52 protein-coding genes, 1 tRNA gene and 2 other annotated features (2 of these 55 running past the window's edge) are annotated in these 57,671 nt (G+C 37.3%); of the genes, 16 read left to right on the top strand and 37 right to left on the bottom strand.

Going from position 1 to position 57,671, the window contains the following annotated elements:
• The 5 genes from JZO76_RS01085 to JZO76_RS01065 form a co-directional block, all read right to left on the bottom strand.
• On the bottom strand, positions 1-23 hold the beginning of the coding sequence (locus tag JZO76_RS01085) for a methionine ABC transporter ATP-binding protein (RefSeq protein ID WP_206902322.1). It extends 1,012 nt beyond the left edge of the window; 23 of the gene's 1,035 nt are visible here — the first part of the coding sequence; its start codon is at positions 21-23; its stop codon lies beyond the left edge, outside the window.
• Positions 24-99: 76 nt separating this feature from the next.
• Positions 100-355, bottom strand: a binding site (T-box leader).
• 58 nt (positions 356-413) lie between these two features.
• Positions 414-752, bottom strand: coding sequence for a glycine cleavage system protein H (locus JZO76_RS01080; protein ID WP_206902321.1), 339 nt, complete (start codon positions 750-752; stop codon positions 414-416).
• 1 nt (position 753) lies between these two features.
• On the bottom strand, positions 754-1,110 hold the full coding sequence (locus JZO76_RS01075) for an arsenate reductase family protein (protein WP_206902320.1): 357 nt from the start codon (positions 1,108-1,110) through the stop codon (positions 754-756).
• A gap of 44 nt (positions 1,111-1,154) precedes the next feature.
• Entirely contained in the window at positions 1,155-2,348 is a 1,194-nt protein-coding gene (locus tag JZO76_RS01070) for an FtsW/RodA/SpoVE family cell cycle protein (RefSeq protein ID WP_206902319.1), read from the bottom strand.
• Positions 2,349-2,765: 417 nt separating this feature from the next.
• On the bottom strand, positions 2,766-3,005 hold the full coding sequence (locus tag JZO76_RS01065) for a hypothetical protein (protein ID WP_173102292.1): 240 nt from the start codon (positions 3,003-3,005) through the stop codon (positions 2,766-2,768).
• A gap of 125 nt (positions 3,006-3,130) precedes the next feature.
• Here JZO76_RS01065 and JZO76_RS01060 point away from each other — a divergent pair.
• Positions 3,131-3,203, top strand: a tRNA-Thr gene (locus tag JZO76_RS01060).
• Between the two features lie 145 nt (positions 3,204-3,348).
• A complete protein-coding gene (locus tag JZO76_RS14220) occupies positions 3,349-3,747 on the top strand; it encodes a DUF1093 domain-containing protein (protein WP_347401451.1) in 399 nt (132 codons plus the stop codon).
• A 406-nt stretch (positions 3,748-4,153) separates the two neighbouring features.
• Here JZO76_RS14220 and upp read toward each other — a convergent pair whose 3' ends face one another.
• The 8 genes from upp to JZO76_RS01015 all read right to left on the bottom strand — a co-directional run bounded on the left by upp (position 4,154) and on the right by JZO76_RS01015 (position 12,606).
• Positions 4,154-4,783 carry a uracil phosphoribosyltransferase gene (gene upp / locus JZO76_RS01050; RefSeq protein WP_173102291.1) on the bottom strand — a complete coding sequence of 210 codons (630 nt, stop codon included), beginning with the start codon at positions 4,781-4,783 and terminating at the stop codon, positions 4,154-4,156.
• Positions 4,784-4,843: 60 nt separating this feature from the next.
• The gene (locus JZO76_RS01045) at positions 4,844-6,469 is read right to left on the bottom strand and encodes an ABC transporter (RefSeq protein ID WP_230710188.1); all 1,626 of its coding nucleotides are present in this window, start codon (positions 6,467-6,469) and stop codon (positions 4,844-4,846) included.
• Positions 6,456-7,214, bottom strand: a complete 759-nt coding sequence (locus JZO76_RS01040; protein ID WP_206902318.1) for an ABC transporter ATP-binding protein — start codon at positions 7,212-7,214, stop codon at positions 6,456-6,458. Before JZO76_RS01040 ends, JZO76_RS01045 begins: the two co-directional genes overlap by 14 nt.
• A 228-nt stretch (positions 7,215-7,442) precedes the next feature.
• On the bottom strand, positions 7,443-8,693 hold the full coding sequence (glyA, locus tag JZO76_RS01035; protein WP_206902317.1) for a serine hydroxymethyltransferase: 1,251 nt from the start codon (positions 8,691-8,693) through the stop codon (positions 7,443-7,445).
• Between the two features lie 132 nt (positions 8,694-8,825).
• Positions 8,826-9,857, bottom strand: a complete 1,032-nt coding sequence (locus tag JZO76_RS01030) for an L-threonylcarbamoyladenylate synthase (RefSeq protein ID WP_206902316.1) — start codon at positions 9,855-9,857, stop codon at positions 8,826-8,828.
• 200 nt (positions 9,858-10,057) lie between these two features.
• Complete coding sequence (prmC, locus tag JZO76_RS01025) at positions 10,058-10,891, bottom strand: peptide chain release factor N(5)-glutamine methyltransferase (RefSeq protein WP_206902315.1); 834 nt, start codon at positions 10,889-10,891, stop codon at positions 10,058-10,060.
• Entirely contained in the window at positions 10,884-11,957 is a 1,074-nt protein-coding gene (prfA, locus tag JZO76_RS01020; RefSeq protein WP_206902314.1) for a peptide chain release factor 1, read from the bottom strand. Before prfA ends, prmC begins: the two co-directional genes overlap by 8 nt.
• A gap of 79 nt (positions 11,958-12,036) precedes the next feature.
• Positions 12,037-12,606: a thymidine kinase gene (locus JZO76_RS01015; RefSeq protein WP_206902313.1), complete on the bottom strand. Its 570-nt coding sequence runs from the start codon at positions 12,604-12,606 to the stop codon at positions 12,037-12,039.
• Positions 12,607-13,016: 410 nt separating this feature from the next.
• On the opposite strand from JZO76_RS01015, the gene JZO76_RS01010 reads away from it, so the two are divergent.
• The 3 genes from JZO76_RS01010 to JZO76_RS01000 all read left to right on the top strand — a co-directional run bounded on the left by JZO76_RS01010 (position 13,017) and on the right by JZO76_RS01000 (position 16,821).
• Entirely contained in the window at positions 13,017-14,414 is a 1,398-nt protein-coding gene (locus JZO76_RS01010) for a TrkH family potassium uptake protein (RefSeq protein ID WP_431520963.1), read from the top strand.
• 369 nt (positions 14,415-14,783) lie between these two features.
• Entirely contained in the window at positions 14,784-16,136 is a 1,353-nt protein-coding gene (locus JZO76_RS01005; RefSeq protein ID WP_206902311.1) for a Mur ligase family protein, read from the top strand.
• Positions 16,129-16,821 carry a type 1 glutamine amidotransferase gene (locus tag JZO76_RS01000; protein WP_206902310.1) on the top strand — a complete coding sequence of 231 codons (693 nt, stop codon included), beginning with the start codon at positions 16,129-16,131 and terminating at the stop codon, positions 16,819-16,821. The genes JZO76_RS01005 and JZO76_RS01000 overlap by 8 nt, the downstream gene beginning before the upstream one ends.
• Positions 16,822-16,929: 108 nt before the next feature.
• Here the strand turns inward: JZO76_RS01000 and JZO76_RS00995 are convergent, their stop codons facing one another.
• From JZO76_RS00995 to JZO76_RS00975, 5 genes are all read right to left on the bottom strand, one after another.
• Positions 16,930-17,736: a metallophosphoesterase family protein gene (locus tag JZO76_RS00995; RefSeq protein WP_206902309.1), complete on the bottom strand. Its 807-nt coding sequence runs from the start codon at positions 17,734-17,736 to the stop codon at positions 16,930-16,932.
• Positions 17,736-18,518, bottom strand: coding sequence for a phosphonate ABC transporter, permease protein PhnE (phnE, locus tag JZO76_RS00990; protein WP_206902308.1), 783 nt, complete (start codon positions 18,516-18,518; stop codon positions 17,736-17,738). The genes JZO76_RS00995 and phnE (JZO76_RS00990) overlap by 1 nt, the downstream gene beginning before the upstream one ends.
• Positions 18,515-19,294, bottom strand: coding sequence for a phosphonate ABC transporter, permease protein PhnE (gene phnE, locus JZO76_RS00985; RefSeq protein WP_206902307.1), 780 nt, complete (start codon positions 19,292-19,294; stop codon positions 18,515-18,517). Before phnE (JZO76_RS00985) ends, phnE (JZO76_RS00990) begins: the two co-directional genes overlap by 4 nt.
• Positions 19,284-20,051: a phosphonate ABC transporter ATP-binding protein gene (phnC, locus tag JZO76_RS00980; RefSeq protein ID WP_206902306.1), complete on the bottom strand. Its 768-nt coding sequence runs from the start codon at positions 20,049-20,051 to the stop codon at positions 19,284-19,286. The genes phnE (JZO76_RS00985) and phnC overlap by 11 nt, the downstream gene beginning before the upstream one ends.
• A 134-nt stretch (positions 20,052-20,185) precedes the next feature.
• Positions 20,186-21,103: a phosphate/phosphite/phosphonate ABC transporter substrate-binding protein gene (locus tag JZO76_RS00975; RefSeq protein ID WP_206902305.1), complete on the bottom strand. Its 918-nt coding sequence runs from the start codon at positions 21,101-21,103 to the stop codon at positions 20,186-20,188.
• A gap of 220 nt (positions 21,104-21,323) precedes the next feature.
• Here JZO76_RS00975 and JZO76_RS00970 point away from each other — a divergent pair, with 220 nt between their 5' ends.
• From JZO76_RS00970 to JZO76_RS00960, 3 genes are all read left to right on the top strand, one after another.
• On the top strand, positions 21,324-21,980 hold the full coding sequence (locus tag JZO76_RS00970; RefSeq protein ID WP_206902304.1) for a cyclic nucleotide-binding domain-containing protein: 657 nt from the start codon (positions 21,324-21,326) through the stop codon (positions 21,978-21,980).
• A 188-nt stretch (positions 21,981-22,168) separates the two neighbouring features.
• On the top strand, positions 22,169-22,963 hold the full coding sequence (locus JZO76_RS00965) for a hypothetical protein (RefSeq protein WP_206902303.1): 795 nt from the start codon (positions 22,169-22,171) through the stop codon (positions 22,961-22,963).
• A 62-nt stretch (positions 22,964-23,025) separates the two neighbouring features.
• Complete coding sequence (locus JZO76_RS00960; RefSeq protein WP_206902302.1) at positions 23,026-23,712, top strand: HAD family hydrolase; 687 nt, start codon at positions 23,026-23,028, stop codon at positions 23,710-23,712.
• A gap of 204 nt (positions 23,713-23,916) precedes the next feature.
• On the opposite strand, the gene JZO76_RS00955 is transcribed toward JZO76_RS00960, so the two are convergent.
• Together JZO76_RS00955 and JZO76_RS00950 are read right to left on the bottom strand one after the other, a co-directional pair.
• Complete coding sequence (locus tag JZO76_RS00955) at positions 23,917-24,729, bottom strand: endonuclease/exonuclease/phosphatase family protein (protein ID WP_206902301.1); 813 nt, start codon at positions 24,727-24,729, stop codon at positions 23,917-23,919.
• 313 nt (positions 24,730-25,042) lie between these two features.
• Complete coding sequence (locus JZO76_RS00950; protein ID WP_206902410.1) at positions 25,043-27,223, bottom strand: PTS transporter subunit IIBC; 2,181 nt, start codon at positions 27,221-27,223, stop codon at positions 25,043-25,045.
• Positions 27,224-27,562: 339 nt separating this feature from the next.
• On the opposite strand from JZO76_RS00950, the gene JZO76_RS00945 reads away from it, so the two are divergent.
• On the top strand, positions 27,563-29,830 hold the full coding sequence (locus JZO76_RS00945) for a glycoside hydrolase family 65 protein (RefSeq protein ID WP_206902300.1): 2,268 nt from the start codon (positions 27,563-27,565) through the stop codon (positions 29,828-29,830).
• A 255-nt stretch (positions 29,831-30,085) separates the two neighbouring features.
• The gene (locus JZO76_RS00940) at positions 30,086-31,105 is read left to right on the top strand and encodes a LacI family DNA-binding transcriptional regulator (protein WP_206902299.1); all 1,020 of its coding nucleotides are present in this window, start codon (positions 30,086-30,088) and stop codon (positions 31,103-31,105) included.
• A 96-nt stretch (positions 31,106-31,201) separates the two neighbouring features.
• Here JZO76_RS00940 and JZO76_RS00935 read toward each other — a convergent pair whose 3' ends face one another.
• The 13 genes from JZO76_RS00935 to JZO76_RS00870 form a co-directional block, all read right to left on the bottom strand.
• Positions 31,202-31,447, bottom strand: coding sequence for a hypothetical protein (locus JZO76_RS00935; protein WP_206902422.1), 246 nt, complete (start codon positions 31,445-31,447; stop codon positions 31,202-31,204).
• 366 nt (positions 31,448-31,813) lie between these two features.
• A complete protein-coding gene (gene manA / locus JZO76_RS00925) occupies positions 31,814-32,770 on the bottom strand; it encodes a mannose-6-phosphate isomerase, class I (RefSeq protein WP_206902409.1) in 957 nt (318 codons plus the stop codon).
• Between the two features lie 90 nt (positions 32,771-32,860).
• Positions 32,861-33,880 (bottom strand): serine hydrolase domain-containing protein, encoded by a 1,020-nt coding sequence (locus JZO76_RS00920; RefSeq protein ID WP_206902298.1) that lies wholly within the window; start codon positions 33,878-33,880, stop codon positions 32,861-32,863.
• Positions 33,881-34,080: 200 nt separating this feature from the next.
• Positions 34,081-34,917 carry a VOC family protein gene (locus JZO76_RS00915; protein ID WP_206902297.1) on the bottom strand — a complete coding sequence of 279 codons (837 nt, stop codon included), beginning with the start codon at positions 34,915-34,917 and terminating at the stop codon, positions 34,081-34,083.
• Between the two features lie 328 nt (positions 34,918-35,245).
• On the bottom strand, positions 35,246-36,013 hold the full coding sequence (argB, locus tag JZO76_RS00910; protein WP_206902296.1) for an acetylglutamate kinase: 768 nt from the start codon (positions 36,011-36,013) through the stop codon (positions 35,246-35,248).
• A gap of 53 nt (positions 36,014-36,066) precedes the next feature.
• Positions 36,067-37,257 (bottom strand): bifunctional glutamate N-acetyltransferase/amino-acid acetyltransferase ArgJ, encoded by a 1,191-nt coding sequence (gene argJ, locus JZO76_RS00905; protein ID WP_206902295.1) that lies wholly within the window; start codon positions 37,255-37,257, stop codon positions 36,067-36,069.
• Positions 37,258-37,271: 14 nt separating this feature from the next.
• Positions 37,272-38,303 carry an N-acetyl-gamma-glutamyl-phosphate reductase gene (gene argC, locus JZO76_RS00900; protein WP_206902294.1) on the bottom strand — a complete coding sequence of 344 codons (1,032 nt, stop codon included), beginning with the start codon at positions 38,301-38,303 and terminating at the stop codon, positions 37,272-37,274.
• A 187-nt stretch (positions 38,304-38,490) separates the two neighbouring features.
• The gene (locus JZO76_RS00895) at positions 38,491-39,642 is read right to left on the bottom strand and encodes an acetylornithine transaminase (RefSeq protein WP_206902293.1); all 1,152 of its coding nucleotides are present in this window, start codon (positions 39,640-39,642) and stop codon (positions 38,491-38,493) included.
• Between the two features lie 268 nt (positions 39,643-39,910).
• Complete coding sequence (locus JZO76_RS00890; protein WP_206902292.1) at positions 39,911-41,227, bottom strand: FAD-linked oxidase C-terminal domain-containing protein; 1,317 nt, start codon at positions 41,225-41,227, stop codon at positions 39,911-39,913.
• Between the two features lie 35 nt (positions 41,228-41,262).
• On the bottom strand, positions 41,263-41,922 hold the full coding sequence (locus JZO76_RS00885) for a methionine ABC transporter permease (protein WP_206902291.1): 660 nt from the start codon (positions 41,920-41,922) through the stop codon (positions 41,263-41,265).
• Positions 41,907-42,944: a methionine ABC transporter ATP-binding protein gene (locus JZO76_RS00880; RefSeq protein WP_206902290.1), complete on the bottom strand. Its 1,038-nt coding sequence runs from the start codon at positions 42,942-42,944 to the stop codon at positions 41,907-41,909. The genes JZO76_RS00885 and JZO76_RS00880 overlap by 16 nt, the downstream gene beginning before the upstream one ends.
• A 28-nt stretch (positions 42,945-42,972) precedes the next feature.
• Positions 42,973-43,815 (bottom strand): MetQ/NlpA family ABC transporter substrate-binding protein, encoded by an 843-nt coding sequence (locus JZO76_RS00875; RefSeq protein ID WP_206902289.1) that lies wholly within the window; start codon positions 43,813-43,815, stop codon positions 42,973-42,975.
• A gap of 84 nt (positions 43,816-43,899) precedes the next feature.
• Positions 43,900-44,141, bottom strand: a binding site (T-box leader).
• A gap of 197 nt (positions 44,142-44,338) precedes the next feature.
• Positions 44,339-45,370 (bottom strand): aromatic acid exporter family protein, encoded by a 1,032-nt coding sequence (locus JZO76_RS00870; RefSeq protein WP_206902288.1) that lies wholly within the window; start codon positions 45,368-45,370, stop codon positions 44,339-44,341.
• A gap of 311 nt (positions 45,371-45,681) precedes the next feature.
• Between JZO76_RS00870 and JZO76_RS00865 the strand changes: the two genes are divergently transcribed.
• The gene (locus JZO76_RS00865) at positions 45,682-47,604 is read left to right on the top strand and encodes a fructose-1,6-bisphosphatase (protein ID WP_206902287.1); all 1,923 of its coding nucleotides are present in this window, start codon (positions 45,682-45,684) and stop codon (positions 47,602-47,604) included.
• Between the two features lie 230 nt (positions 47,605-47,834).
• Positions 47,835-48,128, top strand: coding sequence for a rhodanese-like domain-containing protein (locus JZO76_RS00860; protein WP_206902286.1), 294 nt, complete (start codon positions 47,835-47,837; stop codon positions 48,126-48,128).
• 40 nt (positions 48,129-48,168) lie between these two features.
• Here JZO76_RS00860 and JZO76_RS00855 read toward each other — a convergent pair whose 3' ends face one another.
• Positions 48,169-49,326, bottom strand: a complete 1,158-nt coding sequence (locus JZO76_RS00855) for an AI-2E family transporter (RefSeq protein ID WP_277988631.1) — start codon at positions 49,324-49,326, stop codon at positions 48,169-48,171.
• A gap of 134 nt (positions 49,327-49,460) precedes the next feature.
• Positions 49,461-49,814, bottom strand: coding sequence for a PTS glucitol/sorbitol transporter subunit IIA (locus tag JZO76_RS00850; RefSeq protein ID WP_206902284.1), 354 nt, complete (start codon positions 49,812-49,814; stop codon positions 49,461-49,463).
• A 263-nt stretch (positions 49,815-50,077) separates the two neighbouring features.
• Here JZO76_RS00850 and JZO76_RS00845 point away from each other — a divergent pair, with 263 nt between their 5' ends.
• The 3 genes from JZO76_RS00845 to JZO76_RS00835 are packed head-to-tail and all read left to right on the top strand — an operon-like array spanning position 50,078 to position 51,651.
• On the top strand, positions 50,078-51,100 hold the full coding sequence (locus tag JZO76_RS00845) for a lactonase family protein (RefSeq protein ID WP_206902283.1): 1,023 nt from the start codon (positions 50,078-50,080) through the stop codon (positions 51,098-51,100).
• Positions 51,101-51,127: 27 nt separating this feature from the next.
• Entirely contained in the window at positions 51,128-51,478 is a 351-nt protein-coding gene (locus tag JZO76_RS00840) for a hypothetical protein (protein ID WP_206902282.1), read from the top strand.
• Positions 51,479-51,489: 11 nt separating this feature from the next.
• Positions 51,490-51,651 (top strand): hypothetical protein, encoded by a 162-nt coding sequence (locus JZO76_RS00835; RefSeq protein ID WP_206902281.1) that lies wholly within the window; start codon positions 51,490-51,492, stop codon positions 51,649-51,651.
• Positions 51,652-51,845: 194 nt separating this feature from the next.
• Here the strand turns inward: JZO76_RS00835 and abc-f are convergent, their stop codons facing one another.
• On the bottom strand, positions 51,846-53,351 hold the full coding sequence (gene abc-f / locus JZO76_RS00830; protein WP_206902280.1) for a ribosomal protection-like ABC-F family protein: 1,506 nt from the start codon (positions 53,349-53,351) through the stop codon (positions 51,846-51,848).
• Between the two features lie 1,211 nt (positions 53,352-54,562).
• On the bottom strand, positions 54,563-55,000 hold the full coding sequence (locus JZO76_RS00825) for a hypothetical protein (RefSeq protein WP_206902408.1): 438 nt from the start codon (positions 54,998-55,000) through the stop codon (positions 54,563-54,565).
• Positions 55,001-55,141: 141 nt separating this feature from the next.
• Between JZO76_RS00825 and JZO76_RS00820 the strand changes: the two genes are divergently transcribed.
• Positions 55,142-57,671, top strand: the 5' portion of a protein-coding gene (locus JZO76_RS00820) for a cation-translocating P-type ATPase (RefSeq protein ID WP_431520960.1). It continues 218 nt past the right edge of the window; the window shows 2,530 of its 2,748 coding nt (coding positions 1-2,530); the start codon lies at positions 55,142-55,144; its stop codon lies off the right edge, out of view.

Genomic DNA, 57,671 nt, shown 5'->3' with positions numbered 1-57,671 from the left:
TCCGTTAATTGGATTAAAGCCATTTTTTCAGCCTCTTTCTTTTTTTCATACTTCAAGCCATAAAAAAACAGCTTGCCATCCTTGTAATTCTTTCAATTACAAAAGGACGAAAAGCTGTCGCAATTTCGTGTTACCACCTTAATTTGTTATAGTCTCACAACTATAACCTTATCCAGTACTTACCTCTTGGTGCATACTGTCGTGCTATAACGGGCACCCCCGTAATAAGCTTGCCAGTGGCTCACTTATTCTGCTCAAAGACCATCTTCCATCTTACCTTCATTACCTGTTTGCAGCATCTCCAGGCTCTCTGTGAAATGTCGGTGACATGTACTCTTCTTTTCAAAGCTTTCAAGTTATTGGTGAAATTATAACAAGCTAAAAATCGCCTGTCAATTATTTTCAGAAAAATTTTACAGTTCGTTGAATTCTGTGGCATCGACATCTTTAAATGCCACCAACCACGCATTCATTTCATCTTCATCATTTAAAACGTCAATATTTTCTAGCGCTTTTTCATTCACAGAAGAAATCGTCCCTGTTAGAGGTGCGGGAAATTCTTGCACGGCTTTTTCAGCTTCCACTTCAACTAGCGGTGTGCCTTGTTTAAACGTTTGACCGGCTTTTGGCAATGAGGCAAAGGTTACTTTACCTAAATCAGATTGCGCAGCTTCCGTTAAACCAACGACATACTCATTTCCATTGTACAATACCCACAAATTATCTTTTGTTTTCAAACATTTTTGTTGCATCTTATTTCGCGACCCCTTCATATTCAGTTTCTTTAAAGCCAATCGACAAAAGTTTGTCGTCACGCACTAAAATTGGACGTTTGATTAACATCCCATCACTTGCCAATAATTCGCTAGCTTCTTGTATCGATAAATTGGGCACTTGATCTTTTAAACCCATTTCACGATACTTCATACCACTTGTGTTAAAGAAGCGGCGTACTGGCAAATCACTTTCTTCCATCCACTGCATTAATCTTGCGGCAGTCGGTGGATTTTGAACCATATCAATGGTTTGAACCGCAATTTCTTGTGAATCCAACCAAGCTTTTGCTTTTTTACACGTACTACATTTTGGATACCAATATAAAGTCAGCATAGCATTGCTCCTTTACTTTTATTTCCGCTTTCACTTTACCACGTTTAAGCTAAAGTAGCATCTTTTTCCTCTTTTTTCGTCTCTGCTTGGTAACGCATCGATAAAATGAGGCCGATGCCGATCATATTGCTTAAAATAGCCGAGCCACCTTGACTAATAAAGGGCAATGGAATCCCCGTTAATGGCAAAAGACCAATATTGGCGCCAATATTTTCAAAAACGTGAAATAAAATCATCATAATAATACCAGTAGCAATGTAAGCATAAAACTCATTATTTGTATCAAAGCACACGCGAATCATATGATAAATTAAAATGAAATACAAGAGGATGACAAACGCACTTCCAATAAAGCCAAAATTTTCGCCAATAATCGTAAAAATCATATCAGATTCTCTGACTGGTACATAAACATCGCTAACATTAAAGCCTTTTCCTGTCATCCCACCAGAACCAATAGCAAGTAAGCCATATGCTAGCTGATAAGAATTTCCTTGCATATCATGGAAAGGATTTAACCATGAGTCGATGCGGGCAAATTGATAGGATTTAAAGCCGACGTGATACAAAAGATCTCGTCCTACCTCAGTTGTCACTAAGAAAATCGTACCCCCACCCACAATCGCAAAAATCGCAATTAGCGGAATTAAAATGCGCCAGGATATTCCAGACATCAAAAAAACGCCCCCGATAATCGCTACAAACACCAACATGGTCCCAAAGTCTTTTTGCAACATCACTAAAACCAAGACTGGCAGTGAAACAGCTAAAATCTTTAATATCAAAAGACCATCTATAGGTAAATTACGATTACGGTATTTCACATTGTGCGTCGTTACGACTAATGCCAACATCAAAATTAACGCAATTTTCATAAGTTCGGCGGGTTGGAAATTTACCGGCCCAAAAGTAAACCAGTTTTTAGAACCCGTGACACTTTCTAAATTTCGGTCGTAAAACTTCAATAATAAGGTCATAATCACTAGACCGGCACCATAAATGTAGGGTGTCAACTTCCAAATCCACTTTGATTTCATATGCATAATCACCACAACCGCTACTGTACCGACCCCATACCAAACAGCTTGTTTGGCAACACCGGCCAATACATTAGGATTGTTACGATCATGGGTCAAGGCGACATACAAGGCTGCCAACCCGATTAAACACAACAGAAAGACTGGCAATATCACGCCATAATCAATCCGATTATCATTTCTTGCTCGTCTATTTTCCATGCTTCCTCTTCTTTCCAAAAAGACTTTGCAAACTTCTAAAAATTAGATACGACAGTAAAAGCTCGCTAAACTCCTACATTCATTTACGTTTACGTAAAATTTTGCCTTCGCATCTAAAAGATTCGTTTGTAAAGCTAGACACTGCTGGCTGATTGCAGCAGCGTTTTTCCTACGTTAGATAATATAAACTAAAAATCGAGTAAAAAAGTACACTTCCCCATTATAGTTGTTAATGAAAAGAAAGAAAAGAAGGGAATTAGACCCTAGGAAAAATTTAAAAACTTTACTTATACGGCCTAAAAAAAGACCTGAAAAATTGTATAAAAAAGGATCGTCATAAACCTAGTTCCATAAATTTTGCGGATAAAAAAATAAGACTTAAGCCAACAAGTGCTGCCAGCTTAAGCCGTAAGAAAACTATTTTAGTTTTTCCAGTTCTTTATAATTGATAATCATCACACCATTACTTTGTGTCATTAATTGTTGATTATCACCCGTTTCGTCAATTTCAACGACTGCAGAATTTTTTAACTGTTTCGTGACGGTACCGGTCTGCGGTTTTCCGTAAATTGTAAATTTCACATGGGTATCGACCTGAAATCCTTTACCTGCATCTGACGGAATGATTGTTGTTTCAAACTTACCAAAACTTGCCACTATAGAAAACCTCCCTTTAATTAATACTAGTATACCACACTTTGTGAAAATTTTCTAAGTCCTTGTTTCATAGAAGGGTTTTGCCTTTACAAATATTTTATTTTTGCTATAATTTCTAACGTACTGCCAGCTTAGCTCAGTAGGTAGAGCAACGCACTCGTAACGCGTAGGTCACAGGTTCGATCCCTGCAGCTGGCATAACTAGACAAAAAAGCCTGTCTCAAATTTGAGACAGGCTTTTTTTATGTTTAGCTATATAATCTCCCTTTTTAAATTGTTAGTAGGATGAAAGATTATTAACAGCACGCATTAGCTATAATATTATTCATATTATGTAGATAGGATTGATAAAAACGAGAAAAATAACAGGGTTAATCATTCTAGTTCTTTTAGGTTTTATGGGCTACAAAGCTTACGACTACTATCACTCAACCTATGTTGGAAAAACAGCTTACGCTTAGTTCCAAAAGAAGTTCCACCCAAACTTGAACATAAGGCTGAAACTTCAGTTGGTGATCGCTCTTCTTGGTATTCCTATGACTACAAATTAATTTTTGTCAAAGAAGATGGTACGACTGAAATAAGAGATGTATCAATCTCTCAAGATAATCCCACGCCATTAGTTCCAAACTCTTACGTTAAAGCAACCATCAGTATAAAAAGAGTACGCAAAGGACCAAATAGAATTGATGAACAGGCTATTCCTCAAAAGCTCCATAAAAAACGAACACCGTTAACATAAAAACGAAATGACCTCTTTTATTTATTTTTGTACGTTTACACTTTTGTATCCTTTCTTCTATAATGAAGATACGAGGTGATAACTATGATGAAAAGACTTTTTTATGCTGCTATCTGTACTTTAGTTTATCTTTTTATTTCGAATATTGGTAACTTTGTATTTGGAATCAGCGAGCGCTTTAGTTGGACAACTACTTTATGGGAGGCTCTCTTTTTCTTCATCTTCATTTTCTTAATTCAAGGCTTTCGAAATAAAAAATAATAAAAACTAACTTATGCACATATCAACAGACTTATCCACAATATATTGTGCCGTTTCATCTACACAATTCTATATTTTGTGTCTATTATTATTTTTTCTTACAAAAAAAACGCTGATTTTAAAGTCAGCGTTTTTTTGTAAATTATTATTTTGTACCAAACAAACGGTCACCAGCATCCCCTAGGCCAGGAACGATATAGCCGTGTTTGTTTAAATGGTCATCTAAAGCCGCAGTAAAGATATCAATATCTGGATGGGCTTCTTGTAACGCCCGCACGCCTTCTGGAGCCGCAACGAGACAAACAAATTTAATATTTGAAGCCCCACGTTTTTTCAATGAATCAATTGCCATGATGGCAGAACCACCGGTTGCTAACATTGGATCTACAACAAAGATTTGACGATTATCAATATCTTCTGGCATTTTGAAGAAGTATTCATGTGCTTGTAATGTTTCTTCATCGCGGTATAACCCAACGTGACCTACTTTAGCAGCTGGAATTAATTCCAAGATACCGTCTACCATGCCTAAGCCAGCCCGTAAGATTGGCACAATCGCAACTTTTTTACCAGTTAATGTTTTTTGCGTAGATTGTGCAACTGGTGTTTCAATTTCAATATCTTCTAGTGGCATATCCCGTGATACTTCATACGCCATTAACATCGCGATTTCGTTTACAACTTCCCGAAATACTTTTGTACCTGTATTTTTATCACGAATAATTGTTAATTTGTGTTGGATCAATGGATGATCGATTACTTGAAATTTGCCCATTGTAAAAGCTCCTTTAGTTTTTATTTTATTTTAAAGCAAATACGCTGGTTTAACAACTAATCACTTTATTTTTTTCTGCCTTGCTAGATCAATTTTTCTCTGCCAAGACACCTGGTCTACTTTTTGCCAGAAATTACGGCGATAATAATACATGAGCCACAAACCAACAGCTATGATACCTAGAGCAACGACTGCATTGACTAAAGTTGCATCGATAAGGTTTAACAAGGCCACATAACCGCCAATTAAAACTGCCCCTAAAATCATGCTGCCCCACATCATAAAAATTAACCCAACGCGACCACTGCCTCGTAAAAAAAGCTGTGTAAAATTCGTCCAGTCTACTAAAAGCAGTCGATAATCTCGCACAAAATAAAATTGTGACAACAAAAGCGTACCCAATAAGCTGCCAAGCACAAACGATACAATAAAGAATAATGAGCCTTGTAAAACAAGACCCGTAGCTAGGGATAAAATTAAGGTAATCCCACCTTGAATAAGCAGTCCTGTTTTAAATTTAGCTACCAAATATTCCTTGCGACTCACAGGCAATGTCTGCATATACGTATAATTTTCTCCATCTAAAGAAATTAAATTGCCGACAAAAGAAGTTTGATTAATTGTTATTAAAGCTAAAACTATCCCACCAAAAAAGGCTACCCCGACATATTTTAAAGGCAGATCACGCAAACTTAAGCTGCCATTCAAAGCAAAAGTAGCTATAAAGACCACTGGAAAAACCAACGAGGAAGACAGTACTTGGGTAATCAAAGAGGGATTTTTTACCAATTCGAAATTATACCGACGTAAAATCTGTTGCAAGTTTTGATTTTTCTTATGTTTTCGCCGCACTACTTGTTCTGTAGAGGAAATATTGGTCACTTGTTCATAAAGCTGTGGTAAAATCTGCCACTTCACCAAGAAAGCTAAAATAAGTAAAAAGCCTACTACACCAACTATACTTATTAATCCCTCGCTAGAAAAAGGCGCATGGGTAATATGAAAGAGTGGCAGCATTGGCAATATGATATTACGATCTGCTACATAGCTGTCAGCTGTATCTTGATTCATCAACATAATCCCAATAATAACCAGCGCCATTGTCACCCATAAAAGAAGAGTGGTCATTAATTTCTTATGCTTTTGGAAAACTTTGGTCTTCGTTATACCAAAAACAATCAAGCTACAAATTGCAAATAAAATTAACAAAACAACAATAAACAATAAGCTACTAATCACACCAGCTAAGACGATATTTAGTTTACTTTTTAAACTCGTTAGAAAAAACAAGATAAGTAAAGGAATGATGAAGGGGACTACTGATAAGGCCACCACGATATTTTTAGCAATAAAAATCTGACTTTGTTTAAATGGCAGCGGTAGATAACTGCCCAAATCTTTACTCTCAAAGAAAATATTGTAAATAATACTTACCCCTTGGGATAGTCCTAATAAGAAAAAAAGCATCGCAAAATACGTAAATGTTCCGGGCATTTTGGCAAAGTCAGTCATAAAAAGCATCGAGCCATAGACTGCTAAAAAGACCAAACCAGACAACAGATACTGGTTAATAATCGCTTGGGATAAGTTCTTACGTCCTTTTTTCCGTAGCCGATCGGTAGCTTGGGGATTCGCGTAACGTAAGCTGGTGGCAATTAAACTCTTTAATTGCTTACTCATCACCATCACCTGCCAACTCCTTGACAATCTCTTCACTGTTTTTACGCCCTGCCATTTTCAAATAAACCGCCTCTAAGGATTCCTGTGGATTTTCAGCTAATAAGTCCGTCACGGAACCATTATAAATTAGTTTTCCTTCCTTTAAGATGGCCAGTTCATCACACAACTGTTGCGCTGTATCTAAAACATGGGTTGAAAAAATGACGGTTTTTCCTTTGGCGGCATGTTTTTTCATCAATTCTTTTAAATCAAAAGAAGCTTGCGGATCTAACCCTTGCATTGGTTCATCTAAAATCCAAATGTCTGGATCTGGAAATAAAGCACCAATAATAATTGTTTTTTGCCGCATTCCATGGGAAAAACTCGCCAATGTTTCATCGATGTGATTTTCCATACTGAATAATTCAACTAATTCTTTTAAGCGCGTTTCTTTGTTTTCTAATTCATAAGCCGCAGCAATCAAATCCCAGTATTCTCCTGCTGATAATTGCAAGAAAATATCTGGTGAATCTGGTACGTAGCCAATTTTCTTTTTTATCGCCAGCCGATCTTCAGAAAGTTCTTTGCCATCAAATAAAATTTGACCTCTGGTTGGTTCAATAATACTGACTAAGCTTTTAATTGTCGTGGACTTTCCGGCTCCGTTATGACCTAAAAAGCCAAAAATTTCCCCTTCTTTAATGGTTAGCGTCAAATTTTGTAATGCTGTCTTTTTACCGTAATCTTTTCCCAAATCCTGTAACTCAATCATATTTTTCACTCCTTATAAACCTATGAAGATTGCTTATTTTAAACTAAATAGGCGCCTTACAACTTGTTATCTAGTATCATACTACAATCCTGCTTGGGATAAAAATGCAGTCTTGCATTTTTTAATAAACTTTCATTTGCAATTTTTCTTCCCAAAGCTAGTTAAAAATCAGCTTTACTTTTACAAAAAAAGCGGCAATCAAAAAGATTGCCACTTTAACGAAATGATTTATTTTTCTAAGTCTTGGTAAATAGGAAAGCGATCTGTTAGGCGCTTTACGCTTGCTTTGATTTTTGCTAACTCAGCTTCATCTTCGCGGTTTTTCAACGCATTCACTACTAATTGTGCTACTTGGGTACATTCTTCTTCTTTAAACCCACGGCTAGTCAAAGCCGGTGTGCCAATCCGAATACCACTAGTTTCCATTGGGCTTAGCGATTCAAAAGGAATAGAATTTTTGTTTAACGTAATATTCACTTTATCTAAAACATGTTCGGCAATTTTACCTGTAATATCTAAACCACGTACGTCTACTAATAACAAGTGGTTGTCAGTTGCCCCTGAAACAAGCCGCGTTTCTGGTGTTTGGTTGAAGACTTTTGCCATAGCTTGTGCATTATTGATAACTTGTTGACTGTACTCTTTAAAACTTGGATCAAGTGCTTCTTTAAAAGCAACTGCTTTTGCTGCGATGACATGTTCCAATGGTCCACCTTGAATACCAGGGAAAACAGCACTATTAATTTTTTTGGCTAAATCGGGATCGTTGGTTAAAATCATTCCACCCCGAGGCCCCCGCAAAGTTTTATGGGTGGTTGTCGTAGTAATATCGGCGTAAGGAATTGGCGATGGATGTAACCCCGCTGCAATAAGACCGGCAATGTGTGCCATATCAACCATTAATTTTGCGCCAACTTCATCGGCGATTTCTTTAAACTTCGCAAAATCAATTGTCCGTGAGTAGGCACTCGCGCCGGCCACAATAAGTTTTGGCTGATGTTTACGCGCCAAGATGCGCACGACATTATAATCAATCACTTCGGTTGTAGGATCAACACCATAGCTGACAAAGTGATAGGTTTTACCGCTAAAGTTAACTTTTGAGCCGTGGGTTAAATGCCCACCAGCAGAAAGATCCATGCCTAAAATTGTATCTCCTGGTTGAACCAAGGCTAAATAAGCAGCAGTGTTGGCTTGTGAACCAGAATGAGGTTGAACGTTCGCAAATTTAGCACCAAATAGTTCTTTGGCCCGATCAATTGCCAAATTTTCGGTGATATCAACAAATTCACACCCACCGTAATAACGTCGCCCAGGATAACCTTCTGCGTATTTATTGGTCAAAACACTTCCTTGAGCTGCCAAAACGCCAGGTGAAACGATATTTTCTGAAGCAATTAACTCCAAGTTGTTTTGCTGACGATTAAACTCATTGTCCACAGCTTCCCATAATTCTGGGTCAAATTCACGATAATCCATTTTAGCCACTCCTTTTAAATTAACACTCTTTTTTATCAAACATTTAGACTAAGGAAAAAAAGTCACTTAGTATTGAAATTGTATCATAAAAATAAGGCGCAAAAGAAATCTTTCGCCCCTTATTTTTTATCGCTATTTTTCAGCACTAAAATATTGTTGATTCGCTGATTTTTTCAATCGATTCATATAGGCGGCACCAATGCCTTCTTCAGGATAAACTTCAGCCAAAATAACATCTAAGTCCAAAGCCTTATCATCCAACGCCCGCAAACCGGCAAAAAGCCCCTTTGCCGCTGATTTTGGCGTATCTTGACTATACATAAATACACAAGCCGTATCATAGCGCATTTCTTCTGAGATACTTGGACCGGCTAAAACTCCAGCTCGCAAATGATTCTCCTTCACCCAGGCCTTTGCTTTTTCCCAGTCGCCATTTTTTACTAATAAAACTTTCGTATCTGGCGCATAATGCTTATATTTCATACCTGGAGCTTTTGGTGCTTCACTTTCACTGACTAAATGCTTGTCTAGTGTAACAGCTACGCCTAATGTCTGGGTTAATTCTTCTTGTGTAATAGCACCAGGTCGTAAAATGACGGGTGCTTTTGTGTGATCACTTAAATCTAAGACCGTTGATTCTAAACCAATTTGAGCAGCACCATCGTCGACAATTCCGGCGATTTTTCCTTTTAGGTCATGATACACATGCTCACTTGTCGTTGGACTTGGTTTACCTGAGGTATTAGCACTTGGACCTACTAGCGGAACGCCTGCTAACGCAATTAATTCCCGTGTTTTTTTATTCGCTGGCATACGAAAAGCTGCTGTGGATAAACCACCTGTAACAACAGCAGGTAAACTATCTTTTTTGATGGTAAAAATTAACGTTAGCGGTCCTGGCCAATAAGTTTCGACAATTTTTTGCGTTAACGGATGAAAGTTATCCACATAATCTTTCACCATTGCAAAATCTGCCACGGTGACAATCAGCGGGTTATCGCTAGGACGTCCTTTAACTGCAAAAACCTGCTTGACAGCCGCAGGTAAAAGTGCATTAGCACCTAGTCCATAGACTGTTTCAGTCGGAAAAGCGATTAGCTCTCCTTTTTTTAATTTTTCTGCCGCTGCTTGTAATTGATCGGTTTGGTATACCTTCGTTTCCAATCTTTATCCACATCCTTTTTTCACAGAATAGGCGAGTTTTCAACAATTTCAATAAACTTATCCACTTTTTGTGGATAAGTGATTTGTCAAGTGTGCAAAAGTCTGTTCATAACTTTTATTTTGTGAAACAGTTCTGCTAGCTATGTTTTTTAATCGTGAAACAATTTGAAAAAATTTTTTTCCACAAGTTTGCGTAATAATTAATACACATAGACCATTCGCTCATTGCCACTTAAATCTTTTTTTACGATAACTTTTTTATCGGGAAAAGCGCTTTGAAAAATTTCTGTGACAGCCTGACCTTGTGCAAAACCAATTTCCAAAAAAATTTGGCCATTAGCTGCTAGAACTTTTTGCGCTTGGCTTGCCAGCTTGCGATAAAGCGCTAAACCATTATCTGCGGCAAATAACGCTGTTTTAGGTTCAAATTCCCGCACACTCTCATCCATCAACTCCCACTCACTGGCACCAATGTAAGGCGGATTGCTGATAATAATATCATACTCTTCTTTTGCCCAAGATAAAGTATCGCCTAAAATAAAATTAATTTTTGCTCCTAAGGCTTTGGCATTATCTTGTGCCACCGCTAATGTTTCTGGCACAATATCCACTGCACTAACTTGCCAATTTGCTCTAGCCAACTTTAAAGAAATGCCGATCGCACCGGTACCGGTTCCAACGTCTACCACTTTTTTCATCGTCGTTGCTTGATTTTTTTGCAAACACCAATCGACTAATTCTTCGGTCTCTGGTCGGGGGATTAATGTTGCTTCATTTACTTTAAATTTGTGTCCATAAAAATATTCATAGCCTAACAAATATTGCGGTGGCTGATTTTGCAATAATGCAGCTACATCTACTTCAATTTGTTTTTCATCTACTTTAGAGATACTTTCATTCATGTTTAACAGCCACTGAGTCTTATCCCAACCCTTACGCGCTAAAAAAACAAATTCAATACTGTAGGCTTCTTTACCAGCTGCTTTTAAAAAAGAAGAAGCTCTTAACAGAGCTTCTCGATACGTCTTAGCCATTTTGCATCTCTTCTAATTTCGATGTTTGATCGTACATGATTAAGGCATCGATAATTTCATCTAATTTACCAGCTAAAATTTGATCCAATTTTTGAATCGTTAAACCAATGCGGTGATCTGTTACCCGGTTTTGAGGGAAATTATACGTCCGAATCCGTTCAGAACGATCCCCAGTTCCTACCGCAGATTTACGCGTGGCATCGTATTCACTTTGCGCTTCGTGAGAAATTTGATCATACACTCTAGCCCGTAATACTTTCATTGCTTTTTCCCGGTTTTTTAATTGTGAGCGCTCGTCTTGCATCGCCACGACAATCCCGGTTGGAATGTGCGTCAAACGTACAGCAGAAGCCGTTTTATTAACGTGCTGTCCACCAGCACCAGACGCATGATAAATGTCTGTCCGAATGTCTTTATCAGCAATATCAATTTCAACTTCTTCTGCTTCTGGCATTACGACAACAGTCGCAGTGGAAGTGTGAATACGCCCTTGTGATTCTGTTGAAGGGACACGTTGCACCCGATGCGCACCACTTTCATATTTCAGTTTGGAATAAACGTTATCGCCAGTGATCATCATAATCACTTCTTTGTAACCGCCAATACCGGTAATATTGGCATCCATCACTTCGACTCTCCAGCCTTGTGTTTCAGCGTATTTTTGATACATATTAAATAAATCGCCCGCAAAAAGTGCCGCTTCATCACCGCCTGCGGCACCGCGAATTTCCATGATAATATTTTTATCGTCATTAGGATCTTTAGGTAACAATAAAATTTTGATCCGTTCTTCTAAAACTTCTTTTTCTTTTTTCAAATCACTTAGCTCTTCTTTGGCCATTTCTGCCATTTCATCGTCTAAGTTTTCGCTTAATAATTCTTCGGCATCTTTAATACCATCAACAACTTGCTTGTAACGACGGTAAACTTCCACCGTTTCTCTCGTGTTAGCTTCTTCTTTAGAAAGCTCCATAAAGCGCTGCGTATCACTGATTACATCTGGATCACTTAGCAGCTCGCCCAATTCTTCATAACGATCTTCAATCGCCTGCAGCTGATCATACATAATTATTTTACTCCTTTATTTTCAAATAGATGTCTTACCGATAACTTCTCTTAAAAGCTACATTTTACTGGTTACTGACTCAAATTTCTGGATGGAAATAATGGTGACGGCAGACTGGATAATACGCTTCATTGCCGCCAATCTGAACTTGGTCCCCTTCATAAACAGGTTTATCGTCAATATAATGAAGATTCATAATCGCTTTTTTATGACAGAACCAACAAATTGTTTTCATCTCTTCAATTTTGTCAGCATATAACAATAAGTATTTTGACCCTTCAAACAATTCGTTGCGAAAATCATTTTTTAAGCCAAAGGCCATCACAGGGATATTCAATTCATCCACAATTCTAGTAAAGTCCAAAACATGCTGTTTTTGCAAAAATTGTGCTTCATCAATTAACACACAGTAAGGCTTAAAATCTAAATTCGTAATTGTTTCAAAAACATTTGTCTCAGTAAAAATCGGCAGTGCATCTCTTTGCAAACCGATTCGACTTGAAACCCGCCCAACACCAGAGCGGGTATCTAAACCACTCGTCATGATGACAACAGGCTTGTCTTGTTCTTCATAATTATGGGCAACTTTTAAAATCTCAATAGTTTTCCCACTGTTCATTGCGCCATATTTAAAAAATAATTGTGCCATTTCACAAATTCCTCCGCTTCACTCTTTGATATTATAGCGGAAAAGGACAGCTTTTTACAGTAGGAATTTTGCGTCTTACAGGATTGAAAATTTTGCCTGTGACAAACAAAAAACCACCGCCACAAGGGACGATGGTTTTTCAGGGAGTAAGAAAATGAAAAGAAAAGTTTGTTGGGTTTGGGTTGTTTTGTTGGTATGTATATATAATAGCCAGAAAATGTGAATAATTTATGACAAGAATTTGGTAAATTCATACCTTTTTTCTAACGATGCGTTTTAAATTTCCACAAGATAATTTCAATTTTTTGATTACGGTGGAGAAATAAAGGTTCCTGCCCCCAATTTTCTGCTTCTCTGCTATACTTAAGACGAGCTTAATTATTTATCCAAAGGAGTTTTTTATGAGTATAATGCGGGTGCTGCGGCAAAAACTGCGCCGAGCACGTTTTTTTATCGCTGGCAATGTTTCTTCCATTCAGATTATCGTCAGCTATTATTTATTAATGACACTAATTTCATTGCTGCTTTTTTATTTACCTATTTTTCGTCAGCCAAATGTCCACGTTCCTTTTTTAGATATGTTTTTTATGGCCATTAGCACTGTCAGTGTGACGGGACTAACAACTTTTGATATCAATCACGTTTTTAATGAAAATGGCGTCATATTGTTGGAAGTTTTATTCCAGATTGGCGGTCTCGGAATTATGATGATTTCAACTTTCTTCTTTATTATTTCCCGCCGCAAAATTTCGCTTAAACAACGACAGCTGATTATGACGGATATGAATCAGCCCCGTCTTAGTGGTATTGTCCGGTTAATTCGGATTACCTTTACCATGATTTTGGTTTTTCAAGTTAGCTTTGGTTTATTGTTTGCTTTTTACTTTTTATGGCAAGGTTACTATCAAACCCTAGGCGACGCATTGTTTTATGGCTTTTATCAAGCCATTTCGGCTGTTACAAACTCTGGTTTTGATGTCACAGGAGATTCGATTATGCCTTTTGCCAACGACTATCCTTTTTTGATCGTCATTATGTTTTTAATTTTTATTGGCGGGATCGGCTTTCCTGTTTTAATGGATTTTTACGAGTGGATTTTATACCGGCGCAAAAAAATGCAACGACGTCTGCCTTTTCGCTTTTCCCTCTTTACCAAAATTGCTGTGTTAGCCTTTGTTATTTTGTTTGTTGGTGGGACCCTGATTATTTACTTATTGGAAAGAGATCACTTATTTGCAGGAATTGATCCATTGGGACGCTTTATTAATAGTATGTTTTACTCCATGACTACCCGTAACGCGGGGTTACAGATTCACGACTTAGGTGAGTTTCAAGTGACAACTTTAATCATCTTTTCACTCCTGATGTTTATTGGCTGTAGTCCTAGTTCTGTCGGAGGCGGTGTGCGAACGACGACCATTGCCATTATCGGGTTATACATGACTTCATTTTTAAAAAGCGAAGATAATATTAATATTTTTGGCCGCCGAATAAGTGATGCGGATGTCCGTAAATCAGTCGTCGTTTTTATGCTTTCTTTAGCCATGTGCTTTTTTAGTGTCTTATTGCTAAGCGCCACTGAAAAACAATCGCTAATCGCCATTATTGTCGAAGTGACTTCAGCTTTTGGGACAACCGGCTTATCGCTTGGCATAACCTCTGACTTATCCGTTGTAGGAAAAATTGTCATTGCTTTATTAATGTTTATCGGCCGCATTGGTATGTTGTATACCTTGTTACTCTTTATTCCAAAAGAAACTCGCGACCAAGGTTACGAGTACCCGACTGAACAAATCATTATTGGGTAAAGTAAAAAAATTCGATTAGAAACATTCTGCTTGAAGCAGTCAAAATAAATCGTGTAACGTCTAAAATTTTCACCTGAATAACTCACTTACCGCAAAAATACCTATAACGAGCTTTTCAAACTAAACTTCAGCTACAATAAGCTAAGCTATTGGGTCTTATTGTTAAAAGCTAAGCGAGTTTGCAAAGCTTTTTTGCATTTTTGCAGGATTTTAACGCGTTACTTAGTTTTGTTGTTGTGATAACGGCAGTATCTGCGACTAAAATTTAAGAAAAAGCAAAGGTGTTACCGTAAATTATTCAGACTATGGTATGATAAGTTGGATTTATAAAACGTAACGTCAGTTTAACTAAAAGGAGCAACAGAATTTATGAGCTTACGTAGTCACTTGGCGATATTTGCCGGTAAAAGTGCCCAATGGGTTTTAAAAACCTTTTTCAAAGGTGGTTCCAGCTATCCAGGACAATTGGCCCTAAAAATTGATCCCAATGTTTTAGATCACTATTCTGATCTTTACGAAGTGGTAGTCGTGACCGGGACAAACGGTAAAACACTTACGACTGCTTTAACTGTTAATATTTTAAAACAACAATTTGATGAGGTGTTGACCAACCCGACAGGTGCCAACATGGTACAAGGGATTGTTTCAACCTTTTTATCTGCCAAGCCAAAGAAAAATCAAAAAAACTTTGCTGTCCTAGAAATCGATGAAGCCAGTCTTAGTAAGGTAACCGCTTATATCAAGCCAGAATTATTTGTTTTCACGAATATCTTCCGCGACCAAATGGACCGTTATGGGGAAATTTATACGACTTATCGTCTGATTGTCGAAGGAGCTGAAAAATCACCGAATGCGCCGATTTTGTGCAATGGCGATTCACCGATTTTTAATTCTGTGGATACCGTCAATCCCCGTAAATATTACGGCTTTGATCACTTACCTGATAAAGAACAAATGGCCCACTATAATACCGATGGTGTCTTGTGTCCGCAATGTCACCACATTTTGCATTACAAAATGATTACCTATGCTAACTTAGGTAAATATTATTGTCCTAATTGTGGTTTTCATCGACCAAAATTGGATTACAAATTGACTAAAATGTTAGCCATGGATAATACTTCAGCGGATTTTATCATCGATGGACATGAATACGGTATCGAAGTTGGTGGAATGTACAATGTCTATAATGCTTTAGCAGCAACTGCTGTAGCAGAATATTACGATGTTCCAGCAGAAAAAATCAAAGCTGGTCTTGGTTATGATGAAAAAGTTTTTGGCCGCCAAGAAATAATTGAAATCGACGGCAAGAAATGTACCTTAGTATTAGTAAAAAATCCCGTTGGTCTAAATCAAGTCATTGATATGATTGGTCTTTCACCTTACTCTTTTTCCCTTGTGGCCTTATTAAACGCCAATTATGCAGACGGAATTGATGTCAGCTGGATTTGGGATGGTAATCATGAAGCCTTTGCCCAAATGGATATTCCAGCAGTCATTGCCGGCGGCGAGCGCCACAAAGATATGGCATTACGCTTAAAAGTGGCGGGTATTCAAGAAGATAAATTAACCGAAACCAAAGACTTAGATGAAGTCATTGAAGATATTAAGAAATTACCAACAGAAAATGTTTATATTTTGGCAACCTACACTGCAGTGTTACAATTACGAAAAAAATTAGCAGAAAAAGGTTACATTAAAGGAGGAATGGATCGTGGCTGATTATGAATTAACATTGGCCCATCTATACGGCAACCTGTTGAACACTTACGGCGACAACGGCAACTTATTGGTGTTACAATATTTAGCAAAAAAAATGGGTATTCAATTGGACACAGAGATTGTTAGTATCCACGAAAAATTTGATCCTGCCAAATACGATCTCGTCTTTTTTGGCGGCGGACAAGATTTTGAACAGTTAATTGTCTCTGAAGATATTCAAAATAAAAAAGCAGATTTAACAGATTACATCGAAAATGATGGTATCATGTTAGCTATTTGTGGTGGCTATCAATTATTGGGCCATTATTACATGGGAGCTAATGGCGAAAAAATCAAAGGAATCGGCGCGTTAGATCACTACACGTTAAGTCAGGAAAATAATCGTTTTATTGGCGACATTGTCATTCACAATGAAGAATTCGATGAAACTTACTACGGCTTTGAAAACCACAACGGACGGACTTTTTTAGGCGCTGGAGAAAAACCTTTAGGCAAAATCGTTGAAGGAAAAGGCAATAACGGCGAAGATCAAACAGAAGGTGTCATCTACCGCAATGTTTACGGTTCTTATTTCCACGGCCCTATCCTAGCTCGCAATGAAAAACTGGCTTACCGCTTATTAAAAACAGCTTTAGAAAAAAAATACGGTGCGATCACTGTCCCCTCATTAGCAGAAATTGCTTAATACAAACAAAAAATGAGGCCACAACCAGAGTGTTCCGTTACTTATAATAAACGCTGTTTATGCGCAAAAAAAGGTGTGACAATTTTATGTCACACCTTTTTTATTGACCTAACACGAGCGCATATCGACTTTTTGTAATAACTTGCCGCTCGTTACAATTTCTCTTGCGGTCTCTTTTAACTGCCCTGCTTTGACTTCGTAAAGACTAAAACCCGCGTGTTGAACAAAGCGAACAATCCCATCGCCTTCATCTTGTCCCAAAAAGGAAAGACCATCGGCGGTATAGTAAGGAATTTGACCGACAGTTTTGTGATAATGGTAATGCGTATGGCCATTTAAAACAGCTAAAATAGTGTAACGTTTTAAAATTTGCCACAATTGATCAGACTGGGGTAAATTTAACGTTGCATATTGTTCTGCAATTAAATGGTGATGAGTCATAAATAAAACGGGCTTGTCTTGGTGCGCTGAAAGAACTTCTTCTAACCAATTTAACTGAGCTTTATCAATTGTCCCGTCTGCATTACCATAAACAGAAGTATCAAATGACACTAAATAAAACGGATCAAATTCAGAAACGAAATTATAGTAGTTTGAAGAAGGCGCGTTTTTTAGCCACCCTTGATAAAAATTTTCTTTGATATCATGGTTACCTAATGTGACCATAACAGGTGTATCAGGAAACTTTTTGGTAAAATACTCGTGCAAAAAGCGATAATCAGCAATTTGACCATCTTCGGTTAAATCGCCAGTAAGCAAGACTAAATCAATAGCTGTCATTTCTTTGGCCTTTTCAATCGCACGATCTAAATAGGTCAAGGGATTCTCCATTTTTGTCAACATTGCTTGATAACCTGTGGTAGCTGGCAAATAATGACTACGGTAATGTAAATCAGAGAGTTGTAAAATTTTCATTAGCGTAACTTCCTACGAATCCAGCCAGTGAATAAGTCTAAGCTAAAGACGGTTACCACGACTCCTAATAAAATAATACTAACGCGATCCCAACTCCGCGTTTGAATTGCAAATATCAAAGGTGCCCCAATTCCGCCGGCACCTACCAAACCTAAAGTTGCGGCACTTCGCACGGCGATTTCAAAATGATTTAAAGACAGTGAACTATAGATTGGTAATAAATATGGTATACGCACAGAGAAAACAATTTGCCAAAAATTAGCACCAATCGCTGCTGCATCCTCAATCAAAGCCTCATCCATCCCTTCGGCTTCTTCGGTAAATAATTTTCCTAACATGCCAATTTGATGCACGCCGATTGCCATTACCCCAGCAAAGGGTCCTGGACCAACTACTTTAACGAAAATAATAGCGTAAACGAGTTCAGGAAAAGCCCGCAAAACGTTACAAATAAATTTACCAATTTTGGCTACCCAAGGATAATTTTGCCACAAATTGCTGGCACTAATTAAAGTTAAAGGTAGTGCCAAAATCGTTGCAATAAAAGTGCCTAAAAAAGCAATCCCAATCGTAAGCAACAATAAGCTAAGCAAATCTTCTCCACTACCATCATATAAGTAGTGCCAATCAGGATGGGCTAGCCCTTGTATTACTTCTGCTCCCATTGCAAAAGAAAATGTTTTTAAGCTGCTGTAGTCAATTCCTGAGGCAGAATAAATCACTAAAGCTAAAAGTAGCAGCACAAAAAAATATATTTTTTTGCTAACTTGACTAAGTATCATCCTAATCTCCTCCTAACTGCTTCACTTAAACCATCCACAATGGCCACCACCACAAAAATCGTCAAAATTATAATGGATACGCGATCGTAACGCATAAGCGCTAATGATGAATTCAAAATAACACCAAGCCCACCAGCGCCCACATATCCCAACACGGTCGAAGCTCGTACGTTTACTTCAAAGGCATAAAAAGTATAGCTGATAATTTGGTTAATGACTTGCGGTGTAACCGACCAAATAGCCACTTGCATTTTGTTGGCACCAACTGCCTCATTGGCTTCAATTGGGCCAAAATCAATTGTTTCAATTGCTTGAAAAATCAACTGGGAAACCATCCCGAAGGTAAAAACGGCAATCGTTAGTACCCCTGTTGCCTCACCAATACCAAAAATGGCAACAAATAAAGCGGCCAATAATAAATTGGGAATCGTGCGAATCACGCCTAAGAAAAAGCGGATAATATAAGATAAAAGACGTTGTTTTGTCACAACGTGAGTCGCTAAAAAACTAATCTGAACGGCAAATAGAACACCTAAAAAAGTACCCAAAACAGACATCTGCAATGTTTTGAGTAGTGGCGTTACAAGACTTGGTAAATAGCTAAAGTCAGGTTTTAAAAAGCGGGCTAAAAAAAGGGCCATCTGATTAGAATTTTGAAATACCGCCTGAAAATTAGCGTCAGTTAAAAGGATACTGCCTTGTAAACACAGCAGTAGCACAATTATTACAAATAAATGTTTGTACCAATTAAAATGGACGGTATCTTTAATTTGCATTTTCTCCCACTTCCTTTTCGTACGCTTTCCCATAGATTTCACTAAGACGTTGTTCCGTCAGTTTTTGTGCAACATCATCAAAAACAATTTCACCACTTTTTAAAGCGATAATTCTACTGGCATATGCTTTTGCCAAAGAGACAGAGTGAATATTCACAATAATCGTCTTATTTAAGTTTTGGTTGATTTCTTTTAAATCTCCCATCACTTTTTCAGATGTAACCGGATCAAGAGATGCCACCGGTTCATCAGCTAAAATAATGTCCGCTTGCTGCACTAAGGCTCTTGCAATTAAAACACGCTGCTGCTGACCACCGCTTAATTCATCACTTCGGGTGTGCAATTTATCAGATAAGCCGACTTGACTTAAAGCTGTTGCTGTTTTTTCATAGTCGGCTTTTGTAAACAAACCAAAGATACTTTTCCAAGTAGAATAATAGCCAAGACGACCGGATAATACGTTTTTTTGGACTGTACTGCGTTTAACCAAATTGAAACTTTGTGAGATTAACCCAATATTGCGGCGGATTTCCCGCAATTTTTTCTTATTGGCGTTTGTAATCGATTCACCATTAATGATAATTTCACCAGCAGTCGTTGTGACTAGACGATTGATAGACCGCAAAAGGGTACTTTTCCCAGCACCACTCAATCCGATAATGGCAACAAATTCACCATCGGCAATCGTTAAATTAATATCCTTTAAGCCTTTGACACCATTCGGGTAGACTTTAGCAACATTTTTAAATTCAATCATATTTTTAACTCCTAAATTAGATATCGAAATTCTTCCAAAAGACAACTTGAAGCGCATTTTTTTCTAACTGAAAAACGCTTTGACTCTATAATTCTACGAGTAAAAAAGCCAGCTCCTAAGAACCGGCAATTTGTTTACTCAGAAGCTTTTTTCGTGTATTCGCGAATTGTATCATAGGCACTATCAGCAGCTTCTTGGTAGCCTTTGTGCCCCCATAAAGCCATCGCTTCTTGTCCGGCTTCATCTTTTGGCATATTCAAAAAGACATCTTTAATTTCTTGTTTTAATTTCGTGTCCATTTTGGGCTGCACCGCAATCGCATCGTTAGGAATATCACCTGTGGTTAAATATAAAACCCGTAAATCTTTCATAATATCCTGATCACTGAATTTTGAAGCAAATACATTACGCGCACCTTCGAAAACAAAGGCTGCATCCATTTGACCGTTTAATACAGCTGTCATTTCACTTGGAATATCATTGACCGTTGTAACAGTAGCATCTTTGGTTGGGTCAACACCGGCCTCTTTTAATTCAGCTACCGGGTAAATATAGCCACTAGCTGAATTCGGACTTAAAGCAGCAATTTTCTTTCCTTTTAAGTCTGTCAAATCCTTTAAGTTGCTATCAGCTTTAACTAAAATTTCACCTTTAAAAGTATTGGTTAATTTATCTGTTGGTAAACCTGTTTTTCTATCGTAAGCACCCAATTGAGAGGTCAACACTGCTTCTGCTGCATCCATATCTTTTGCTTGCACATAAGCCGCTGGCGGCATAATTCCTACATCAACTTGACCTGAGGCCATCGCTTCAACAATCGTAGAATAATCTGTTGCCAGAGTAACAGTCACATCTTTATCAAGTTTTTTTGATAAATACGCAGCAAATGGTTTTGTTTTAGCTTCCATAGAACCATCATTATTCGTTGGAACAAATTGCACCACCAATTTCTCTTTTGTGTCCCCTTGTGCCTTTTGTTCATTACCACACCCTGTAAGACCGACTAAAATTCCTAGTGTTAAAAGACCGGTTGCCAACATTTTGAAACGCATGTTTTCTCCTCCTATTGGAAAATGATTTATATTGCCCCCACATAATAGCAAGAATTATCTCAAACAAAAATGACCTGTGTCACTTTGTAGGTAATTTTTTTGTAAATTTTAAGTAAAACCCGAACATTATCTTTACATCACTTGGAAAAAGGATGCTTTTTTACTCATTTGCCGTTATAATCAAAAATAACAAAACACTCATTTGAGAAAGGAAGCTTTTATGAAACAGCTATTTGATAAAAGCCAGTTAAAAGAAGCAATTGCAACCAATAATTTACAAGATTATTTAAGTACAGATTTACTTTCAATTGCAACTTTATGTACCTTTGAAAAAGATGAAGATCTCATTCAAGCGGGAACAGCTTCGAAGTACTTATATTTTCTAGTGGAAGGAAGTGCGATGGTCTATTCATTTACCTACGATACACAAAACATTTGTATCAATTACTGCTATGAAGCAACCATTATCGGAGAAGCCTCTTCTTTATGGGAAACAACACCCAGTAGCAGTGTTAAAGCCATGACCCCTTGCACTTGTGTTTGCATTAACTTGAAGCAATACCGGTCTATTTTGCAAAATGATTTGCGCTTTTTAAAACATACCTGTCAACTGCTTAGCTACCGCTTAAACACAGGGATTAATCTGGCCAATTCCTTAAGTGAACCCGTCGAAACTAGACTAGCCCGTTTTATTTTAGAACATGAAAAAGATGAACTTTTTTCTTTCCAACTTAATAATTGTGCGGCTATTTTAAATGTTAGTTACCGTCATTTGCTGCGCACCATGACTAATTTTAAAGATCAGGGCATTTTGCAAAAAGTTCGCGGTGGCTACCGAATTTTAAAACGAAGTCAATTACTTGCCCTGACTGCTTGAATTTACACTTGGTATCTAGCTAGGCAGTAAGTTTTTTCGTCATATTTTACTGTATGAAGCAACAAAATAATTTGTGCCATTACCAAAAATGAGTAAGCTATTTTTAAGCCGAATTTGCTTTAAGAAGTGGTAAAATCAACTGAAGTCTAATAACCTAAAATCAAATTATCGAAGGGAAAAACTAGTAAATGAAACCTACACTTGCTGATGACATTAATACTTTAGCTGCCTTTTGTACGCTGCGGGATATTCCAGCTTTAACACAAGCTAATTTGCAGAAAGCTTATAATTTTCCCCAGGCAGATGCCTTCGTTTTATTTGGTGGCACCATTCTAGCTGGTATTGAACCTTTAGTAACTGCGATGAAAAACCAAGTCGCAAAAAAGTATCTGATTGTCGGCGGACAAGGCCATACAACTGATGCGCTGCGGGATAAAATAAGGCAAGCATATCCGATGATTGCAACAGACAAGAGTGAAGCAGAAATGTTTAATGACATTTTGTATCTAAAATTAGGCCAAACTGCGGACTACTTAGAAGTTCAATCAACGAATTGCGGCAATAATATCACCAATCTATTGAAACTATTGACCAAAAACAAACTGCCAAAAAAATCACTTATTTTATCCCAAGATGCGACCATGCAACGTCGAATGAGTGCTACGCTAGAAAAATTCGCACCTCAAACGACAATTATTAATTATGCCAGTTATACAATCCAGACAAAAATTGAAAATAGAAAATTACAATTTGACCAATCTCTTTTAGGTATGTGGGAAATGGAGCAATACATTACATTGTTATTAGGTGAAATTAGTAGATTGCAAAATACACCATCTGGCTATGGACCTTTAGGCAAAAATTTTATTGCCCCTGTTTTTATACCAGAAGATGTACTGGCTGCTTTTCACCGGGTTGCACAAGCATTTCCTAATAAAATCCGCACGGCTAATTCTGCTTATGCTAAAGAATTAGCGGAATAAGCTTTAGCAAAAAACAGTAACTAAAACTATAACGCATCACTTCTACCACTAAGGAGGCTATTATGAAAGGAATTTTGTTTGATTTTAACGGCACCTTGATTAACGACACGCAAAAGCACGAAGAAGCTTGGCAGGCTTTTATCACTAAAGTCACAGGGTCCCCTGTTTCCAAAGGGGATTTTGCCAAGTATTTTCACGGTAAAAATGCACAACATACCTTAGAACATGTTTTCAAACGACCTTTAACAGCTCAAGAAGTTGCAGACTATGCCGAAGAAAAAGAAGCTTTATATCGCGCGCTTTGTTTGGCTGATCCAAATTACAGCCTCTTAAAAGGAGTACCCGAATTTTTGACTTTATTGCAAAAAGAACAAATTCCCTTTACAATTGCCACTGCTTCGGGAAAAACAAATTTGGATTTTTATTTTGATACTTTGAATTTAAATCAGTGGTTCCAACTGGATAAAGTAGTCTATGATGACGGCAAAATGATTAGTAAACCTGACCCTGATCCATATTTAAAAGGAGCTGCTCGCCTTAGGTTACTCCCATCAGAATGTGTCATTTTTGAAGATGCGCCCGTTGGTCTTTTAAGTGCATATAATGCAGCTGCAGCTCAAATTGTAGCTGTCGCTACTTCTGAAACAAAAGATTCGCTTGCTAAATTACCCGGCGTTTCCCTAATAGTGGCAGATTTTACTGATCCTGCCCTAACTGTCTTAATCGACCAATTCACAAAAAAAAGCTGAGGAAACCCTTCAAGTTCAACCATAGTCAAGAATTAGTAAAAAATAGACCCGCTCTTATTTACCCACCTTTAAATTGTGGTCTTCACAAATATTACTATCTAAGATAATAAATACGATTTTTTTGTATTGTAAAAAATGTGACCTCTGCTTTATAAAAAAAATCAGCGGACTGATTGTTTATAATCAGTCCGCTGATTTTTTTATTTATTCCCACTGTGCTGTCACACTGACGCCAAAATGATCACTTACAATTGGCGTTTTATCCCCATTAAATAAGACTTCATGACTTAAAACAGTAAATTCTGGCGTTAAAAAGATATAATCAATTCTTTCCCCATTACTTTTTTCCCAACCGGCAATCTGGGCTAGGGTCGTTTCTTGACCACTCTTTTTTTTGGCGGCATAAAAACTATCTTGTAGCTGCCAATTACTTTCCATGATTTGCTTATACCCTTTTGTATTAGCCGGGTTATTAAAATCTCCCATTAAAACGAGCGGATGAGAATGATCTGCTAAAAAAGCTTGGACTTGCTCCCATTCAAAGGAAAATCCTTCTTGCCACCATGAAAAATGACCACTGAGCACTTGTACTAATTTACCTTCCACTGCAGTTAAGGCAGTCAAAATCCTGCGCGTGTGGTAATCTGTCACATCTTTTGTTTGAGATACCAATGTATCTTGGGCGATAAAAGGTTCTTTGGCTAAAATTGCCACCCCTTCATCAAAACGGTCATAGCCGATATGGTTATAACACCAAGACCAATAATACTCCTTATCCAAACATTGCAATTGTTCTTGCAGACGCAAAGCAAAATTATCTTCACGAATAATGACGTCTGTGTTACTAGGAATAAACCAATCATCTAAAAAAGCCTTCTCACTTGTCATCAACTGATTGACCTCTTGCAAACAAATAACATCGTAGTCATTTGTAGCAATATTTTCAGCGAGGTGGGCCAATTTTTCGGTTTGATTTTCTTCCAACCAACTATGACAATTTAAAGTTAAAAATTTCATTTTAATACTCCTATCTTGCTACTTGTTCCAAGAATAACATACTTTTCCTTCAAAAAAAGTTGCAGACCACATCAGACAATAAGAAAAGCTGGATAAACTCCTTCAACTTGCTAGTGATCCGGCGAGACTTCAATAAATTGTTTCCCAAATTTCTTTAAATTTCGCCTTATTGTCCCAGCGATTTAATTTAAAAGACTGGGCAGCGCTAAAGCAGGCAAAGCACAGTTTTTTCTTATGAAAGTTTATACTTTTTTGTAGGGTGAAAAAAAGATTGCGCCGTTAAGACGCAGTGTCTTTTGCGCAATCTTCTTGTTTATAACGCTACTTTTGCAACTGGTGATTTCCCAGTAACTTCGCCAGTTTTTTCTAGTGTCACCGATTCAATTTCAGCTGCATTTGTAAAAGCAACAATAATAGTTGTTTGTTTACCAGCTTTTTGAATCGCAGCTAAATCCATTTGGGCAATCTTATCACCAGCTGAAACTTTATCGCCTTCTTTAACATTTACAGTAAATGGCGCACCTTTTAAATCAACCGTATCAATTCCCATATGCACCAATACCTCTAATCCTTCATCAGTCAGCAGTCCTAAAGCATGTTTGGTTGGAAAAACACTGGTAACTATGCCTGCTACTGGTGCATAAACGGTGCCATTCACAGGTTCAACGCCAAAACCATCACCCATCATTTTTTGTGAAAAAACAGGATCATTTACTTCTGTAATTGCTAAAACCTTACCATCAGCTACATTGACGATAGTTTCGGTTACGCCTTTAAATTTCGTTGCTGCCTTGCTTGTGCTAATTTCAGCAATCACTTCTGTTTGTGGAATCTCCATACCAGAATCAATGGCATCTTGAATATCAGATTTTAAAATATCGGCTTTTGGACCATAAACAGCTTGTACGCCTTTATCTTTCACCAATAGTCCCATCGCACCTGCGTTTTTCCAATCTGGTTCTTTTCCAACCTTAGCTGGATCTTTAACAGAAACCCGCAAACGTGTCATACAAGCATCGACATCCATGATATTTTCTTTACCACCTAAAAGGTTAATCACTTTTACGATTTGAGAATTTGGGTCAAGAGAGCCATCTGCTGAAACAGCTGCACTGTCGCCCTCTCCTTTATTGTCATTTTCATAGTTTCCATTACGTCCTGGTGTGGCAAAATTGAATTTTTTAATTAAGAAATTGGCAATGAAGAACATGGCAACCCCAAAGACTAATGTTACCCAAATAAAGTTGAATAAGTCGCCGCCTAAACCAGCTTTTATCGCCATTGGTGTACGCGTTAACAATTCGATATTACCAAATGAATGAACGCGTAAATGTACGATATCTGCCATTGCAAAGGCTGCCCCTTGAACGACGGCGTAAACAACATACAAAGGCACTGCCGCAAACATAAACATAAATTCTAGCGGTTCTGTTACCCCAGTTAAAAAGACAGCTAGTGCTGCAGAAAGATACATTGATTTGTATGCATTGCGTTTGTCTTTGTCAACATTGCGGTACATTGCAAAAGCTAAGCCCATCAAAATACCAGAAGCTCCAATCATTTGCCCAACTTTAAAACGCGCTGGCGTAAAATGATTTAAAACATATTCATATTGTGACATATCGCCTTGGCCTTTTAAATTTACCAAGTCGGTTGCCCAGGCCAACCATAACGGATCTTGTCCAAACACCTGTTGACCTGCTTGTGCGCCTGACATAATTGTATATGCGCCACCTAATTCTGTGTAATTAATTGGAATCGTCAACATATGATGTAGTCCAAAAGGTAAGAGCAGCCGTTCCAATGTCCCATATAAAAACGGTGCCAAAATTGGGGCGGTCTCTTGTGATTGTGCGATCCACAAACCAAAATTATTAATTCCTGCTTGAATCACAGGCCAAACAATCGCTAAAACTAATGAAACTAAAATAGAGCGGAAAATAACGACAAAAGGTACAAATCGTTTACCGTTGAAAAAGGCTAAGGCATCTGGTAATTTACGGAAGTTATAATACTTATTGTAAGCTGTCGCTCCCACAAAACCTGCGATAATACCAACAAAAACTCCCATATTTAATGCTGGTGCTTCCAAAACACTAGTGAAAAAACCATTTACCATAATTTTTGTGCCAAACAACGTTTTGGTCAGTGCTTCTGGATCTGCTAACATCTCACTTGTAACGCCAAAAATCGCACCTGTGATGCGGTTAATCAAAATAAATGATAGACCAGCAGCAAAGGCACCGCCTGCTTTTTCTTTAGCCCAACTACCTCCAATAGCTAAAGCAAATAAAAGATGTAAATTACCGATAATGGCCCAGCCGATATTTTCAATGACACCGCCTGTGGTCACTAACGCGCCTAGATCTGGATTAATCATTGGTATCGTTTTTCCAATACTAATCATTAAACCCGCAGCTGGCATTACGGCGATTACAACCATTAATGCCTTTCCGAATTTTTGCCAAAACTCAAAACTAATCAATTTTTTCAGATTTTCTTTCACTTACCTTCCACTCCTTTAGTCATTTTCGCTTTATTACGAATAAATAATTGCCTCTTTTGATTGCAGCTTTTAGCGCAATCGGTTTCGTTACAAATTATTATAGCGGAGAGTTTTTTTTCTGTAAAGGTAAACTTGAATTTTTATTTTACTGAAACATTTTCACACTTTTTTTAATTGAAATAGGAAAATAAAATATTTCTTATGGTCAATACTTCATTTCCAGCTCCCAAATATTTTTATTGCAAATTTTTGCAATATATCTCTTGACTAACGCAATCGATTGCGTTTATTATTTACTTAACAAAAGGACACAGGGAGGATTATAAAATGAATCAGATTCAGCGGCTATTTGACATTGACCCATGGAAAATTGCGACGAAAACTTTAGATAAACAAAACAGACGCCTACAAGAATCACTAACAAGTACCGGAAACGGCTATATGGGGATGCGAGGAAATTTTGAGGAGCACTATTCTGGTGACCATCATCTAGGTACTTATTTAGCTGGTGTTTGGTATCCAGATAAAACGCGCGTTGGCTGGTGGAAAAATGGCTATCCAGACTACTTTGGTAAAGTAATCAATGCTGTTAATTTTTTTAGCCTTACGATTAAAGTCAACGATACAACAATTGATTTGGCAACGATTCCCTATGAAGATTTTTATTTAGAACTTGATATGCAAACTGGGATTTTAACCCGCCACTTTACAGTCAAGGTCGCCGACGCTACAATTCGTTTCAACTTTGAACGCTTCTTATCGATTGTAAAAAAAGAATTAGCTGTTCTAAAAGTTACGGCCGAAGTAATTACAGGTAGCGCAACGATTACCATTGACTCTGCTTTAGATAGCAATGTTCGTAACGAAGATAGTAATTACGATGAATTATTTTGGGAAGAAAAAGCAAGTGGTAAAGAAAACGATGCTACTTACTTGACCGTCCAAACGGTACCCAACAACTTTGGAATCGAACGTTTCAGTGTGACTGCGTTAATGAAACACGATCAAAAATCATTAGCGACAACACCAGCACCGTTAGCAATTTCAGATGCTTTTTATTACGAAGCAAAAGCTGGGGAAACAATTTCTTTTGAAAAACGAATTGTTGTTTTAACGAGTCGTGATATTCCAGAAGAAAATCAAGTCACAAAAGCAGTTGAATTGATGACTGCCTACGATCAATCGTTTGCTACATTAAAAGCAGAACAAGTTGAGGCTTGGAAAAAGCGTTGGGAATTAGCAGATGTTGCTATTAATGGTGATCCTGCAGCCCAACAAGGCATCCGTTTCAACTTATTCCAACTATTTTCAACTTATTATGGCGATGATGAGCGGTTAAATATTGGACCAAAAGGTTTTACCGGTGAAAAATATGGCGGTGCAACATATTGGGATACCGAAGCCTATGCTGTCCCACTTTACTTGGCCTTAGCAAAACCTGATGTCACCAAAAACCTTTTAAAATATCGGCATAACCAATTACCAGAAGCCCACATCAATGCCCAAAAACAAGGATTAGCTGGCGCTTTATATCCAATGGTAACTTTTACTGGGATTGAATGTCACAATGAATGGGAAATTACTTTTGAAGAGATTCATCGGAACGGTTCTATCGCTTATGCGATATACAACTATACGAACTACACTGGTGATGAAACTTATTTACAAAAAGAAGGATTAGAGGTTTTAACTGCTATTTCCCGTTTCTGGGCAGATCGTGTCCATTATTCAAAACGACAACAGAAATATATGATTCACGGTGTAACTGGTCCTAACGAATACGAAAATAATATTAACAACAACTGGTATACCAATATTTTAGCAGCTTGGTGCTTGAAGTACACCTTAACAAGCTACCATCGCTTAAAAGATCACACTACCGTTACCATCAGTAAAACAGAACAAGATAAATGGGAAGATATCATTGACAATATGTATTTACCCGCAGATGAAGAGCTTGGTATTTTTGTGCAACACGATACGTTTTTAGACAAAGATTTAATGCCTGTAACCGACTTAGACTCTGCTGAATTGCCTTTAAATCAACATTGGTCTTGGGATAAAATTTTGCGCTCTTGTTTTATCAAACAAGCAGATGTCTTACAGGGAATTTATTATTTTTCTGATCAATTTACTTTGGAAGAAAAACGTAAGAACTTCAACTTCTATGAACCTATGACTGTTCATGAATCATCTCTTTCTGCTAGCATTCACGCTATTTTAGCTGCTGAATTGGGCATGGAAGAAAAAGCGTTGGAAATGTATGAACGAACTGCCCGTTTAGATTTAGATAATTACAACAACGATACCGAAGACGGTTTGCACATTACTTCAATGACCGGTAGTTGGCTGGCAATCGTTCAAGGCTTTGCCCAAATGAAAACTGATCACGAAACATTGCGTTTTGCGCCGTTTTTACCAAGCAAATGGGAAAGCTATGCCTTTCACATCAATTACCGCGGAAGACTTTTAGCCGTGACTGTAACAAAAGAAGCCGTCACTTTGAAACTTGTTTTGGGAGAGGCCCTTGCAGTATCCTTGTATGATGAAAGTTATACCTTAGTAGACGAAATCACAGCAGCGATGAACAATTAAGTTGCCTTCACCAAGCTAACTTACAAATAAAATTTTATTTCTAGGTAAAATTTAGCTTGTTGTGACAGCACTTGTTTTTATCACGTTATCTAAAAAAAGCTGAGACAAAAGCCTACAAACGCTTGTCTCAGTTTTTTGTTTTTTACGCAAAATAAAAAATATCAATTCAGAATAAAGAATTTCGCTAGTTTTCTAACGTCAAAATTGCTATGATAGCAAAAGAATCCATTTCAAAATGAAACAGGGGGGAGACCCATGAGCATCACTGTAAAAGATGTCGCCAAAAAAGCCGGCGTAGCTACTTCGACGGTTTCCCGCGTCATCAATGACCATCCTAGCATCTCTGAAGAAACCAAGAAAAAAGTCCGCAAAGTTATGAAGGACTTAGGCTACGTTCCCAACGTTACGGCGCGCAATCTCGGTAAACAAATTGCCAGTGCGATAGGCATCATCTTGCCTCCTTTAGATTCAAAAGAACGTTTAGGCAACCCCTTTTATTTAGAAACTATCGAAGCGGTCAACGAAGAAGCCAGTACCTATCAAATGTCTGTGGCCGTTGCTTCTGCGCCAGATTTTGAGACTCTTTTGGAAAATGTTAAACGGATGCATCTACAAAAACAAGTTGACGGCTTTATCTTAACTTATTCGGATAATCATGATCCAGTTATTGCCTATTTATATGACAATAAAATACCTTTTACTTTAATTGGACAGCCTTATCAAAACGAAAGCGAAATTGTTTTTGTCGATAATGATAACCAATTACTTGGAAAACAAGCAACGGAATATTTAATTGCCCGCGGGCACAAAGATATCTTATTTGCTACGAATACGACCCGGGAAAATCTTTATTTTGAGCGCTATTTTGGCTATCAAAAAGCCTTGATGATGGCAAATTTGACGACTCAACCGGCAGTTAAATTTGAAACACCCGAAGATTATGTTGTCTTTGAAGATATATTAAAAGATACCCAGGCTACTGCATTAGTCGTTATTGATGATCTGTTTGCGATGCGTATTATGCAGCTGGCCCAAATTTATGGTAAAAAAATTCCCGACGATTTATCGTTAATTAGTTTTAATAATTCCATTTTCTCCACACTCGTCCATCCTTATATCACTAGCCTTGATATTGATGTCGCTCGCTTAGGAAAAATGGCAACACAAAAATTGATGGAGCAAATTAATCAACAGATCACAGACGGGATTAAAGTCATTGTTCCCCACCAGCTAATCCAACGAGAAACTGTTTTAGACTTAACAAAATTATCTTAATAAAAAACAGATCAATCTAAATACGCCTTAAATGTTCAACGCCAACATTTAAGGCGTATTATTGTCATTAATCAATCTTTGCTGATTTTTTAATAACTATTGCAGTAAATAGACCCCCAACAAGCAAAATAAAATACCCATTGCCTCTTTTAAGTTAAAGGGTTCTTTAAAAATAAAAATGCCAATTGGGATTAACGCTAACGTCAATAAACTCGTGACTAAAATCGCTGACATATTCACAGGCCAGCCTGAACGATACATCCACAAATAGCCCACCTCTACAAAAACAATCGCAATTCCCAATAAAACAGTTCCCCAATTTAAATATTTTACTTCTTGCAAAAGGCTAGTTTTATGACTTCCTGATAAAAAAGTTACTAGACATATTAGCCATGCAATTCCGTAAACAATCAAAAGTGAAAAGAACAGATTGCTCTTTTCATTCACACTCTTTGAAGCAAAATGATACAACAAATTAGCAAATACAGTTACGAATAACGGCGCATAAAACAATTGCAACACATCCCTTGCCTTTTTTTCTATTGTACCAAATCTCAAATGCTGCAGTAAAAATCAATAGGCAGAAAAACTAGACAGCTAGAACAGTTAAAGCACTATTTTTTCTTGTAAAAATTTATCCTTCCTTTACAAATAAAAAACCTGCGGCAAAAATCAAAGTGACTTTTACCACAGGTTTTACTTTTGAAATTATTCTTTTGCACCAGGCTCTGAAGCGATAATGCTGCAGTCACCTTCAACTGTCCAATCAGAAATACCGTTTGGCATAATACAACTTGTTCCCATTGGCATTTCATAAGATTTACCGTTAACTTTTAATTCACCGAAACCGTCAATCACAGTCATTAACGTATATGGTGCATGAGCGTCTAGATGCAATTCACCTTTAACTTGCCACTCGTAAACGTTAAAGAAATCCGTTTTCAAATAGGTGATAATACTTGAATTTCCTTTTTTTACTTCTGTTACATTTAATTCTGGTTTTAAAGCTGGTATGGTCGTTACATCAATAGATTGTTGGATGTGTAACTCCCTTGTATTTCCGCTATCGTCTTTACGATCATAGTCATACACACGGTAGGTAGTATCAGAACTTTGCTGAGTTTCTAAAATCATAATGCCTTTACCAATGGCATGAATTGTCCCACTTGGTACATAATAGAAATCGCCTTTTTGCACTGGCACACGAGTTAATAAGTCATCCCAGCGTTCAGCATGAATCATTTCAGCTAATTCTTCTCTGGTTTGTGCATGATGCCCATAAATAATTTCTGCACCCGGCGCGGCATCAATGATATACCAGCATTCGGTTTTACCTAATTCACCTTCGTGTTCCATCCCATATTTATCATCTGGGTGTACTTGGACAGATAATTCATCTTCTGCGTCTAAAATTTTAATCAGTAGTGGAAAAACAGGTTCAGTAGGATTACCAAACAACTCTTTGTGGTTTTGCCATAAATCGTCTAATTTTTGTCCAGCAAATTCGCCATTCTCAACGACACTTACACCATGGGGATGGGCACTAATCGCCCAATCTTCTCCAATTTTATCACTGGGTAAGTCAAAACCGAAAACTGTATGTAATCGATTGCCACCCCAAATTTTTTCTTGAAAAACAGGTTTCATAAATAATGGTTCCATTATCAATTTCCTCCTAGTTGTAATGTTTTGCCTCGTTTGGAAAATATTACTTTCTTTTTTATAACAACTTGTCTTGAAGTATTATACCACTTTTCACGATTTGTGAGCCTTTTCTTTTAAATATAACGTAAGGATCTCATCTCTTTTTTTCAAATAAAGCTGGCGATTATCTATAGGATGTACCCGGTTACTCAAAAAGATAAAACCGCTTTTATTTTCAGGGTCTAATAGCATAAAGGTCCCTGTATACCCAGTGTGAAATAACAACGGACGGCATTTATCATCTACAGTATATTTTAAATCCCAGCCCAAAGATCGTTTGTTAGTATGTGTTGGCGTTTGATCTGTCAAAAGCATTGCCACGGTTTCTTCACGTAGATAATCTTGGCCCCAATTTAAATACATTTGGGCAAAAATTTCTAAATCTGACAGGTTAGTAAATAGACCAGCATTTCCAGCTTCAGCTTGTAATACTCGCGCCTTAGGGTCGTGGGTTAAACCTTGCAAAACAGTGCCGTCAGGCAAGACTTCCGTTGGTGCAATTTTACTTCTTAACGCCTCAGATGGTAAAAATAAGCTATCATCCATCTTTAATGGTTCCAAAACTTCTGTACGAAAAATTTCAATAGTTGTCTTTTGATATATTTCTTCTAGCATAAAACCTAATAAAATTGTCCCCGCATCTGTATATTGGACAACTTTGCCTAAATTTTCGCCCGGTTGTAATTTTAAATAGGCCGCCTTTAATTCTTCTTTATTTAACTTATCTCGATTGGCAATCCATGTCTTAATATCAGAAGTATGGGTTAATAAGTGGCGTAAGGTAATTTGCGGATTTCTAAAAGCGGGTAGATACTTTTGTAATGGCTGATCTAACTGTATAATCCCCTGTTGGTTTAGACGCAAAACAACGCTCGTGGTACAAATTACTTTGGTTAAAGAAGCCACATCAAACAGCGTATCTTTTTGTAAAGGTACTTTATGGGGTACAATCATCTGAGCGCCTACTATCGTTTCATCCACTGCTTCTTTTTCAATAAAGGCAAAAGCCGCACCAGGAAAGATACCTGCAGCCAGTTGCTCTTTAATACATGCTTTTGTTTTTGCATACATCTTATTCACCTTTAATTCTTAGTTGGTTTTTTTGATTTTACCACGTAATTCAAGAAAAGAAAGACTGCACAAACTCGTTTTGCTTTTAAGTATTAAAAGGAATTTCAATAAATTTCTGTGCAAATTTCTCAAGATTTTATCTTTTTATCGTTCAAAAAAAAGAATCCGGACTAATCGTCCAGATTCAATCGTTTTGCTTTTTAATGCCGTTTTTTATCTTTACTAATGAACCACCATTCAATTCCGGTTGGATCATAAATTGTAATAATTTGTTTTTTCTGATCGATGAAAAACGCAACGTTTAAACTTGCTAAGTGATCTGCTAAAGCTAAGATATCTGTAGGTAAAACGCGAAACTGTAAGAAATCAAGCCCTAAAACATCATCTGTTGAAAGATCTAATGTTCCTCCTTGACCAGCTGTTAGTCCCACATGGAAGTTTCCGCCATTTAAAGCCAAAATACCACTCGTTTCATCTTGAACTTTTAGACCAATAACATTTTCTAAAAAATCTTGCTGCTCTTTTAAGCGACTTGTATTTAGATGAAGTTTATCAAAATGAACGTCATCTGATAAACGGGGAAATTCTCCTGTGGCTTTTTGCGCTAAATCAGCAAGATTAAACGCTGTTGGATTTTGATGTTCGCTTTTTGTGCCAAAATAAATTTCCAACTGATTGCCCTCAGGATCTTCAACTAAAATTCCCGTTGCATCGTTGTCTGCTAATGCATCTTTAATTGGATAGTCTGCTTTAATTAGACGTTGTGCCACATCGGCCAACTCCTTTTCAGAAGGAATCACCAAACACAACCGTTGTAATTTCTTAATTTCACCAGTGTGGTCTTGTGCATAAGGACTTTCTTCCAACCACAACAATTCGCTTTTACTTTTGGCGTTGCCAAAAATTGCTAATTCATTTTCTTCTCTTTTCAAATTAAAACCAATAATATCGCGATAAAATTCAATCATTAAGTTTCGATTTTTAACGCGTAATGCCACGGTCTCAAGCCCTGCCGCCGCTAGTGCAAATTCAGCCATTTTCTTTACTCCCCTTCCGACAAGATTATTGTACTTAGAAATCAGTCTTGTCGCAAATGATATCCCTTAGCTACTTTGTAGTAAAAACGTTATCTAAAGAGAATTCATCTCTAAACATTATATCAAATTGTATTTTATCACTTTTTTAAGAAAAATTGGCTCAATTACCTGACTAAATACCATTTTTTCAAAATAATCAAAAAAAATCATTTTTTCTAATCATTCTAAGTGATGGTCTGACAAAAAATATACCGCAACTTGGATTTAAACTTTTAAAAAGAAAAAACCTGCCCGCTTTTTTGCGGCAGATTTTTTTGAAGCTAGTATTTTAATTTGTCGCCAGTACCGGTACTTTTGCTAAAATAGTAGTCCCAGAATTTGTAATGGTGTTATTAATGCATACCGATTGCACGCCGGCTACTAGTGCCTTTTTAGCACTAGTGATTTTGGGGACCATTCCTCCAGTAACAATTTTTTGTGTCACAAATTGTTCCAATTGCTCAAAACAAACTTCATCTAACCACACATCATCTTTTTTAATTCCTGGTACATCGGTTAGTAAAAACAATTTTTTTGCCTGCAAACTTACTGCAACCTGACAAGCTACTTCATCGGCATTAATATTAAGCCACTGTCCTTGTGGCGTGATGCCTAATGGCGCAATAACAGGGATTTGATCCGTATGAAACAAGGTTTCCAATAATGCATTTGAAATTTGGGTTACTTCACCAACGTAACCCAATTTTTTGCGATTAATAAAATCGCCTTGAATCAATTGATTACAACCGGCATTTAACCCGACTGGTTGTAAACCAGCCTTTTGTAATGAAGTGGTAATCAACGGTTGGACTTGACCCAACAGCACCATCCGGGTAATTTCTAGTGTTTTTTTACTGGTAATACGCAAGCCCTCTTTGACCTCAACTTTTAAATTCATTAATGTCATCATTTTAGAAATATAGTGACCGCCACCATGAACAATGACAATCTTTTTATTTTCTGCCTGCCATTGTTTTAGTTGACTAAAAAAAGCTTTATCCAAATTGTCAGAGGCGATACCGCCCATCTTTACTACGATCACGTCATTATTTTCCATCTTTTCTCACTCCTTAAATTTTGAAATCTACCGAAAACTTGATTTTAAAATCATCAGGTGTGATACAATGCGTTAATTTTGACATAATCGTAGGTCAAATCGCATCCCCAGGCTTTTCCTTGACCATTGCCTTGTTGTAAAGTAACAAAAATTTTAATGACATCTTCAGCCAGTGCTGCTGTCATTTTTTGCATATCAAAAACCGTCGGCAGTCCATTGGCATAAACTATTTGATCCCCTAAAGTAATTGTAACCTCCTCAGGATTAACTGGACTTCCGCTATACCCAATAGCACATAAAATGCGGCCCCAATTAGGATCTTTACCAAAAATTGCTGTTTTAACTAATGGAGAACCAACTACTGATTTACTAATCATGCGAGCTATCAAATCATCGCAGGCTCCACTTGTAGTTACTTCAATTAACTTCGTTGCTCCTTCGCCATCTTTGGCAATCATTTTTGCCAAATCTTCCATCACTGTTTTTAAAAGTTCTTTTAGCTTTTGATAGGCTAACGTTTTGGTTTTAATTTCGTGGCCACCAGCAGCGCCGTTTGCCAGTAGTAATACCATATCATTTGTTGACGTATCGCCATCGACTGTAATCTGATTAAAAGTTACCTCCGTTAATTCTGAAAGTAATTGCTGTAGCGTCAAGCTCGAAATATTGGCATCACAAGTTATAAAGCCTAACATTGTGGCCATATTCGGATGAATCATTCCTGAGCCCTTGCCACAGGCAGCCATGGTAATGCAATGACCATCTATTTCAGTTTGATAAACCACATTTTTTGTAAAGGTATCTGTGGTTAAAATTGCTTTGGCGAAATTATCAGCTATTCCCTGTTTTTGTAGACTTTCAATACCTGCAGTTACTTTTTCCATTGGTAGGGGTTTTCCGATTATTCCCGTTGAGGCGACGGCGACCAAATCTGGTGCAATCTGTAATTTTTTTGCCGTTACCTCAGCCATTGCTTTCGTATTTTTTAATCCTTCATCGCCGGTACAAGCATTTGCATTGCCTGAATTTACTACAACAGCCTGCAATTTTCCAGCTAGTAAAATTTCTTTGGTATAAGTAACGCTAGCTGCTTTAACCTGATTCGTAGTAAAAACGCCAGCCGCTTGTGCTGGTGTCATCGAGTATAGCCAAGCAATATCATGATTTTTATATTTTAGGCCACAGTGATTCCCATCTGCTGCAAAACCTTTGGGTGTGGCGATTGTTCCATTAATTTTTTGCATATCTTTTTTCTCCTTTAAGGAAACATGGGCACATCCCTAAGCCCCGTGTCTTCGTCTAATTGCGCCCACAAATTGAAGTTTTGCAACGCTTGACCACTGGCTCCTTTGACTAAATTGTCAATGACACCCACCACGGTCAAAATACCGGTCTGTACATTCAAACCCAACCCGATATCACAAAAATTGGTGCCCACCACTTGGCGCAGCTGTGGTAGCTGGCCAAGTGGCTGCATTCGGACGAAAGCACGGTGGTTATAACTTGCAGTATAGGCAGCATAAATTTCATTTTCCGTCACACCTTTTTTTATTTGGGCATAAAGGGTCATCATAATCCCCCGTTTAACTGGGATGAGACTCGTCGTAAAGTGAATATTGGTTAAAGATTTATCAAATTGTTGGAGCACGCTAATAATCTCTGGAATATGCTGATGCTCATTTAATTTATACATCGTCATATTTTCGGCGCATGTAACAAAATGACTACTGTCAGACAACGTTTTACCAGCTCCTGTTAAGCCGGATTTCCCGTCAAAAATTAGCGGAGTAGCTTCAATAAGATTTGCTTTTACTAATGGCATCGCAGTTAAAATGGCCGCCGTTGCATAACAGCCAGGGTTGGAGATTAAATTTCCCGGTTTTTTATCCATTAACTCTGGTAAGCAGTACTGTGCTTTTTTTAATAGTTTGGCATCAGCTGGCGTTTTTTTATACCATTTTTGATAAGTAGCGCCATCTTTTAATCGCAAGTCCCCAGATAGATCAATCACTGGAAAATTGGCAGCTACAAAAGGCGCCGCTTCTTCTTTGGTTACGCCAGCCGGTGTTGCAAAAAAAACAATGTCATTTTCTGCCATCACCTGTTCTGGTGTGTACCCAATAATTGTCTTTTCTACTAAATCGTTTAGATGGGGATAAAGTTCGGCACTATTTTTTGTATGTTGCCCGTGGCTGTGTAAAGTCCCCAGCTCCAAAACGGGATGCTTGCAAATCAATCGTACTAATTCAAGCCCAGTATAGCCAGTTACCCCGATTATTGCAGCTTTCATCATTTTGTCACCTCACCTTCTAATTTATAAGCAATAAAACACAAGTTATTAAATTAATCTGATTATAAACATAAGCTTTTTTCACGTCAATGATTTTTTATTAATTTTTTTGATATTTTTTATATTTTTATACAAAACGTTGCAATTGTTTTCTTGTCCTAAAACATCGAATGCGCTGATTAATCATCTATTCTTGTAAACTAAGTTTTGAAAAAGCTTTCTCAAAAATATGCAACCCGTGGATGATTTCTGTGCTCGTAATAATCAGTGGTGGCAAAAGGCGTAAAATATTTTCCCCCGCCCGTAAAGTCAACATTCCTGCTGTCTCTAGCGCTAGCATAAGGTTTGTTACATTTGTTTCTTCCTGTAAAACAATGCCAATCATTAAACCTTTGCCACGAATCGACGTAATGAAAGGCGCATTGAGTTTTTTTAATCCTGTCACCAATTCTTCACTACGCATTTTTACATTCTCATAAATATTTTGATCATCTAATTCAGTTAATACCGTCTTTGCGGCTACCATCGCCATTTTATTGCCACCAAACGTCGATCCGTGACTACCCGGAAGAAAAGATGCACCTAGTTCCTTTTTTGCTAACATCGCTCCAACTGGAAATCCATTTCCTAAGCCTTTTGCTAAGGTTACAATATCTGGATAAATGGCATAGTCTTCAAAAGCAAATAAGCTACCACAGCGACCAATTCCGGTTTGAACTTCATCGACAATTAAAAGACAATCATTCTCACGACATAACTTGGCTACTGCTTGTAACCACTCTTTATCTGCCGGAAGTACACCGCCTTCTCCTTGAACTACTTCTAGCATTACTGCTGCGGTCTTTTTTGTTATCGCCTTTTGTAAAGGCGCCAGTTCGTTAAAGGGAAGATGTACAAAATCTGGTACTAACGGGTGAAAACCTGCCTGAATGCTTTTTTGACCGGTGGCAGACAGCGCACCATATGTTCGTCCGTGAAAAGACTGCCAAAAAGTTATAATCTGCGTTTTTCCCGTTTTTTTTCGGGCTAATTTAATTGCCGCTTCGTTGGCTTCTGCGCCACTATTACAAAAATAAGCTAAATAATCAAAGCGCTGGCACAATTTTTCCGCAACTTCTTCTTGCAAAGAATTTTGATAGAGATTAGGCGTATGCCACAACTTTTCTGCTTGCTTCTTTAATGCACTATTTAATTTTTTATTCCCATACCCCAAATTACAAACACCAATACCGCTAGTAAAATCCAAATATTCTTTCCCCGTATGGTCTGTTAAGTAGCAGCCATTTCCCGACATAATTTCATACGGTTTTCTTTGATAATTTGAAAAAAGATACGACATCCAACCACCAACTTTAAGTTTTATGTATTAATATACATAAATACGCAATTAATCACAAGGATTATTTTTATTTTTGCTTAAAAAACACAAAAAATATTCGCATTTTGTATAAAACAAACAAAAACAGCCTAAATTTGGTATTACGAGCTAGATTGTGAAGCCGGAGATGGATATACTTGCGACAAAGCTAAAAAGTCTAAATTTACCAAAAGTTTAGAAAATAACTTTTAATAAATTTAGACTTATGAATTAAACTATGCTTTTTATTTTAGTCAAATATCTTATTGGGGTTTAGTATAGCATTGGGATCTAGAGCGGTTTTAAGCTGTCGCATTAAGCCTAATTTTTCAGACGGGAGATTTTTCATAAAGTATTTTTTCTTTAACAAACCAATCCCGTGCTCAGCAGAAGGTAAGCCACCTATAGCAGCAATCTTTTCATAAAGCTGATTCAAAAAAGTTGCTAACTGCTCTTGCCAAAGTGTATCTGCCAAATTTTGTCGCATAATACATGCGTGTATATTCCCATCACCAGCATGGCCAAAAAACACACCGTCTAGCCCCAATGTCTCTGTCAATTTTTTCATATAGACAATCGTATCGGTAATCTGATTAATCGGTACTACAATGTCTAATGGTTCTTGTTGGCTACTTGCTTCTACCCCAGAAACAATTGCGCCTCGCAGTTGCCAAATCAGATTAGCTTCTTGAGTTGTAAAAATTTTAAAAGTCGTAATATCAGCTTCTTCTAGCAATTTTTTTAAGCTTTCAATTTGATTTAGACATTCTGCGTTGCTGCCATCTACTGTTAATAATAAAAAAGCTGTACCGGTCATAGTTGGCATCGGAATTTTCAAAAAATCAGCAGCGTATTTTAAGCCACTTTTTTCAAAAAATTCCAACGCAGCCGGAGTAATTGTTGAAGCTAAAATTTGATAAACAACTGGCGCCAAGTCTGTTAAATTATTAAATCCAATTAATAAACTACGGGAAGTTGCAGGCTTTACGCGCAACTTCAGCTGTAATTGGGTGATGACACCTAGTGTTCCTTCTGAACCGATAAATAAGTCTTTTAAATCATAACCTGAACTATCTTTATTATTTAAACCACCAACAAAGACAATACTGCCATCGGCTAATACCACTTCCATCCCCCGGATATTATCTCTTGTTACCCCATACTTAAGTGCGCGCATTCCACCAGCATTTGTGGCTGCCGTGCCACCAATTGTAGCCGCTTTAGAACCAGGATCTGGCGCGTAAAAATACGGTGTAGGTGCTAAATAATCTTGAATTGCCTGTAGCGTTACTCCCGCCTCGACGGTTAAAGTTAATGTTTGTTTATCTAGTTTTATAATTTGCTGCATCTCTTTTAAACACAGCAAAAATTCCTCTTGCTTGGCAAAAGTTGCACCCGTGAGTCCGGTATAGCCCCCGACCGTAATAATTTTTTGCTGTTTACTCGCTGCGTCTTTTATACAAGCTACAACTTCTGCTGTATTGGTTGGATAAAAGATTCCAGCTGCATTTCCTATTTCACCAGTCACCTTATTTTGTAAATATGCTGCTGGTACTTTTTTGTACACTTGCCTCACTCCCTAACTTTATCACTCCTTAAATCTTAACGGGTAAAATGTTGCGCCAATCGGTCGCCACCCCACTGAATAAGTTGCACCACTACCACTAATAGTAAAATAATCACCACTAAAACCAATGTTTCATAACGATAATACCCATATTGAATTGCCAAATCGCCAATTCCACCAGCACCAATTGTTCCCACCATCGCAGAGTATCCCAACAAGCTAATAACTGTTAATACAAGGCCGCGAATTAAGCCCGGTAAGCTCTCAGGAATAATCACACCTAAAATAATCTGTTTGGTTGTTGCACCCTGGGCAACACTGGCTTCTAAAATTCCCGGATCAACTTCTGCAAAGGCCCCTTCTGCCACTCGAGCAAAAAAAGGAATCGCTGCAACAGATAGCGAAATTGCGGCTCCTGTCGGCGTATAAGGGTCTCCTAAAATGGCAGACAAAAAAGGAATCAGGGTTACCAGTAAAATGAGAAACGGTAATGATCGAATTGCATTAACGATAAAACCTACTGTCTTGTGGAGGAGGATATTTTGATGAAATAAAACATTGCTAGCTAAAAACAACAGTAAACCAATTAATCCGCCAACTATAACGCCGATAATTGTCGCGACAGCCACCATATAAAAGGTGTCTGCCAAAGCTTTAGGCAAATGCTGTTGTAAAATTTCTACGGTTTCTGCCATTTGCTTTCCTCCTTAATTTCTTTTGTGGCAAATACTTTTTCTGCTAATTGCAAGACTGCCTTTTCCACATTTTCTTTTTCTCCGGTTAAATAGACCAGCAAAATACCAATTACATCATTTTGAATGTATTCAATTTTTCCATGGATAATTGAAATAGCTACATCAAATTGTTTGGCAACATCTGTAATTAAAGGAGCCAGCGTATTATCCCCTTGATACCTTAATTCAATTAAGCGTCCTTGGGCTAAATCCGGTAGCAGCTCTTGAGGTAAATGTAGGTTCAAATAACGCCCCACTAATTTTTGCGTAATAAGCGCCTTGGGATTTGCAAAGATATCGTAGGTGGAAGCCATCTCCACCACTTTTCCTGCTTCCATCACTGCCATGCGATGAAAGAGTTTTTTAGCCACTTCCAATTCGTGGGTAATAAAAACAATGGTAATTCCTAATTTCTGATTGATTTCAGCTAAAATTCGCAAAATTTCCTCTGTTGTCTCTACATCTAACGCACTCGTTGCCTCATCACATAATAAAATTTCTGGATTATTCGCTAGTGCTCGGGCGATACCAATTCGTTGCTTTTGACCACCAGACAATTGATTGGGGTAGCTATCCATTTTATCGCTTAAATCAACTAAAGCCAGCAATTCTTTTACCCGTATCGGCAAAAGAGCCTTATCACAATTACCTGCTTTTAGTGCAAAAGCAATATTTTCTGCCACGGTTTTATTATTAATCAAATTGAAATGTTGAAAGATCATCCCGATTTTTTGACGGAGCTTGCGTATTTGATCTGTCGGCAATTGCGTAATTTCTGTCCCATCAATTTTAATACTGCCTAAACTAGGTCTTTGTAAGAGGTTTAGCGTGCGGATTAACGTACTTTTCCCTGCACCACTAAGTCCTACGACCCCAAAAATCTCACCTTGCTTGATTGTTAAACTAACATCTTTGACAGCAGCAAAAGTCTTTTTTTTCTGGGTAAAATTGACTGTCACATGTTCTAAAACGATTTTATCCATCCCAAAACTGTCCTTTCTAAAAACCGATTTATTGCCAATCAGCCGGTTTATCAAAGTCTTTAAAATCTGATTTTGCAATGGCATCTTTAAAGTCTTGACTAACAAGGGCTGCTTGAATGGCCTTGGCTAACTTAGTATCTTTATCTGCGGTGCGTACCACAAATACATTTTTATATTCTTCTTTTAATTTTTCCAAAGCCAAGGCATCGGCCGGATCTAGTTTTGCTGCCCAGGCGAAGTTGCCAGGTACTAATGCTAAATCAACAGTATCAATTGACCGCGCCAATTGTGCTGCATCAAGTGTCTTAAATTTCAAATTTTTAGGATTCTTATCAATATCGTCTACTGTTGCTTTTGTTTCATCCACATCCCCTTTAATTGTGACTAAATTATTAGCTGAAAGTAATTGTAAGGTCCGGGCCAAGTTAGAAGCATCACTCGCAATCGCTACAGTGACACCTTCTTTGATTGCAGCTAAGTTTTTTAATTTTTTAGAATAAATCCCCATCCCTAACGTGGGAACAGTCCCAATCGCAGTTAGATCCAAATTATTATCAGCAGAAAATTTTTCTAAATAGGCGGTGTGTTGGAACAAATTTGCATCAATTTGTTTCGCATCTAATGCTTTATTGGGCTGAACATAATCATTAAATAATTTGGTAGTCAATTTAAAACCATCTTTTTCAACTAACGGTGAAATGACATCTGTCACCATATCCCCATAAGGTCCTGGTGCTACGCCAACGACAACCTCTTTTGTAGCACTATCAGAAGATTTTTGTGCCGCTTTTTTATTTTCACCACCGCAAGCTGCCAGCGTTATTACTGCCCCGAGTGTCACAATCCCTGTTACTATTTTTTTCAATTTCATCTTTTTTCCTCCTTTTTTAATTTTCTGCTTTTACTTTGAAAGCTTATAAATAAAAAAGCTCTCGTCCTTATTTTGCCTAAACAAAATAAGGACGAGAGCGTAAGCTTTTCGTGTTACCACCTTTATTCATCGAATAATTCGTCCGACCTCATCATAGTACGTATTCATACTACTGTGCTATAACGGGCACTCCCGTCAACTGCTTGTTCAAAACTCACAGTTTCCTGCTCAAAGACCATTTTCCATATGCCCTTGTTTACTTCTTTTCACCCACCGAAGCTCTCTTTAAAACGCATCATCTGTACTTATCTTATCGTCGCATTTGTGTTATTGCTAGCAATGATAAAGGATTATATGGTTCTCGTCAACCTAAAAATTATAATTTTCTGATATTTCTGTCAATAAAAAAACTGATTACGTCATTTTTATATTGGAATAATGTGATTAAAATACTGTTTTTCTAAAAATAAAATAGACTTGGCAAGCGCCAAAAATATTTTGCCGTCTGCCAAGTCTATGTCACTTATTCGTCTGTTGCCAGTTGTGCTTCATAAGCAGCAACTTTTTCTGGATGATGCTTTTGCAAAAAACGCTTTTTAAAAATTAGAAACTCTTCTAAGTCCATCAAAATATGGTACAGGCGCGCTTTGCGTAAAAATTCTTCTTTGGTTTGCGGCAAACTGGCATCTTCAATCTTTTGCACCAATTGGTCCATCATGTGCAGTTGATGAATTGGTTGATTCATCTCCCCAAAATGGGCCGCAATTTCATTTAAAAAAGCAACAATAACGGCAGAATCGCTCTTAATACGGCGTAATTTTTTTATTTCATAATGCAAATTATGCAAGACATTGCACTGCTGTGTCCGCATTTCAAAATAATCTAAATAAAAATCATCGGTTAGCGGTAAGCGATTTTGCTGGTAGGCAAAAGCTACTTGAGTATAGTTGTGCAACTCTTTTTCCAAGCCGATAATATCATCCCACACGTGATTGTTAACCTCGCTGTCGGCCAAATAGGCAGCTAGTTTTTCAAAAACGATTTTAAACTTCTTTTCGCTGATTGTCCGGCAGTAATTCAAATATTTTTTTTGGCTTTCATAATGCTGAAAGTGATTTACGACAATCGCAATAAAAAGACCAATCACCAAAAGCCAAAATTCATTGATTATCGCTGCTAACGTAAGAGCTTTTCCTGCTAGTAAATGGGTAAGCACAACAGCATTGACCGATAATGTGGGCAATAGATTACGCGCACTTAAACCAAATGTCAAAAGTACGAGAATGACACCATAACTTATCCATTCTAACTGGTGAATGGGTTGGATAAAAAAAGCTAACAAAACCGTTACCAAAAAAGTGCCTATTCGTTGTAAACACAGACGCCACGTTTGCACTTTAGTAGTTGAAATCGTCAATAGCGTGATAATCCCCGCTGAAGCGGCGAAGTTCAATCCTAATAATTCTGCCAGTAAAATGGCCAGGGCACTGCCGATCCCAATTTTTAAAGCATAGCCTAAATGTTGTTGCCACGTATTTTTCGTTAATAAATTCATCAATCGTCTCCTTTATTTTACAATTTTATTTTATTATACTGGAAAAACAACTGTAATTGGGGGTCTACTTTGTTCTTTAAAAGTTCTTTATTTAAAAATGATTCCTTATCTTAACTTTTCAGTAAGCACCACTTTTTTATATCTACATCACGCATTTTGCTTTTTATATTTTCTTTGATAACTTTAAGTTTTTGTATATACAACTATACCAATAAATTATTTTATGTATTAATTACTTATTTAAAAGCAATTTATCACCTATACATAAAAAGAATCATTTGCTATATTATTACAATAGCGGAGGTGATAATTTGGAAAAGAAGTATTACCAATTACTTAAAGAAAAATTTCCAAAAAAAGAACAAGTCTTAACCGAACTGATAAATTTAGAGGCTATTGTGCAATTGCCCAAGGGAACTGAACACTTTGTTAGCGATCTTCACGGAGAATTTGATGCTTTTGATCATGTTTTGCGTAATGGTTCAGGTAGTGTCAAAGAAAAAGTTAAAGAGTGTTTCCAAGCTATGCCCAAAGTCCCGATTACCGATTTATGCACCCTTATTTATTACCCAGAAGAAAAATTGGCGTTACAAAAAGCTTCTTTAAAGCCACAAGCATTAATCGCCTATTATAAAGAAAATATTCCTTATCTTCTGCAAGTTACCAATTATGCTGGACGCAAATATACCCGCTCAAAGGTTCGAAAAGCACTCCCACCGCAATTTGCCTATATTATTGAAGAATTACTAACTGAAGTAGATACAAAAAAAGACAAAATCGATTATTTTACTACGATTGTGAATCGTATTATTGAATTAAACCAAGCACCAGCCTTGATTACTGCCTTATGTAAGACGATACAACGCCTTGTAGTTGATCATCTTCATGTAGTAGGCGATATTTATGATCGGGGACCTAAACCTGATCAAATAATGGAACGCTTAAGCAATTTGCCTTCTGTCGATATTCAATGGGGTAATCACGATATCGTCTGGTTAGCAGCTGTTGCGGGTTCTCCAGTAGCCGCGATGAATTTATTACGGATTTCTTCTCGCTACGGAAACTTAGATATTTTAGAAGAGCGTTACGGTATCAATTTACGCCCTTTAGCGACCTATGCTCAAAAATACTACGAACCAACGCCGGCTTTTAATTTAAAAGCCGAAGACATGCACACATTTTCTGAAGCTGAACAAATTTTATTCAATCAAATTCAGCAAGCAACTGCTATTTTGCAATTTAAATTGGAGGGCCAATTAATCTTGCGCCGTCCGGAATTCTTATTAGACAAACGCAATGTGCTAACGTTTATCGATTATTCCAGTCAAACCATCACGCTTGATGACGTCGTGTATCCACTGGTTGATTTCAATGGCCCTACTGTGGATGAAAAACAACCACTAACCTTAACAAAAGAAGAAGAAACCTTAATTGCCCGTCTCCTTTCTTCCATTCAAGAATCTGAAAAACTAAAACGCCATATGGATTTTATGTTGGCTTCAGGATCTATGTATTTGTGTTATAACGATAATTTACTATTCCACGGGTGTATTCCGTTGCATGAAAATGGCGATTTAAAATCGCTACGAATTAATGGCCACAATTACGCCGGCAAAGCATTACTCGATTTTTACGAAGAACAAGTCCGTAAAAGCTATTTAGACCCTAGTTGCCATGATGATTTTGCCACAGATATGCTGTGGTATTTATGGACCGGGGAAAGTTCTTCACTTTTTGGTAAAGAAGCCATGACAACTTTTGAACGCTACTACATTGCTGACAAAAAAACGCATATTGAAAAGAAAAATCCTTACTATCGCTTACGTAATGATGAAACAATTTGCCAAGAACTGTTAGCCGAATTCGACTTGCCTCATCATGGCCATATTATTAACGGGCATACACCTGTTAAAGAAAAAAAAGGAGAAGATCCAATCAAGGCCAATAGTAAATTGATTGTTATCGATGGCGGTTACGCCAAAAGTTATCAAAAAACGACCGGTATTGCTGGTTATACGTTATTATCCAATAGCTATGGTATGCAACTAGCCGCTCATCAACCCTTCACCTCGGTTGCAGATGCTGTGAAAAACGGGACCGATATTATTTCGGTTAAACGCCTAGTGGATGAAGTTATCCACCGTACGAAAGTAAAAACGACCAATACTGGCGTTAAAATCTGTCACGAAATGGCGGATTTAAGTTATCTCTATCAAAATTTCGACAAAATTTAAGCAAAAAACGCCAAAACAAAACAATTGTTATTGCTAAAACAGGAATTTTATTTCCTGTTTTTTTTGTTTTAGCGATTCTTTTATTCATATATAACCTTAATAAAACAGTATGAAAATCGTTTACATTCATTTTCTTTTCATTATTTTATCAGTTTGAGCGAAAAATGTTGAATTTTATGGCGAAATATCCTAAGATACAAACATCTTACAAAAAGAAAGAAGGATGAAAGATGACTTCAATTTCCGTACAAGATTTTAACTTGCTACGACAAAACGAAGCGCTGAACATCTTAGATATTCGCGATTTACAAGACTTTGAAATGAGCCATTTGCAAAACGCTGTTTCAGTACCAGCGACTAGTCTTCTTAATGAATTAAATAATTTAGATAAAAATGCGACTTACTATGTGATTAGCTATTCCGGACGTCGCTCAGAAATCATCGCGAGTTTCTTAGAAAATCATGGCTTTCACGCCATTCATGTTATTGGCGGTATGCGTGATCTAAAAGAATTAGCAGCTTAAAAAAAGCGCTGTGACAAGTTATTTGTCATAGCGCCTTTTTTTATTGCTCTTCTTCTACGTCTTCTTCGTGATAATATTGGGAGACATCTTTATACCACTCAAAAAGGTGTGTTATTAAAACTTTGGCCGCCGCGTAAACAGGAATCCCCAGAATAACCCCCACGACCCCAAATAATTTACCAGAAGTTAATAATACCAGCAAAATAGTAACCGGATGGACCGAAAGCTCATTGCCTAATACTAATGGCGAGATCAAACGCCCTTCAATAGTTTGTTCGATAACAAAAACTACCAAAACTTTTACCAGCATAATCGGACCCGCAACAATTCCTAAAAACACTGCCGGGACCATTGCTAAAAACGAACCCAAATAAGGAATCAGATTTAAAAAGCCAGCTGCGACACCTAATGTGACCGAATAATCCAAACCAATAATAGAAAAGCCAATAATAAACATAATCGAAACCGCAAAGGCCACTGTTAATTGGCCTCTGATATAAGATGAAACCTGGTCATTCATTTCTCTTAATACTTTTAACGTCGGTTTGCGAACTTTATTTGGCAAGAATTTAACAAAATAAGGTGCTAAATTACGGCCATCTTTTAAAAGATAAAATAAAATAAATGGCATCGTAAAAATCGCTACCAAAGTTGATGCCACTGCCCCGACTATTTTGCCAATGCTAGAAATAGTTGAGCTAGAAATATTACGAATGAAATCTGTCAGCCAGGTTGTGATTTTGTCACCATAACTATCAAACTGATCTTTAAAGGTACCAAACATTGGGTCGTTTAAAATTTCATTGGCCTTTTGGTCGATAACATCCAAATAATTGGGAAAATTATCAATAAAACTGGCAGTTTGTTCGCGAATTTTTGGCACGATAACCACCACACCCCAAGTGATTAAACCAATTACTAATAAAAACAATAAGATGATACTATAAATTCGTTTTAGCCCCTTTTTTTCCAAGTAATCCACCGCGGGGTTCATCAAATAATAAAAGACCCCAGCTAAAACAATGGGTAAGCCCACGACACCGACAAATTGGGCCACTGGCTCAAATAAATACGAAACCTTCGTAAAAGCATTTAAAATCAATAAAATTAATAAAATAATTAACAACGCTGTCACAAACTGATTATTCAAAAACCATTTCCAAAACCACGACAGCCGTTTCTTCTCTTTTTCCATCAGTAACCTCCTTAATTAGTTGTCATTAGTGTTTTTTTTAATGGCGATACGTTCCTAAGCACATTACACCAAATTTTGATTTTATGCGATTTTAGGTTATTTTCCATTTTTTGTTAAAAAAAATTTACCTCTAACATTTAAGGATACGTAATCATCATGCCTACTTCTAAATGGGGAACTTCAAAAGGTGTTAAGTATATCCCATTTACGATGCTGTCAGCTGCTGGTATTTGATCAAATACAAAAGATGCATGTTGAATTTCATGCAGGCCTTTTAATGCCGTATTCCCTAGATGGGTGACTGTATATTTGGCGCTGCCAAAACTGATTTCATCTCCAACTTTTAGCGTAATTTCAGAAGCTGCTGGCACATCTTGAATAATAGCATAAGGTTTTAGCCCAGCTGTGGCGCTTTCATCAAAAAAGATTAAAAGTTTCTCTTTTGGATCAATTGCCTGTTCGCCAATTGCCGTAATTTTTCCTTCTATCATTTGTAGTTGCCTCCTAATTTTAAATTGGTTCTTCTTTCAAATTTTCCAACAGTTTATCGAAGTTATAGCCTGGCTTTAAGTCCTATGAAAGAGACGCCATGCAAATAATCCAACTGTTTTAACAGCCTTCATTATAACATAACTAAACTTTTCTCTGACTTCTAAAGCGGATTCTTTGTGGTAGAATAGAAAAGAGTACGACTTATTGAATGAAAAATTTTTTCTTAGAAAAAGTTTGCAAATAATTATTTAGGAGGAAAAACATGTTACATCACTTATTACTAGGTACTTATACCAGACGTGTCAGCCAAGGAATTTATCGCATTACTTTAGATACTGCAAATGAGCAATTGGTAGACTTGGAATTGGCGACCAAAGAAAATAGTCCAACTTATTTGGCTCAAAGTAAGGCAAAAAATTTATACACTGTAACAGCCGTTGATGGCAAAGGTGGTTGTGGTGCATACGATAAAGATTTCAACTTTTTAAATGCCGTGACAAAAGAAGGCGCACCATTATGCTATGTGGCAGTGGATGAAGAGCGTCAGTTAGTTTATGGTGCAAATTACCATTTGGGTGAAATCAGCGTCTATGGCGTAGAACAAGATGGCAGCTTAAAACCAGGTGTCATTATTAAGCACGATGAACCAACGGGTAGTAATGAAAACCAAGATAATCCTCATGTTCATTATACAGATTTAACCCCTGACAAACGCCTTGTTGTTTGCGACCTTGGTACCGATCGCGTTTACACTTATAATGTCAGTGAAACAGGTGAATTAGATGAAGTGGCGATTTACCAAACCGAAGATGGCGCAGGACCACGTCATTTAGTTTTTCATCCAACAAAAAATATCGCGTATTTATTAGGTGAGTTAAATAGTACCATGACTGTTTTAAGCTATAATCCACAAGATGGTAGCTTTACAGAAATTATGCAAGACTCCTTAATACCAAAAGATTTCACTGGTGCTAACGGTGGTGCTGCAATTCGCATTAGTCAAGATGGTCGCTTCTTATACGCATCCAATCGTGGGCATAATTCAATTGCTGTTTTTGCAATTTCAGAAGATGGTTTGACCATTGAAAAAGTTCAAACGATTAGTACTGAAGGTGAATTTCCACGGGACTTTGCACTTGACCCAAGCGATAAATATGTCGTTTGTGCCAACCAAAACAGTGACAATTTGACACTTTATACGCGCAATCAAGAAGATGGTCACTTAACATTAATTCAAAAAGACGTTTATGCCCCTGAATGTGTCTGTATTTTATTTGAAGACTAACAGTCGAGAAAATTGGAGGAATCCCCCATGTTTACTAAAACCCCTGTTGAATTATTATTAAAAGACTTTTCAAACTTATTAAACAAATGTCAATCCGTTTTTGATTTAGTGATCAGTCGTCGTTATAACGTAAATTTAGCGATTTTAACTACGGCTGAAGCCTACGCTATTGCTGAAAAGGCGTATGTCCGTTGTGATCAAAATGTCCAATTACAAACTAAAGAAGTTGAAGCTTTCGTTAACGCTTTTGACGATTTTTATTTTGAGCTAAAGCAAGTTTTATTCCACGACGACGATGATATTCCAAGTTTTAAGAAACGTCTAACTACAATGCAAGAACAATATGAATTGTTAACACAATCATTTAATTTGTTATAGGAGATTATACAATGAATCAACAAGAAGCTTTGGATCGCTTAAAAGAAGAATTAAACCTGCCCTTTTTTAATGGCAAAATTGAAGAAAAAGAATATAGCGAAGAAGAGTATCAAAAAATGAAAAATGATTTGATTAAATACTTTGACGACTATGTTCGTAATGTGGAAAATTAAATCCATCTATTCTATTTTTGATAAGTAGTGCGATTTTAACGCCTTCTTTAGTTTAATTCAGTTAAATCAAACTAAAAAACAGCCGGACTACCTTTTTTGGGTAGGTTTAGTACCTCAAAAGTCAGAATTTTTCTCTAACTTTTGCTGGGAACTTCAAAACACCGGCTGTTTTTATTTTTAGTGAATTTTCCTAGTTACTTTTTTAATTCCAAAAATTTTGTCGCGACGTTATTTAAAAATGTTTCATCGTGCTCAATGATCACCATAGTAGGCTGGACGGCTTTTATAACGGCTTCAAGTTGTTCTTGATTAAAGACATCCAAATAATTTAGCGGTTCATCCCAAATAAACAATTCTGCCGGACTTGCCAAAGACTTCGCCAATTCTACTCGCTTACGCTGTCCCATGCTCATATCTTCAATTTTATTATAGAAAACTTCTCGCTCAACACCCAGTTTACGTAAATTATTTAACAAGTCTTCGTAATTCAGGTGGTGACTTTCCGCAAATTCTGTTAAAGTCCCGGTATTATCTTCGTAATTTTGACGCAGATAGCTAATAGTAAGATTTTGCGGGCGATTCAAAATCCCTTGGCTATTACCGGTAAAATGTTCCATTAAATAATGGATTAAAGACGATTTACCAGCACCGTTGATCCCTTTTATTGCCAGGCGTTCCCCTTGACGTAATTCAAATGAAACGGGTTGAAATAGTGGGGCATTTTCGCCATAGACTAACGTTAACTCTTCTGCTTGTAACAATAACTTATGATGCGTAGGAGCAAAATTCATTTGCAGCCTATCGACTGTTTCAATGTCTTTTAATAGCTCTGCTTTTTGCGCAGCTTGATCTTCTAGTCGATTCACAATTGCTTTGGAACGTTTCATAGTGCGGGCCGCATCCGCTCCCACTGCCCCTTTATTCACGCGGCGCTTTTCTGTATCAATAAATCCTTTTGATTTTTTCGTCTTATCCCCTTCGCGAGAGCGGGCCCACTCCGCTTTTTCAGCTGCGGTTTGTTGCAGGCGCCCAATTTCTTTTTTCAATTTAGCATTTTGTTCCAACTCATATTTATCCCGCAATTGCTTTTGTTCTTCATAAACAGAAAAATTACCTTGATATAAAACCAATTGACTTTTTTCAATCGATAAAATATGATCTACCACTTCATCCACAAAATGACGATCATGGCTTACCACAATAAAGCCTTGTTTTTTTCGTTTTAAATACTTTGCAACTTGCCTTCGCCCCATGACATCTAAGTGATTGGTCGGCTCATCAATTAACGGGAAGTTTAATTCATCCACAAACAATAACGCTAGTAAAACCTTCGTCTGTTCCCCACCGGAAAGACTGACAAAGGGGCGCCACAAAATTTCAGGATCTACGCCGAGTAAATTTAGTTCACGTTCTAGTTGCCATTGTTCAAAATTTACTACTTCTTGTAACGCATAAAAGGTTAGCTGCCCTTTGTCTTGCAATTGCTGAGGGAAATAGGTAAACGACATTTGATGCGTAATCTGGCCTTCATAGGGAAATTTACCCTGTAGTAGATTTAAAAGCGTCGTTTTTCCCCGCCCATTACGACCAATCAGCCCTAGTTTCCAACTTTCATCAATTACCAAATTACTATGATCAAAAAGTAAAACACCCTGGTTGTCAAAACCAAACGTCAAATCGTGTATTTTTATTACGGTCATCTTATCACCTCATATAAAAACTGTGGAAATGTACTTATTTAATTCGTGCTAACTAGCGAAAGTATATTTCCAAGTCAGACATTGCTACACATAAATACTGGTCCCATTTTTATCTTTTACAACAATATAAAAAAGGACCGTCCTATTTTCAGGAACGGTCCCCACTTTGGGTTATTGACAAATAAGGCAGATAAAAAGACCCTACAAAGTCATTGAACCAATCCTGAAAATCTGCACACGAATACCTTGGTCGTTCCAAGTTTTTCGTCTAAATGCAGCTTCAATAAATTGGTTAAATAATCAATGCAGGATCCCTCATTTCGTTTTTAGTAATTTAAGATTAGCATGATTTTCAATTCTTGGCAATTTTTCTGAAGTGAAATTAAAAATTGGAACAAACCTATTCAAAAAAATTGCGCCACCTTACAATAAAAAAACATATACTTTATTTTTTATCATTTTTTTGATTTTTAATTTCTTTTATAAGTTAAAAACAAGAAAATTCATTTCGTAACTTTTCATCTAAAAAAAGAAATATGACGCTCGTTTTTCTTATTTTTAGGCATAAAAAAAACCATTGGGTTGGTTAGGCCCAATGGAAAAAGGAGTAATTACTCTCAAATGGAGTAAAATGAAAAATAAAAAGGTTGTTGTTGGTTATGTATTTAATATAAACGACAAGTGCTTTTTTGTCATAAAAATAACGTTACAGTTAAATTAGATAACTCTCGTTTTGCTAATTATCCCATTTCCCCAGGATTTATTTGCTCACTTTAGGTGAATAAAATTCATTTCTCCCTTCATTTTCACCTAATAAGAAAAGCTGAAGGAATCGGTCAACCCTGAGCTAAAAAAAAAATTTGCTAAAATGGATGCTTCATTTTCGCAAATTTAGTTTTTTTGGCCGAAGGGTTGATTCGTGAAGCTAGACAGTCAGAAAAGCTTTTCGGACTCGCTTAGCTTTTAAGCATTAAGGCACAATTGCAATAAATTGCTTTTTTTAATTTCTTGCAATTGTGTTCTATTGTCGCCGAGAGTTAGTCCATAAAGCTAGGCATAAAAAAGGCTAGATAGTGAAAAAAGCAGTCAAAGCAATATTTTTTGTGACAATTTTATACTGCCTTGATAGCTTACAAAAAGAACCTTGAAAAAATTAACAAAAATTTTCAAGGTTCTTTTTTTAGTTTAAGAATGAAACGACAATAAACTTTTTATTTTTTGCCTAATAATAAGTTTGTCATTCGTTGAATAGAAAATGAGATTTCGTCGGTTGCTTCGTCTTGTTTTGTTTCAGAAGCATCAAAAGCCTTCGTATCAATCCCATTTTCTGTTTGTAAACTGGCAATCATTTCATCACAGCCAGCAACATATTTTTCATAAGAACGTTGAAATTTTTTATGAATTCCCATTACTTTTGCAGGTGGACGCAGTTTTTCAATTTGCGCTAACATTGCTTTGTATTTTTTTGTGCCGGCAGCAAATACATCTACGACTTCCACAATCTTTTCTGGCGTCAAATTTGCTAGTTCATTTGTATCAATAGCAGTGCGAATAATTTCATAATGCGGGTTCATTTCTTCCCCGATTTTTTCTGTATCTTGTACGATATCATTAATATTTTGGACATAATAACCAAGATTTGGTCTCACAGTTATTCCTACTTTCTTTTTTTGTGATAATTTCATTTTAGCGGTTTTTCTACTAATAAGAAAGTATTCTCTAAAAAAAGGGTTATTTTTTGCATTTTTTCTAAGAGTCTTGGAAAATATAGATAAAGGTGGTGAATGAAGATGGCACAAGCAAAATCACTTCAAGCATATGCCAAATTAAGTAGTGCTGACACGCTCACAAATATGAACAGCACAAAAGCCGGACTAACTGAGGCGGAAGTAAAAAGCAGGTTGGCGAAATACGGAAAGAATGTGATTGCTGCCACAAAAAAGCAATCACTATTAAAAGTGTTTTTAACTAACTTTACAAGTATGATGGCAATTTTATTGTGGGTAGCTGGCCTCATCGCCTTAATGACTGGTACGCCAGAATTAGGAATTGCGATTTGGCTTGTCAATTTGATTAATGGCGTTTTTAGTTTTTGGCAACAATATCGCGCCCAACAGGCTACCAGTGCTTTACAAAAAATGCTGCCTAGTTACGTTAAAGTCATGCGAGCAGGACAAACAAATAAAATTTTAGCCGCCGACTTGGTACCCGGAGATATTGTTTTATTAAATAGTGGTGATAATATTCCCGCCGACGGTCGCTTACTTTCTGCCGATAGTCTGGAAGTAAACCAATCTTCATTAACTGGTGAATCTATTACTGTCAATAAAGAAACCGATCCACAAACCGACGCAGCCTTAAAAAACGCTGGTAAGTACGCCGAAGCAAATTTGGTTTATGAAGGTACATCGGTGGTCAATGGCAGTGGCTCCTTTGTCGTTTTAGCTACTGGAATGCACACTGAATTTGGCCAAATTGCCAGTTTGACTACTTCTGTTGCAGCTGTTAAAAGTCCGCTGCAAAAAGAATTGGATATATTAACACGGCAGCTTTCTTTAATTGCTATTGTTATTGGGGCATTGTTTTTTGTCGCCGCTGTCTTTTTTGTCGGATATCCCTGGCCTAAAGCTTTCATTTTTGCGTTGGGAATGATTGTTGCCTTTATTCCTGAAGGCTTATTACCAACCGTTACCTTATCTCTTGCAATGGCTGTCCAAAAAATGGCCAAAAAAAATGCGTTAGTAAAACATTTGAATAGTGTAGAAACTTTAGGCGAAACTACGGTCATCTGTTCTGATAAAACAGGTACTTTAACCAAAAATGAGATGACCATCGAAAAAGTTTGGCTTCCAACAGATGATTACACAGTTTCTGGTACTGGTTATGAACCTAACGGCATCGTGACAAAAGCTGGTAAAAAAATAGATTTAGCGCAAGAGCATGACTTATTACAACTGATTCGGATTGCCAGTCTATGTAATGACTCAGCCATTGAAGAAAAAGAAAATCACTACCAATTAGTGGGTAGTCCCGATGAGGGCAGTCTTTTGATTTTGGCTGCTAAGGCTGACTACGATCTAAGGGATGAAAGGAAAAATTATCCCCGTTACAACGAACTTCCCTTTGACTCAAAACGCAAACGCATGTCAACTATCCACCAAAATAATGGGCAAAACTACGTCTTTACCAAAGGTGGCATTACCGAAGTTTTAAGCTGTTGTCAAAGTTATTTAAAAAATGGGCAAGTCATCCCCTTAACTGAAGCTGTAAAAAAAGAAATTTTAGCTAAAAATGATGATTTGGCAAAAGAAGGCTTACGTACTTTAGCATTTGCTGATCGTATTTTACAGACAACAACAAATTTAACCATTGAAAATTGCGAACAAAATTTGACTTTTGTCGGTATCACCGCCAGTCAGGATCCACCGCGGGAAAATGTCATGGAGGCAATTCAAAGATGTCATGATGCCTCCATTCGAATCATCATGGTAACTGGTGATTACGGTCTAACTGCCAAAAGTATTGCCCGCAAAATCGGCATCGTCAAAGGCGCTGACGTCCGGGTAATTACCGGCGATGACTTAGCTAATATGTCTGATTCAAAATTAAAAGAAAATTTAACACATGAAATTATTTTTGCTCGCGTTGCTCCTGAACAAAAATACCGCGTAGTCTCTCTATTGCAAAGTTTAGGTGAAATCGTTGCTTCCACAGGTGATGGGGTCAACGATGCACCGGCCTTGAAAAAAGCGGATATCGGTGTTGCGATGGGAATCACCGGAACCGATGTCGCCAAAGAAGCAGCCGATATGATTTTAACCGATGATAATTTCACATCTATTGTAAATGCAATTGAAGAAGGGCGGACGGTTTACAACAATATTCGCAAATTTTTATTGTATATCCTAAACAGCAATATGCCAGAAGCAGTCCCTTCTTTATTGTTTTTATTATCAAAAGGTATGATTCCCTTACCTTTAACTGTTATGCAGATTTTAACAATCGATTTGGGTACTGATATGTTACCTGCTTTAGGGTTAGCAACTGAACAAACTGAACCCGGTACTATGAAAAAACCGCCCCGTAAGCGGACAGAACATTTATTAACCAAGCAAATTATTTTAAAGGCCTTTGCTTGGTATGGTCTTTTAGCCTCCATTATTTCAATCGGCGCCTATTTCTTTGTCAACCATTTAAACGGCTGGCCCACGACTGCCTTAGCTACTGACGGCACCGTTTATGCCATGGCCACAACTATGACCTTAGCTGCAATTGTCTTTTGCCAAATTGGCGCTGTTTTTAACTGTCGCACCGCAGAAC

The organism is Candidatus Enterococcus myersii (assembly GCF_017316025.1).
Taxonomy (GTDB): Bacteria; Bacillota; Bacilli; order Lactobacillales; family Enterococcaceae; genus Enterococcus_C; species Enterococcus_C montenegrensis.
This window is presented reverse-complemented; position numbering and strand designations above follow the sequence as displayed.

Excerpts from the sequence above, each read along its gene's own strand:
- glyA (WP_206902317.1), bottom strand. The coding sequence starts at position 8,693 with ATGGATTATCGTGAATTTGACCCAGAATTATGGGAAGCTGTGGACAAT.
- phnC (WP_206902306.1), bottom strand. The coding sequence starts at position 20,051 with ATGATTGAATTTAAAAATGTTGCTAAAGTCTACCCGAATGGTGTCAAA.
- JZO76_RS01045 (WP_230710188.1), bottom strand. The coding sequence starts at position 6,469 with ATGGTGATGAGTAAGCAATTAAAGAGTTTAATTGCCACCAGCTTACGT.
- JZO76_RS00940 (WP_206902299.1), top strand. The coding sequence starts at position 30,086 with ATGAGCATCACTGTAAAAGATGTCGCCAAAAAAGCCGGCGTAGCTACT.
- JZO76_RS01040 (WP_206902318.1), bottom strand. The coding sequence starts at position 7,214 with ATGATTGAGTTACAGGATTTGGGAAAAGATTACGGTAAAAAGACAGCA.
- JZO76_RS00835 (WP_206902281.1), top strand. The coding sequence starts at position 51,490 with ATGAATCAACAAGAAGCTTTGGATCGCTTAAAAGAAGAATTAAACCTG.
- JZO76_RS00955 (WP_206902301.1), bottom strand. The coding sequence starts at position 24,729 with ATGAAATTTTTAACTTTAAATTGTCATAGTTGGTTGGAAGAAAATCAA.
- JZO76_RS00880 (WP_206902290.1), bottom strand. The coding sequence starts at position 42,944 with ATGGATAAAATCGTTTTAGAACATGTGACAGTCAATTTTACCCAGAAA.
- JZO76_RS01015 (WP_206902313.1), bottom strand. The coding sequence starts at position 12,606 with ATGGCACAATTATTTTTTAAATATGGCGCAATGAACAGTGGGAAAACT.
- phnE (WP_206902307.1), bottom strand. The coding sequence starts at position 19,294 with ATGCAAATTAAAGATACCGTCCATTTTAATTGGTACAAACATTTATTT.
- JZO76_RS00845 (WP_206902283.1), top strand. The coding sequence starts at position 50,078 with ATGTTACATCACTTATTACTAGGTACTTATACCAGACGTGTCAGCCAA.
- JZO76_RS00840 (WP_206902282.1), top strand. The coding sequence starts at position 51,128 with ATGTTTACTAAAACCCCTGTTGAATTATTATTAAAAGACTTTTCAAAC.
- phnE (WP_206902308.1), bottom strand. The coding sequence starts at position 18,518 with ATGATACTTAGTCAAGTTAGCAAAAAAATATATTTTTTTGTGCTGCTA.
- argB (WP_206902296.1), bottom strand. The coding sequence starts at position 36,013 with ATGGAAAATAATGACGTGATCGTAGTAAAGATGGGCGGTATCGCCTCT.
- JZO76_RS01005 (WP_206902311.1), top strand. The coding sequence starts at position 14,784 with ATGAGCTTACGTAGTCACTTGGCGATATTTGCCGGTAAAAGTGCCCAA.
- JZO76_RS01080 (WP_206902321.1), bottom strand. The coding sequence starts at position 752 with ATGCAACAAAAATGTTTGAAAACAAAAGATAATTTGTGGGTATTGTAC.
- JZO76_RS00885 (WP_206902291.1), bottom strand. The coding sequence starts at position 41,922 with ATGGCAGAAACCGTAGAAATTTTACAACAGCATTTGCCTAAAGCTTTG.
- JZO76_RS01075 (WP_206902320.1), bottom strand. The coding sequence starts at position 1,110 with ATGCTGACTTTATATTGGTATCCAAAATGTAGTACGTGTAAAAAAGCA.
- JZO76_RS01010 (WP_431520963.1), top strand. The coding sequence starts at position 13,017 with ATGCGGGTGCTGCGGCAAAAACTGCGCCGAGCACGTTTTTTTATCGCT.
- JZO76_RS00975 (WP_206902305.1), bottom strand. The coding sequence starts at position 21,103 with ATGCGTTTCAAAATGTTGGCAACCGGTCTTTTAACACTAGGAATTTTA.
- prmC (WP_206902315.1), bottom strand. The coding sequence starts at position 10,891 with ATGGCTAAGACGTATCGAGAAGCTCTGTTAAGAGCTTCTTCTTTTTTA.
- JZO76_RS00960 (WP_206902302.1), top strand. The coding sequence starts at position 23,026 with ATGAAAGGAATTTTGTTTGATTTTAACGGCACCTTGATTAACGACACG.
- JZO76_RS00870 (WP_206902288.1), bottom strand. The coding sequence starts at position 45,370 with ATGAATTTATTAACGAAAAATACGTGGCAACAACATTTAGGCTATGCT.
- JZO76_RS00970 (WP_206902304.1), top strand. The coding sequence starts at position 21,324 with ATGAAACAGCTATTTGATAAAAGCCAGTTAAAAGAAGCAATTGCAACC.
- JZO76_RS00850 (WP_206902284.1), bottom strand. The coding sequence starts at position 49,814 with ATGATAGAAGGAAAAATTACGGCAATTGGCGAACAGGCAATTGATCCA.
- JZO76_RS00995 (WP_206902309.1), bottom strand. The coding sequence starts at position 17,736 with ATGAAAATTTTACAACTCTCTGATTTACATTACCGTAGTCATTATTTG.
- abc-f (WP_206902280.1), bottom strand. The coding sequence starts at position 53,351 with ATGACCGTAATAAAAATACACGATTTGACGTTTGGTTTTGACAACCAG.
- JZO76_RS00945 (WP_206902300.1), top strand. The coding sequence starts at position 27,563 with ATGAATCAGATTCAGCGGCTATTTGACATTGACCCATGGAAAATTGCG.
- JZO76_RS00920 (WP_206902298.1), bottom strand. The coding sequence starts at position 33,880 with ATGTATGCAAAAACAAAAGCATGTATTAAAGAGCAACTGGCTGCAGGT.
- upp (WP_173102291.1), bottom strand. The coding sequence starts at position 4,783 with ATGGGCAAATTTCAAGTAATCGATCATCCATTGATCCAACACAAATTA.
- prfA (WP_206902314.1), bottom strand. The coding sequence starts at position 11,957 with ATGTATGATCAGCTGCAGGCGATTGAAGATCGTTATGAAGAATTGGGC.
- JZO76_RS00860 (WP_206902286.1), top strand. The coding sequence starts at position 47,835 with ATGACTTCAATTTCCGTACAAGATTTTAACTTGCTACGACAAAACGAA.
- JZO76_RS00915 (WP_206902297.1), bottom strand. The coding sequence starts at position 34,917 with ATGGCTGAATTTGCACTAGCGGCGGCAGGGCTTGAGACCGTGGCATTA.
- JZO76_RS01070 (WP_206902319.1), bottom strand. The coding sequence starts at position 2,348 with ATGGAAAATAGACGAGCAAGAAATGATAATCGGATTGATTATGGCGTG.
- JZO76_RS00875 (WP_206902289.1), bottom strand. The coding sequence starts at position 43,815 with ATGAAATTGAAAAAAATAGTAACAGGGATTGTGACACTCGGGGCAGTA.
- JZO76_RS00965 (WP_206902303.1), top strand. The coding sequence starts at position 22,169 with ATGAAACCTACACTTGCTGATGACATTAATACTTTAGCTGCCTTTTGT.
- argJ (WP_206902295.1), bottom strand. The coding sequence starts at position 37,257 with ATGCAAAAAATTAATGGAACAATCGCCACACCCAAAGGTTTTGCAGCA.
- argC (WP_206902294.1), bottom strand. The coding sequence starts at position 38,303 with ATGAAAGCTGCAATAATCGGGGTAACTGGCTATACTGGGCTTGAATTA.
- JZO76_RS00895 (WP_206902293.1), bottom strand. The coding sequence starts at position 39,642 with ATGTCGTATCTTTTTTCAAATTATCAAAGAAAACCGTATGAAATTATG.